We start from the raw sequence: 57671 nt of genomic DNA on the forward strand, positions 1-57671 counted from the left end.
CTCTATTATGATAAATGTGATTCCAATGCAGCTTTTAGCTCGTTCTGGTCAAGGATGTTTGTCAGGCCAATGATGGTTCTTGTTCCGTCATCCAAAGTGGAAATCAGGTCTTTAGATCCCAGGTAGATATCCGCTTTTTCGGATTTAGCCGTTGTTAAATCGGTATGTGAGACATCTGCTTCCACTCCCAGTTGGCTTAAAACTGTTTTCACATTCATTTCTACGATAAAGCTGCTTCCAAGTCCGTTTCCGCATACTACTAGAATTTTTTTCATTTTTATTTCCCCCTTAGTCTTGTGAATATTGATTTATAATTTCTAATACGACAGCTGCTTTATCAGCATTCTGCAGCTTTTCAAGGTTATCGCTGTCAGACAGCATTTTGGACAGCTGGGATAATGCTTTTAAATGGGTTTCATTATCGATGGCTGCCAGCACAAAGAATAATCTTACCTGATGCTCCGGCTTTTCCGAAAAAGCACAGCTTTCCTTTAATTGCAGAAAGCTCATTCCCAGCTTGTTCACGCCAGCTTCAGGGCGGGCATGAGGAAGGGCAATTCCAGGCGCGATGACGATATATGGCCCCATTTCATTCACGTTTTCAATCATGGCATCAATGTAATTCTGGCTGATGGATTGATCAGCCAATAGCGGCTGTGACGCCATTTGCAGTGCTTCCTGCCAGCTTGGGACCGATTCCGCAAACTGAATTTTATCGGCGGTTAGAACTTCATTTAACATTGGCTTTTGATCCACCTCACTTTTTGCTTCTTTATTTGATTGATAGTAGACTTTCAATTCCTGGATCAGCATGCTTTCGTCTTTTATATCTGCATGCTTCCGGATAATGTCCATCAATGCCTCTATGTTTTCTGATTTCGGCCTATTTTCTGATGCCTGAACCTGCTTAAGCAGTGATTCCTTCTCTGACGGGTTAAGAATCGGATTTACTATAAACACCGGTACCTTTTTCCGGGATACTGGCGTGGTCGAAATGACAAAATCCAAATCAGCCAGGGACGCTTTCTCATATTCACGGACGGTGTATACATGCGCCACATCTACAAACGGCATGAGATCTTCAATTTGTTTCTGAAGGATTCGGGACGTGCCGATTCCGCTGGCACACACCACAGCTGCTTTTTTGCGGGCTTCCACCCTGACGCCTTCTTTGTCAATCCAGCCGCCAAAGTGCATCGCAATATAGGCCGCTTCATCATCCGATACTTTTTTGCCAAGTACGTACTCAAAATGATGAACCACTTTCTTGGTTAGAATAAATAGATCCTGATAAGACTCCTGTACAGATTTGGATAATGGATTCTCCAGCTCAATCCCATATTTGATGCGGAAATAAGCCGGTTTTAAATGAATCAATAAATTCCGTTCAAGTTCCTTCCGATTTTGAAAAAATACGCAGGCATACTTTTGAAAATCATCGACCATTCTTACTGCCATTGATTTGAGGATATCAAGGTCCTGGTTTTCCAGCTCATGTGTATCATAGTCGCTTATTTTCGCACCTAACAGGTAAGTTGCAAGATAGCAGGCTTCATCGTCAGGAACCTCAAGCTGGAAACCGCTTTCAATTTTCCGGCAAATAAATCGAGCAGCGCTGTACTCTTTTGTTTCTTTAATGACCTGTTTTTCAACAGGATCCATCTTGATGTATTTTCCCTGGTTAAATCTTTTGATGAGCATAAATAAATGGGCGCTTAACGTCTCCATCACTTCATCTGTGTAGTGAACGCCGGAAAATGATTCACTTTCATTCAGAATCTCATAGATCGTTTCTAAATCCGTACGCTGAAACATTTCAGGTGACAGGCCCGGCGTGTCCTGGATGGTTAACTGAACTTCGGATAATAGATCGTTCCACCCTCGATTGGTTAAAACCTGTGTTAAGCAGTAAATCAGCATTTTCCGCTTATCCTGCTCCTCACCGGCAATATAGTAGCCCGAAGGTTTATGGAAATTTAATTGAACCTGAAACTGGCTTAGCTGCTTTTTTAATTCCCTGATATCTGCCAGAAGCGTACTCCTGCTGACACCCAACTTATCCATCAGATCCTGCAGATAAATGGTTTTCTCGCGGGTCAGGATGAGGATAGCAGTCCAGGCCATTCTTTCTTTTCGTGAAAACTCATAACTGGCAGCTTTATCAAACGAATGCAACCGCTGTTTAATCTGCTTCTTTTCTTCTTCATCGAGAAAAAATCCAGCAGCACGGACATACTTCAGCTCATCTAAACCCTGGCCTTTCAGCCAGCTATTAATTTTTTCAACATCATAATAAACGGTCCGCTTGGAAATCTGTAATTCTTCCATAAGCTCCTGCGGAGAAACATGTGTAGGCGCATGGACCATTTTCGTCAAAATCGTCATGCAGCGCTGGTCAAGAATCATCGGGAGCGCTCCCTCCTTTAACTGATTCTAAATAGTAAGTTTGCAAAAAGTCAGACTCTAAATTCATCGAATTGTCTGCTTACTACGTATTATACTCCTGTATTACACAAATTGAAGTCCGAATTCTGTAAGGGGGTTTTTGCAAGAGTCGGACTCATATTAGCATGGAAATAAAAAAAGCGAACTCGCAATTGGCGAATTTCGCTTTTTAAAAACAACACTAGTCTAATCTAAAGTTAATCAAATTCTCCCGCTTCTCCTTAAGCCCTCTCACAGTCCCCTCATAGCTGAGCAGACCCCCTGTGAGGATTTCATTCCGATCCTTGATCATTCTCGAGACCTCATCCGGATTCGGTCCTCCCTGAAGGCTGCGGATCTGCACAAAGTATTCTGGGGAGATGATTTTCTTCCACTCTTCCTCGGTCAGGGAAACGGGAACATATCCCCGAATGACTTCATTCACGTCCTCCACTTTCCAGTCGCATAGCTCTTTCTGCTCTTTCACGGTTTGTTTTGAAATATAGCTGGCAATAGAGTGGGCTTTCCGGAATGGGATGCTGTAGTCTCTTGCCAGGGTGTCCGCCAGTTCTGTGATCGTGATGCACGACTTTTTGGCCATTTCTTTTGCATGGTCTTTATTGACCTTTAATGTAGCAATCACGGCGTACATCAGCTTTAATACCCGATTCGCATTCGTAAAAGCGCGGTACAAATGGGGCTGCAGATCATCTTCTGTATCAACGATATCGCCAAATGGCGTATTATGAACCATGTTCATGGCTGCATACGCTTCACCGTAGGCGCTGCTGGCAATGGACCTGGAATGCTCAATGGAAACCGGATTCCGTTTTTGCGGCATAATGCTGCTCACCTGTACATAGGGATCTGCCACCTGGAAGGTGCCAAACTCCCTTGTTACATGCTGAAGGAAATCCTGTATCCACCTGCCTGTATTCACCATACAGGTCATAAGGGCTGATGAGGTCTCCAAAAGATAATCTGCCCCTGCAATGGAGTCGTACGAGTTTTCAATAATTCCTTCAAACCCCAATAAGTCACGTGTGCGGTCCCTGCAAATCGGAAAGCCGGTTGTCGTAAGGGCGGCTGCACCGAGCGAGGATTTGTTAACGGTTCTATAGGCAGCCCACAGACGCTTAATGTCTCTCTGGAGGACATCATAGACAGCCAGCAGATAATGCCCCAACGTGGTCGGCTGTGCCGGCTGTGTATGGGTATAGCCGGTCATATAGGTCTCTTTATGCTCTTCAGCCTGCTCCAGCAATGCCTCACTAAGCTGATAAGCACTTCCCTGAAGCTGCAGGAGATGTTCTCTTAGAACCAGCCTGTACATCGCGATCCCCATATCATTCCGGCTCCGGGCAATATGGATTTTCCCGGCCAGTTCATCGCCGATCTCTTCTCCTATTTTCGCTTCCATCATAAAGAAGAGATCTTCAAATTGAGGCTGATAGGATAATGAACTGGTGTCTGACATGGCCACTTTATTAATGCCTTCCAGCATGATCCTTCCTTCTTCTTCAGGGATGATCCCCTTTTCTGCCAGCATGATCACATGCGCCCGATGAATATCGAACATGACATGGAACAGATAGTCCCGCTGGTCATTAAAAACGGGCATCAGCAGTTCTTCTGCATATGTTTTGCCGGGAAAGACATGGCCTTCAGTTTTAATAAACTCCTCTAATTTGCTCATTTTTTCAACTCCATTTTAAGACAATGATTTTTCAGCCTTAACTCCAAAAAACTTGTTTGATATGAACAGAACCAGTGCGATTAAAGTTATCTGGATCATTCCGTAAGCTGCCGCCTGACCCATATTGAACATTCTCAGCTGATTCATAATCTCGATGGAAATAGGGCGGTTTGAAAGGGTATACAGCAATACAGAAGTAGGAAATTCACCGACCGACTCCACAAAAGCCAGTAATGTTCCTGATAAAACCCCTGGCATAATAATCGGAAGGATTACTTTTCTGAACGTATAGAACCACTTTGCTCCAAGGCTTCTTGAAGCTTCTTCTATGGAATCATCCAATTGCTCCAATACAGCATTGGTGGATCTGACGACTAATGGAATATGGCGGATAAAATAGGCCAGAGGCAAAATCCAGAATGTACCGACGAGAATGTTGCCAAACGAGAAGATGGTTGGCTCATTAAAAGCAAAGATTAAATTCATCCCGATAACGGTAGCCGGCAATGCCCATGGAATCATAACCAAAATATCCACAAAGCTTTTTCCGACAAATTTCCGTTTAACGAGCACATAGGATGCCAATACGCCAAAGACCAGATTCCCTGCTGTAGCGATAACCGACAGGATCAAGCTATTTTTCAATGGCTTGAATATGTTCGGATCCTGGAACAATAAACGATAGTTTTCAAAATTAAATACCGATGGATAGGTCTGCCACGTCCATGTTCCGTCCGGTACGAGCGATAGAAGGAGAATCGTGAAATGCGGAAGCAGCAGAATGATGACTCCCACAATTCCTGTAAAGACCAGTATCCACTTCAAAACAGGATTATTCACTTCACTCCGATGGGCGCCAATCCCTTTAGATGCCATCCGGTAATCCTTGCGGTTTTGGTACCAGCGCATAAACAGCAGGAAGCTGATCGATACAACCGATAAAATAACCGATTGCGTGGCGGCCACTTCCATATCGCCGTTGATTTTTGAAAAATAAATCTGCAGACTCAGCACCCTGAATCCGCCTGCCAGCAGAAACGGCGCACTGAAGGATGCCATCGAGATCATAAACACCAATAAGGATGCGGCGACAATAGCCGGTGTCAATAATGGAAAGGTTACTTTCCAGAACACTTTAAACCGGTTGGCCCCCAGGTTGTATGCAGCTTCTTCAAGGGATGGATCAATTTTATTAATGGCTGATGAAACAGTCATATAGAAATACACATACATAGTATATGCATGGACAATCAAAATGCCTGAGATGCCGCCTATTTTGAACGGGACTTCATCCAGCCCGAACAGGTCTTTAATGGCATTGGGAATCAATCCGGTTTCCCCATACAGGAACATGAACGCCATTACTCCTACCAGTGACGGCAGGACGATCGGCATGATGGCAGCCGATGCAAAGAAGCCTCTGCCCGGAAAATCATACCGGTTAAAAATGAATGCCAGCGGGATGCCGATCAGCGCACTGACCAGGACACTTAATACCGAAATATATACAGAATTCCACAGGGCTTCCAGATTGGTTTTGGATTCCTGAGTAAAGAAGTCACTGTAATTCCCAAAGGTCATACTGCCGTCTTTTTGAAGACTCTCCAATATAGTCCGTAAAGAGGGATAAAGAACATAAGCTATGAGAACCAGCAGGACCGGAATAAGGAGGAGCAGGGTCAGCCTTGTATCCCGATTTTTAATCATGATGCATCACCAGTCACCACAGGAATGATCCGCATCTGCTCTTCAGGGAGTTCCACCCAAATCTCTGCACCCGCCTGCAGGTTCCTGGATAATCCGCTATTCAGGGCATTCACCTGAAGCTTAAGGCCTGCAGCCCTGACCACAACATTTATGAGGGAGCCGAAGAAATGTACCTCCTCCACCATTCCTTTGAAGATATTTTTCCCTACCGTCTCTTTTTCCAGTATTTTAATAGATTCAGGACGAATGGATAATGCCAGGTTCCCTTTGTTTTCCTGATTATAATTGAACGGGGCATTTCGGACGGAAAGCTCACTGGCACTTTCACCGTTCTGCACTTGTACAAAAATGTTTTCATCTTCTATCCTGCTGATCTTCACAGGCAGCAGATTGATTTCTCCGATAAACCCCGCTACGAAATCATTGGCTGGTTCATTATAGATTTCTGAGGGTGTTCCCACCTGGTGGCAGACCCCAAAGTTAAATACCGCAATCCGATCGCTCATGGATAGAGCTTCTGCCTGGTCATGGGTAACATAGATGGTCGTGATATTATAATCTTTTTGCAATCTCAGTATTTCGCTTCTCATTTCATCGCGCAGCTTGGCATCCAGGTTGCTGAGTGGCTCATCCAGGAGCAAAATCTCCGGTTCAATCACCAATGCCCTTGCCAGCGCGACACGCTGCTGCTGACCTCCGCTTAACTGGCTCACCTGACGATCGGCGTATTGCTCAAGCCTCACCTTTTGCAATACATCCTTGACTTTTATTTTGAGCTCCTTGGAGCCAAGTTTTCTAACCCTTAATCCAAAAGCGACATTCTCAAACACCGTCATGTGAGGAAAAAGGGCATAGTTTTGGAAAACCATGCCCGTATTTCTCTTTTCAGGAGGTACACGCGTCATATCCTTATCGCCAAAACGGACAACGCCTTTAGTAGGATAATAGAATCCAGCAATCATCCGCAGTGTGGTCGTCTTGCCGCATCCACTTGGTCCAAGGAAGGTAAAGAATTCCCCATCCTTTATATCCAGATTTAAATGATCGACTGCAATAACCTTTCCAAAGGCTTTTTGGACATTATCTATGTTTATGGACGCCATACCTATTACACTTCCTATTCTTTAATTTCTTTTTCTCCGCTCTTAATGTTTTCATCCCAATACTTCATCCAGCTGTCGCTGTTTTCCTGGAATACTTTCCAGTCGATCTCCATGCTCTTAATCTCTGTATTTGTGATCCATTCAGGGAGCCCTTCCACATCATCCCTTGTTGGAATGCGGTAAAATTCATCAGCAAGGATTTTGGCTGCTTCAGGTGTGTTGACAAACTCATAGAATGCTTCAGCCGCCTTCGGATGCGGAGCATCATTCACAACGGCAATCCCTTCTGTCAGGACTGGTGTTCCGCTTTCCGGAATGATGAATTCAAATGGATAATTTTTATTTTCTTTTAACATGACAACGTCAGGCATTGCCCAGACAGATAGCTTTCCTTCCCCTTTGGCCACCTTGTTGTACATCATTTCAGGATTTGCTGCGTATTCTTTCGTGTTGGCATCCAATTTTTCAAGCCATTCGTAACCGGCCGCTGTATCCTTGGAATCCTTAAAGTCGCGGTAAATCATGGCTGAAAAAATGGTTCTCATCGTTCCGGATGCCAGCGGGTAGCGGATGATGATTTCATCCTTCCACTTCGGATCCAGAAGCTCATCCCAGTCTTTAGGCGCTTCATCTTCTGATAATTCTTTGCTGTTATACATAATGACTTCCGGTGTTTGGCTTGTTCCGGACCAGTGCCACTCAGGATCATGGAAGCCTTCTGCCAGACTTCCTGCATATGAAGGCTCATATGGCTTTAACAGTCCTTCATCCTTTGCCTGATCGAAGTTTACAGATGGCGCTCCCCACCAGACATCAGCCTGTGGATTGTTTTTCTCGGATCGGATCCGGTCCAGGATTTCCTGTGATCCCATATCAAGCCATTCCACATCAATCTGATATTTTTCCTCGAATTGCTGTTCAAACTTTGATAGAATATCCTTTCCATGCGGTGAATAGATAACTACCTTTTCTTCCAGCTTATTCTCTTTCTCTCCCGGCTCCTTCTCAGAGCTTGAGCTGGATCCCTGTTCTGAACTGCAGGCTGAAAGCATTAATGCAGCCGAAATAGATAAAGTGGTTAATATCGATGCCCTTTTCTTATTTTTCATTGAAAAAATCCCCCTCATAAAGAAAATTTGATAATACTTTCATGCTCCCGCAAAAAGAGTGAAACAGCACCCAGGACTCCCGCATTATCACCTAATCGTGAAGTCTTCAATTCTACTGAACTTGGAAGATAGTGATTCACGATTCTGTCCAATTTGGGCAAAATGTAATCAGATGATTTTAGAACACCACCTCCTAAAATAATGACTTCCGGATTCAATAAGCTCGCGGAATTAATGATTCCATAAGCCAGATGTTCAATGGCTTCTTCAATGACCGTAATGGCTAATGTGTCGCCTTTTTTCGCAAGCGCAAAGGCCATTTCCCCCGGCAGCTCTCCCTTCATTGCCTGAGAAAAGGCAGGATGATCCGGATCCTGCTGAATGACTTCCGTCAGTTTTTTTCCGATTGATTTTCCGCCGGCGACGCTTTCCAAATAACCGTAGCGGTGAAAGATTGGCTTAAAGTCTTTTTTCATATCTGTTTTATCCGTTACCATATAGCCCATCTCGCCAGCAGCATTTGAATACCCGCGGTACAGCTGATTATTGATAATAATTCCGCTTCCAATGCCAGTTCCAACCGCCATAAACAGAACATTCTGTTTATTTTTTGCGTTTCCCAGCCATTGCTCCCCAAGTGCTGCAACATTCACATCATTGTCCACATGAATCGGGAAAGGGAAGTATTTATTTGCTTCCGCTATGAACGGGTACCGAATCCAATTTAAACTTGGTGCTTCTAAGACGACCCCATTGGATGTCTGCGTAACTCCAGGAACCCCCGCTCCCATTCCAAGCACCTGATCCAAGGGAATATGGCAATCATCAAGCATGGAATGAACTTCTTTGGCGATTTGTTTTAAAAGTCCTGATTCTAAAAATTGACAAGTTGAAAAACTGCTGGAATGAACGATATTGCCACCTAGATCACTAATAACTGTCTTTACTTTCGTGCCGCCGATATCTGTTCCGATTACATAAGCCGCTTTTTCGTTGAAATAAAGATGTATCGGCCTCCTCCCGCCTTGTGAAGACGATTCGCCTATCCCCTTTTCATACACCCACTTTTCCCCTATCAATTCATCTACCAGCAAAGAAACAGTCGGCTTGCTTATGGAAATCTTCGCAGCAATCTCGGCCCTTGAAGTCGGTGAATTTTCCTGAATCCATTGAAGTACTCTCTTTTTATTGATTGATTTCATTTGCATAGGTGTCCCATTAAAATTCATCACATCACGGCCTTAATTGATTTGGTTAGTAAATATTACTAATTAACTTCAATATAACTTACATGGTAACCGTTTACAACCCATTATTTTTAATTTTATGATAATTGTGATCATTTCTATGACTAAAGAAGGATTTTAATATAATTAATTTTTCGAATATTGAAATATTAGCATTTTTCCCCTATTATGAAATTTATTAGGCGGGTAGTTGCCTGAAGTTAGTTAGGATATTTAACTAACCTGCTTTAGACCTATGACGAAAGGAGTGTAAGAGGAGCGCTGTTAAACCATTTTGAAAGGGGTTACACAAATTGAAAAAAATCTTTGTTTATTTTTTGTCCTTAGCGGTAATTCTCTCCCTGCTGCCTCTCAGCGGAAGTGCCCAGTCAGAAGAGCATGACCCCGACCTGTGGAGTGCAGTGAAGCCGCTGGACACAACGGTCAGCTTTTTGAATACAGGAGCACATCCTGACGATGAGCGCAGTGACTTTCTTGCTTACTTATCAAGAGGACTCGGTGTTAAAACCTCAAGCCTGATCGCCAACCGCGGCGAGGGCGGCCAGAATGAAATCGGGCAGGAGCTTGGGAACGGCCTTGGAATTATCCGCTCCCGCGAAATGATTGAAGCAGCGAAAATCACCGGAGTTAAAGCCTACCATTTAAGTGAAACAACCTCTGATACCATCTATGATTTCGGCTTTTCCAAGACTAAGGATGAAACCCTGAGCCACTGGGGCAAGGACCTTACTTATGAAAGATTAATCCGTTTTATTCGTACTTACCAGCCAGATATTGTCATGCCATCCTTCAGAGATTCGGATACCCAGCACGGGCACCACCGCACAATGACCATTCTCAGCCAGGAAGCCTTCAAAGATGCCGCAGATCCTAACGTTTTTCCTGAACAATTAAAAGAGGGATTATCCGTCTGGCAGACAAAAAAGTTCTATTTGCCGGCAGAAAATAAAGATACAGCAGATACATCGATTGAAATAGGCATGTTTGACCCTATCTACGGCATGTCCTATCCGCAAATCGGCGAGGAATCACGCTATATGCACAAAAGCCAGGGAATGGGCAATGACATCCCTGTCGCCCCAAGACAAACGCATTTGGAGTTAGTAGATAGTGCGGTTGAAACAAATGGCAGCAAGGATCTTTTTGCCGGTATCCCATATGATTTTAACGAATGGGCAAAAACTCTCCCTAAGAAAGAAAAAGCATTGCAGGTGCACTTTACAAAATTCCAAAAAAGCCTGGATGGAATTATATCCAGCTATCCTAGTCATAGCCAGGTATTCAGCAAGACGCAGCAAGCATTAAAAGAAGCAGACCGTTTAGTAAAGAAAACAGAGAAATCCAAGCTTGATTCCCAGCTGAAGTCAGATCTGCTTCATAAGCTTGAAGTGAAAAAAGAACAGCTGCTGAATGTGAGCCTGGTATCCTCCGACCTTGAGATCAAAGCACAGGCGGAGTCCAACATCCTGACAAAAGGGCAGGAAACGGCTGTTACTGTCACGTTAACGAATAATGGCAGCCAGAAGCTGAAGAATGCAGATGTTGAACTGATTACTCCAGAGGGCTGGAAGGTTTCTGATAAATCTAAAGCCGCTGACCTTGCACCTGGTAAAACCGCCGAAGTTTCCTTTGACGTTCATGTTCCAGCTGATGCAGAGTATTACCATGCATACGAAACCCCTGCCATTCAGGCAAAGGTCAGCTATGAATCTGCTGGTGCAAAGACAGTGACTGTCTCCGAACTGGATGGCACCATTGCCGTTCTGCCAGACGTTGGCCTTACCCTTTCTCCTGAAGATCTGGTTATAAATACCGCTGACGTTCAGGAAGAAGTGCCTGTCAATGTAAAAGTGAAAAATTACCGTGAAGGAGCAGCCCAAGCTTCCGTATCCTTAAATGTTCCCGAAGGATGGTCAGTCAGCCCGGAAAATGCTGCAGTTAACTTCGAATCTTCATTGGAGGAAAAAGAGGTTACCTTTACACTTAACCCGCCTGCAGATATTCAGGAAGGTGACTTCAAACTATCCGCCGAGGCAGTCGTAAATGGAAAGACCTTTGATTCAACAGTTCAAGAAATTCAATATGACCATATCGGAACATTTTATTACCTGTATCCAGCCCAGGTAAATGGGGTCGCCTTTGAATTGCTGGCACCAGAAGGATTAAAGGTCGGCTACATTGAAAGCGGCTTTGACAAAGTGGCAGATTACTTGTCCAATGCAGGACTCGATGTGACGAAGCTTACTGAGACCGATCTTGCTTCAGGGGACTTAAGCCAATACGATACAATCGTTGTTGGTATCCGTGCCTACCTGTCACGTGAAGACTTAACAGCAAATAATGAACGTTTAAAAGAATACGTCGCAAATGGCGGGCATATGGTGGTCCAATACCATAAGCCGAACGATGGCTGGGTGACAGAAGACACTGCACCATACCCTCTGACTATTGGAAACCCATCCATCAGGTGGAGGGTAACCGATGAAAATGCACCTGTTACCGTTCTGCAGTCTGAATCGCCGCTATTCAACTATCCAAATAACATTACTGAAGACGACTGGGCCAACTGGATTCAGGAAAGAGGATTATACTATCCAATGCAATGGGATGACCGCTTTGAAACCTTCGTGCGCATGGGTGATCCAAACGAGGAGCCATTTGATGGCGGCATTCTCATGGCCGATTACGGAGAAGGTACCTACCTTTATACTAACCTGGTATTCTATCGCCAGATTCAAGGCCAGGTTCCGGGAGGCTACCGCATTTTCACGAACTTGATCAGCTACGGTCAAAATGAATAACTTATTAGGGGCAGCCGCGTATGCGGCTGTTCTTTTTGATCGGGACATGGGTGGGACATGGGGACAGGTTAACTGTCCCCAAAGTACATTTGGGATATGGAACACGTCCCCTCGTCCCTTCCATGAATGTGGACTTTGCAAATTGAGTGGGGAGGCTGCAACTAGCAAGGGTGGTTTTGCAAATAGCAGCCTACTTTCTGCTAATAGAAATGGGAATTTGCATATAGCAGCCTACTTTCTGCTAATAAAATATTCGGGAAACAGCCATTGTCTAACACTCGCATATAGAGTTAGAGAATCTGCAAATAGTCTCCCATGTAAAAAAGGTATATAGACATTTATATCGAAAATAACTAAGTAAACATAGAAAGGAGAGCTATACTTGATTAGTAAAAGTCTGAAAGTCCCAGAATTGAATCTCCAGCTTGAAGCTTTGTTAAGAAGAATCCCCGAACATCATCCCGCACGTGAGAAAGTAATCTCAGAATATAAAAAGAGAAGCGCGGGATTTAAAGGAGAAGAAAGATTATTTTATTACTTAAGCTTTCTTGAACCTAAAAAGTATTGGATTTTTCATGATTTGAGGTTATCAAACGGATCGCATTTTTTTCAAATCGATGCATTGCTGCTCACTGTAAATTTTGCACTCATATTGGAAGTTAAAAATTGGACAGGAACCTTGATTTTCAGCCCTCATTTCCAGCAGGTCATCCGCATCCAAAATGATAAAGAGGAAGGATTTCCGGACCCCCTTTCACAAGCGCGGCATCAGACGAATCAGTTTAGAAACTGGCTTGGTCTTAATGGATTTCCTGATATTCCACTGGAATTTTTAGTTGTAATCAGCCATCCTTCTACCATTATTAAGGCAGAGACCGACCCGCTGCAAATATCTAAGAGAGTCTTACACTCTCATCACCTTTTATCCAAAATGAATGGCATTGAAAATAAGTTCCCTCAAGAAAAAACTGACTCTAAGGAGATACGGAAGCTATGCCGGACTTTGTTAAAAAAACATAACCCTGCACAATCCGAGATTCTCGAGCACTTCAATGTTTCAGCTGAAGAAATTCTCACTGGTGTTAGCTGTCCTAAATGCACTTCCCTTCCGATGATTTTCCATTGGGGGAAATGGCACTGCCCAATGTGTTTGTTTTCCTCTTCGTTAGCACATGAAGCTGCAGTCCAAGACTACTTCCGGCTTATTAAGCCGTCAATTACCAACTCGCAATTCCGCTCATTCACCCATATACCATCCCCCTATGCGGCTTCAAGATTGCTCTCCAGGATGAACCTTTCATTTAAAAGAAATAAAAGACACCGAATTTACGAAAAATCCCCTGAACAGTGATTAATCTCACAAATTTTTCCAATAATTTAATTTATAATCAGGTTAAATTGAGGTGCTAATATGGAAAAGAACTGGTCTATTTCACTTGAGCATGGTAATTACGCTAGTGATTTGGAGCTTCTGATCAACGATGCGATTGCGGCAGTAAGCCAGACAGCTAAAGGATATTATGTCAATATAGTCACACCAGCTGAGTTAGGTAATCCCGATAACTATCTAACTGAAGCACTGCTCATATACTTCGGAAATAAAGTGGACCCTCAATTTATCGATCAATGCGGATGCGGGGGGTATGTTTTGAGGGTATGGAAAATCAAGTGAGGGACCTGACGATTTTGTGTGATTATAAGAACAGGCATGTCATTTTGAATTATTATTATGAAGAGGAGCTTATTGATCGGGATGGAATCAGCTTTAATATTTACGTTCACCAGGGGACAATTTACTTTATCAAAAACAGAAAACGGATCGTAACTATCAATTCGAAGAAATATCGTAATATATTGATAGGCGAGGATTTTCAAAATTACTATATTATGCGGAGAGATAAGAATCGTCTTGATATCTATTTTCCTTAAACGGAGCTGCGAAAGCGCTGGATACGCTTTTGCAGCTTTTTTTATTTGGGAGGAATATATCTATTTGCAGGAAGCCTGAATCTATTTGCGAGTTCACAGTTCTTTTTGCAAAATCTAAGATTGTATTTGCAATTTGATAATCCTAGACTGATCCCCGATCTATTGCTGCTCGCCTATTTGCAGGTAGCAGCTTGGTATTTGCACTTTTCCAGTTCTATTTGCAGAATTCATCCTGCTATTTGCAGCATACTCCGTTTTATTTGCAGAATCCCCGGTTCTATTTGCAAATCAATTAAGCGAGCCGTTTCCCGTTCTTATGCAGTTCATCTATTTACAGAATCCAGCTAACTATTTGTAAATTACCTATTCTATTTGCAGAATTTCCAGCCCTATTTGCAGGGTTAAGCATCTATTTGTATGTTTCCGTGCTCTTTTTGCAGGGTTCACATTCTGAACCCGCGGCCACATAAAAACAGACCCGCCAAACCGGCGGGTCCTTCTATTTAACTCACTTTAAACTTCTTAATAGAATCCAGCAGCTCCTCCGCCATCCCTGAAAGCGAAGCAGCAGATGCCGCAATTTCTTCCATGGACGCCAGCTGCTCTTCAGTAGCAGCGGATACGTCCTGGCTTTCGGCTGTGGTAACAGCGGCTATTTCTTCGATTGCGCTTACGAGTTCTACCACCTGGTCGGCACCTTCGGCCATGTCCTTGATGGATGAGGAAACTTCAGCGATCTGGCCTGAGACAGTGTCGGCAAATTGCTGGATGTGGCTGAAGGCATCTCCTGCATTGTTAACCAGGTCAATTCCTTTTTCCACTTCAGCTGTTCCTTTTTCCATGGAAGTAATGGCTTTGCTAGTATCCATTTGGATGGTTGAGATCAGTTCGCGGATGCTTTCCGTCGATTTGGATGATTGTTCTGCCAGCTTGCGGACTTCATCGGCTACAACGGCGAAGCCCCTTCCGTGCTCGCCTGCCCTCGCTGCTTCAATGGCTGCGTTTAGTGCGAGCAAATTCGTCTGAGCGGCAATTTCGGAAATAACATTGACAATCTGGCCAATTTCCTCCGAGCGCTTCCCTAATGTATGAACAATGGAACCTAATTCTGAAACTGTTAAATTAATGTTTTTCATCTGGTTCGTGGAAAGGTCGATTGCTTCATTTCCTTTTATAACCACTTCATTTGTCTCATTGGCGGTTTGGGCCACAACGTTTGTATTCAGCATGATCTGCTGAATGCGTCCGGACATCTCTTTTACAACAGAAGTGCTTTCTTTCACTTTTTCCGTCTGCTGCTCAGTAGCTGATGCTACTTCCTGGATGGAGTTGGCCACCTGCTCTGTTGCCATGTTATTCTGCTCGGAGCTTGCCGTCAGCTGCTCGGATGATGAAGCAAGATGAACCGCTTTTTCACTTACCTGGTTGATTAATTGCTGAAGCGAGGCGACCATCTTATTGAAGCTGATACCCAGTTTGCTGATTTCATCGTTATTTTTAACCTCAAACTTCTGGGTCAGATCTCCCTCGCTGACTTTATCTGTTGCTGCAATCAGCTGATTGAGCGGGCGTGTAATCGAACGGACAATAAAATATGAAATAAGTGCACCTATAAGTACAAAAATGGCTATGAATATAATCGTCGACATTAAGATAGGCTGTACGGCTGATGTTACTTCTTCCAGATTCATTGTGCCAAGCACCTTCATGCCTGTCAGTCCATTGGTGGTAAAGTGCATTTCTTTCTTTTCGCCATCAAGTGTATATTGGACTTGTCCTTTTTCCTTTTCCAGGACTTCCGGCAGCCAGCTTCCCTCTGCCTGTGTGCCCGGCTTCTCCTGCGGGTGCACTAAAAAGCTGCCCTCTGCACTTAAAATAGCAGGATATCCTTCTTTCCCAATCTTAATGTTATTGGATAGCTCACTTAGAGCAGAGAGACTTAAGTCAATCCCGATAACACCAGAGCTGTCGCCAAGCTTTTGGGCTACAGTGATGAGGATATTTCCGCTTACAGCATCAACATAAGGCTCTGTGATGAAGGCTTTCCCCTTTGCCTCCATAGCACCCTGATACCAGGGGCGTGTGGTGGCATCAAAGTCAGCTGGCAAATCTGCACGAGGATAGATGACTAAATCGCCATTTTCAGAGCCTGCATAAATTGCGACTGCCTCCGGATTCAGCTCTTTATATTGGCTAAAGGCTTTATTCGTCTCCTCTAATTCTTCTGCAGTATAAAAATCCTTTTTTATCCGCTTTGAAAAATGATTCGCATCTTCCATTTTTGTTTTTATAAAGTCCATGATAAATTGGTCAAGGATCTTAACATTGTCATCCGCACTCATTTCAATTTGGCTTGTTATTTCATCTTGCGCTTTTTGATAGGAAATGTATCCAATAGAAATGGAAGGAATTAATAGAATAATAATAAATGAGAGCAATAATTTCTTTCTAATCGTAAATGAAAACAGCGACCCTTTTTCTTTCTGTTTTTTCTTTTTCATAATTGACCCCTTTTGAAAACTTAGTAATTTACCGCCTTAACCTGCGAGATGGCACCTTCGAGCTTCTCGTCAACAACCCTTGCATCGTCAATATGCCTCTGGATAAGTTCTTTTACTTGATCAAAAACATACTTCGTTTCTGAAATCTCATCCGCCACCTCCTGGGAATACCCCTTCTGAATATTTATCATTTCAATCACTTCACTGACTTCTGATTCCACCGTATGGATGATGTTTGTGATTGAGTCAATTTTGCTGGTAGTTTGCCCGCTGAGGGACATGCCATCTTTAATTAATTCGGTGCTTGCGACTGTTGAGTTCAGTGTTGCTTCAATATCGTCCTGAATATTTTTCGTCAGGGAACTGATATTAGCCGTGCTCGTCGCTGTACTTTCGGCCAGCTTCCGGACCTCATCCGCTACCACTGCAAATCCTTTTCCCTGCTCGCCTGCGCGCGCCGCTTCGATGGATGCATTTAGTGCCAGGAGATTTGTTTGATCCGCGATATCTTTAATGACCTGAACAATCATCTCGATTTCTTTTGACCTTTTGCTCAGCGCCTCCATCTTTTGTGAATTCACTTCTAATTGCTCTCCCAGCTGCTTAATCAGCTGTTCAGACTTGCTGACGGATCCGCGGCCTTCCTCCGAGATTTTTACCATCTCTTTTGCAGACTGGATCAGATTTCCCCCTTTATCCGATAAAGTGAGGCTGTTTGTAAAAGTAGCTTCACTATGTCTTTTTACGTTTTCAAAACCGTCTTTAATTTTCAGAACCAGGTCTCCCAGCATGTAATGCTGTCCATTGACCATTTCATGCTGGCTCACCGTATTCGTCAAATCTTCATTAAAAGAATGGATCAGTGTCTGATAATATTTTTCCCTGCGCTGAAATTCTTCTTCAGCAGCCTGAATTTTTGATTCCAGTTCCCGCTTTTCTTCCTCCAGCTGCTTCAACTTTCCTTTTCCAAACATCATTGATCTCCCCATCTCCTATATACTCCTTTATTATATCGACAGAAAACGTGAAATTTTGTGACCTTTTGCACTCTTTTTTTAAAATATATAGGACTATGTAATTAACAAAAAAGAGGCACCCTGCATTTCATTGCAGGTGCCTCTTTTCTCTTTTTTTACCAGCGGGCCGTCAGCATCTTCCTTCTTGTATAGAATTCCACTCCATCTGTTCCGTTTGCGTGAAGGTCTCCGTAGAACGAATTTTTCCAGCCGGAGAATGGGAAGAAGGCCATTGGCGCCGGTACGCCGATGTTAACGCCGAGCATGCCGACCTCGATGTTTTCTCTGAAGTAGCGGACGCTGCTTCCGCTGTCAGTGAATAGGCATGCGCCATTTCCGAAGTCTGATTTGTTCGTAAGCTCGATCGCTTCTTCAAGGCTCTTTACACGCACAATTGATAGGACTGGAGCAAAGATTTCTTCTTTCCAGATCTTCATTGATGGATCCACATGATCAAAGATCGTCGGTCCGATGAAGTAGCCGTTTTCGTGGTATGCTTCATCTTTGCGGCCATCACGGACAAGGGTTGCTCCTTCTTTTTCGCCAATTTCAATATAGCCGCTTGTACGCTCCTTGTTTTCCTGGCGGATGACTGGCCCTAAGAAAACTTCTTCATCCAGGCCATTTCCGATTGTCAGCTGGCCCGCCTGCTCATTCAATTTCGCTACCAGCTCGTCGGCAATGGAATCCACGGCTACTACCACAGAGCAGGCCATGCACCTTTCACCTGCTGAACCGTAAGCAGCAGCAATAATTTCCTTAACCGCGCCATCAAGGTCTGCATCAGGCAACACGATGGAGTGGTTCTTAGCACCAGCAAGCGCCTGAACACGTTTGCCGTTTGCGGTTGCAGATTTATAGATATACTCGGCAACAGGCTGGGAGCCAACGAATGAAATCGCCGGTACATCCTTATGGTCGATTAAGCTGTTTACCACGTCATGCGCACCATGAACGATATTGAATACACCAGCCGGAAGGCCGGCTTCAGTGAACAGCTCTGCCAGGCGGTTAGCAAGGATTGGCGTTCTCTCAGATGGCTTTAACACAAATGTATTACCGCACGCAATCGCAAGCGGGAACATCCAGCACGGAACCATCATCGGGAAGTTGAAAGGCGTGATGCCGCCGATGACGCCAACCGGGTAGCGGTACATGCCCGATTCGATATTCGTCGCAATGTCCGGAAGCTGCTTGCCCATCATAAGAGATGGCGCGCCTGCAGCAAATTCCACACATTCAATTCCGCGCTGAACCTCACCGTATGCTTCTTTATAGTTTTTGCCGTTTTCCTGTGTAATCAATTTCGCAAGCTCATCCCAGTTATCTACTAATAATTGCTGATATTTAAATAGAATTCTCGCTCTCTTTGGCACCGGAGTTTTGCTCCAGGTTTTAAACGCTTCTTTCGCAGCCTGAACAGCTTTATCGACATCTTCACGTGTGGAAATCGGTGTGCGCGCAAGCTCCTCGCCCGTTGCAGGGTTTGGCACCACTTCGAATTTATCCGTGTTTGCATCTACCCATTCGCCGTTGATAAAGTTCTTTAATACCTTTGTTGTTGTCGCTGTCATAAGTAAAAACTCCTTTCAAAATTAGAAATCTATCAGTCACCCAGACTTTTAAAAAATCGAATATAAGATCACTGCCAGGAATAATACAGCCGTTGGCATCGCAACACTCAAGATGAAAATTGGCCAGTAGGCGCGTTTATGGGTTTCCCCGCATATCGCCCGGATCGTCGTTACGACATAGCCATTATGCGGAAGTGAATCCAGGCCGCCCGAAGCCAGTGCTGAAATCCTGTGCATCGCGCCAGGATCCAGGCCTTGGGCCATATACATAGGCGCCAGAATCGGAAGGGCAATCCCCAAACCGCCTGAAGCCGAACCTGTAATCCCGCAAATCAGCGTAACGGCTATCGCCAGTCCCATTAAGGGAGGTCCCGGAATATTGACCAGAGCATCAACGAATGTATCAAAGGCAGCAACCTGGGCGGCAACACTTCCAAAGCCCACAACCGCACACGTATTAGCCGCGGCGACTAAAGCATCTTGGGCACCCTTTGCCAAAGCCTCCCAAAATCCAACCAGGTATTTAATCATCAATACACATGCCAAAATGATTCCGCTCGTCAGGGAAATTAAAGCGGCAGCCGTTGACGAAGTAAAGTTGGCGGCTGTGTTCAAAATCGCAATAACAGAAGCCAGCGGCAATATCGCCATCAATACATGCGGGAAGTCCTTCCCTGAAGGAGCAGCATCAGGCCTTTGCATGGACAGCTCCGCTTCCAGAGCAGCCGCCGACTCATTTGCAGCACCGGCCGGCTGATTCGGCAAAGAAAATACCTCTCCATTTTGAACCGCTTTTTTCACCATTCGGCTTAGTAAAATACCGCCTGTTATCATTATGATTAATGCCATTAACACTCCAATGATTCCGCCCGCAGTCGGCTTCGTTCCGAAAAACTCAGTTGGAATCAGGTTTTGGATTTCCGGCGAGCCCGGTGCTGTCATCGTAAACGAAATCGAACCGAACACCAATGCGGCCGGGATAAAACGATGCGGCAGATTGGCCACTTTAAATAAGGAAACAGCAATTGGGTACACCGCGAAGCCTACGACAAACAAGCTGACGCCGCCATATGTCATAATTGCTGCTGCGGCCACGACAGCAAATACAGCTCTGGATGGGCCCAGTGTATCCTTAACCCAATTCGCAATACTGTCAGCCGCCTTGGTTACCTGCATAATTTTCCCGAAAACTGCCCCAAGCAGGAAGATTAGGAACCAGGAGTAAAAATAATTTGTAAAGCCTGTCATATAATGCTCTGTCAGGGCAGCCTCAAGATTAAGTCCTCCTGTAAGAGCAACCACAACTGCGCTGATGATGGCGGCAATAATTATATTTACGCCTTTCATTGTTAAATACATTAATAGAATCAGTGAAGCGATTAACCCCAGCATTCCAATCATCTGAATGTCCCCCTGTTACACTTTCTCTGTTTCAGAGGAAAACTGATATTCATAGCAAACATGGTATAACTCTTCCAGCTCGCTCTGAGTCGGCACTCTTGGATTGTTGCCAGGGCTGCCGCTGTCTATCGCATCTGTTGCCATTTTTTCTACAGCTGCCTTAAAAGCTTCTTCATCAATTCCCCATCCTCTTAAGTTAGGAATATTTAATTTCAAGCACAAATTCTTAACGGATTGAACAGCGATTTCAGCTGCTTCTTCTTTGGTAAGGCTTTCATTATCAGGCTGAAAAATTCGCCCGATATCTGCTAAGCGATCCACACATGCTTCCTGGCTGAATTCCAATACGGCCGGCAAAAGCATGGCATTCGAGATTCCATGCGGCACATGGAATAAAGCTCCAATGGGACGGCTCATTCCATGTACAAGGCATACGGATGCGTTTGAGAACGCCATTCCAGCTTGGAGAGAACCAAGGCTCATCGCCTCACGGGCATCGATATTTTGCCCCTCATTGTAAGCGGTTAAAATGTTTCCCACAATCAATTTCATTGCCGATATGGCCATCGTATCGGTCATCGGATGTGCTTTTTTGGACAGATACGCTTCAATGGCGTGGCTTAGTGCATCCACCCCTGTTGCGGATGTAACATTCTTCGGTGAAGATATCGTGAGTAAAGGATCCACAATCGCTGCACTTGGCATGAAGGCAGGCTGCTTGATCATCATTTTTACATCATTGGATGAGTTCGTGATGACTGTTACATCTGTTGCCTCAGAGCCTGTCCCAGCTGTCGTCGGAATGGCAATGTGAGGTACTGGTGCATTCTGGGCCAGTTTCTTTCCCCCCATATAATCGCCGATATAGCCGCCATTCGTAGCCAGAACGGCGATTGCTTTCGCCGTATCAATACAGCTGCCGCCCCCTACTGAGATGACGAGGTCACATTGTTCTTCTTGAAAAAGCGCCAATGCTTCTGCCACATACTCATCAGTTGGTTCAGATGCTACCCCAAGGTATACCTCGCTTTTTACTCCGGCTTCCTGAAGAAAGGTTCTGCATTCGCTTACATAACCAAGCTGATCCATTATTTTGTCACTGATTATTAATGCTTTTTTCCCTCTAAGCGCCGCTTCAGCCCCAACTTTTTCGGAAGATCCCCTTCCATAAAAGATTGCTTCCGGCACCCGGAAAACTGCTGGTTTCTCCATTGAACATTCCACCCCTTTTGTTCTATTACTTCTAAACTTGCAAGGAGCGTGCCAACTATGAAACACAGTAAAATCAGTGTTTTACTTCTGCAAAAGTGTAGTCACTACACTACAGATGTAGATTTTTTGTAGCGAAATCACTACACTTCATTCATGTTATTCCATGTTTTTTCAGCTTTTGGTAGAGGGTTGTCCGATGAATCCCAAGTAAATCAGCTGCCTTCGATTTATTCCCGCCCGCCTTTCTTAAGGCATCAAGAATCAATTCCGATTCTTTTTGGTTTCCCAGAAACTTGGCTTCTTCTATGGATCCGGCAGCTAATGAGGGTTCTTTCCCTTCCTTAGCAGAAGGTTCAGGCCTTTTCAGCACCTCCGGCAAATGATGATAGTCAATGACCTTCCCATCCGCCAGCGTTACCAGCTGCTCTACCGTATTGACCATCTCGCGAATATTCCCCCTCCATGGATGCTGTACAAATGCATTCACCGCTTCAGAGGTGAAGATTTTTCCTGGTACCTGATACCTCTCACAAATCTCTCTCAGATAATGGATCAGCAGGACGGGGATATCCTTTTTCCGTTCACGCAGCGGCGGGATGTGAAGCTGTATAATATTCAGCCGGTAGTATAGATCCTCCCGGAACTCCCCGGTTTCAATCATTTGCATAAGATCACGGTTTGTCGCTGCAATTACTCTGACATTGATCCGATACTTCTTCACACCGCCGACACGTTCGGCTTCTTTTTCCTGCAGAACCCGCAGCAGCTTGGTCTGCATGACAAGCGGCATCTCCCCGATTTCATCAAGAAAAATAGTACCGTTGTCTGCCAGTTCGAATTTTCCGGGCTTGCCGCCCTTTTTCGCGCCAGTGAATGCACCTTCTTCATAGCCAAACAATTCGGATTCGAATAAAGGCTCGGGAATCGCCCCGCAGTTCACACTGATGAACGGTCCGGTCGAAAAGGGGCTGAGGTGGTGGATGCTTTTCGCGAACATCTCTTTTCCCGTCCCGCTTTCACCCGTGATCAGAACAGTAGCCGCTGTCCTTGCCGCCTTCCGTGCCAGCCGCTTTACATTCGTAATCCCCTCACTTGTCCCTATGATCTGATCAATTGTAATCCGGCTATCACTTTCCTTTTTCTTTGTGAAAAGATCCGGCTTAGCATTTTGATTTTCCTGCAGCTTTTCATAGATTTTATATACTTCGGTTACTCCCTCAAAAATCAGCATTCCAATGGCCCCGGCAATCCTGCCTTCCTTCCAGAGCGGAATCCGGTGCACTACCATGTCATGCCCCTGGATGTTCTGAAGAACCCCGCGTTCGGCATTTCCGGTCTTTACCGTCTCATGAAGATGGGTGTTATCAATTACCTCTGTCACATGCCTGCCAATCGCATCCTCCCGTTTAATTCCGGTAAAACGGCTGTACGCTTCATTGAATTCCTGCAGGATGCCGTTTTCATCAACAACCGCTATCCCCTCATATGCACTTTCCAAAATTGCGCCCAGGGCACCATCTGCATTATGCTTCTGCCTCAGGTTATGCAGGTATTTGGAGAGCCCGTCAAGGATATCCCTGGCTGTCAGAATGCCTAGCAGTTTGCCATCTTTACCTATGACAGGAAGCTGATTATATGGCAGGGACAAAATATCAAGAATTGAATCATCTGGCCGGACAGCAGCCAAGTTCGATTTAGGAATACTGCCAATTAAGGCGTCCCCTGAATTGCCCTTGGCAAAGTAGTTAAGCAGCTTTCTTGATGTAATCATACCGATTAACCTATTCTTCTCATCCAGTACTGGCAGGCTTTCCAGATGAAGATCCACCATCATTTTTGCCGCTTCTGCCAGTGTTTGCCCCGGCTGAATACAAAAAGGGCTGGGTGTCATCCAGTTTTTCACTTGAAATAGTTCATCGTTATGTAAAGACATAGATTTAGGCATTTTGCCGCCTCCTCCAGTCGTAATTTTCTAAATTATAACACTATTTTATTGCAGTAAGTTGGATTGCCACTGTGAGAATGTAAAATGTGGGATTTATCAGTCATTCGGATATTTAGATAGGGATAAAATTTTGATTCTATCAGCCAAAATGAATATTTAACGTCATTCAGATACTTATCTCTCAACTAGAATCATAGGCGATCATACAATGGGGCAGAACTTAAGCAGAGTGAAAACGAAACAAAAAGTTGTCCAAGATGGCCTCCTTATTCTAATTATGAGGTACAGACAGATCCTACTACCTATGACTTCTATATCATTTTGAATATTTTAAATATTTTATATTTTTATACCCGAAATTTAATTGTATAATTTACCAGAATACTAGATTTAGGGAGGCGAAAGAGTTGAGGCAGTTAAAGAAATCTTTTGTTTTGCTAGCAACTTTATTTATGTTAACCGTTTCTTCTGCTGCATACGCAGAAAAACCAGGTCTTGAAGACTTCCCAGAACCTGAAGATAGGGAATCATGGGTTCTGCCCGAGGAGATGACTTGGGAAGATTACCGTCCCATTCCCGGAATCAATTGGAACAGCACCGATATTGAGCCGGAAAGGGTGCTGAGGGGAGCACTTGTCATTGTCGACTTTCCAGATCGGGAATTTATTTTAAGCCAGCCAGAGGGATCTGAAATAGCAGGGAACCCAATTGGTACAGGCAGCATTCCCCGTGATGAAATCGGCCAATTTTGGGTGGACTTTCTTAATAAGCCGCAGCCTCTGAATAACTATCGGACGATAAATGAATATTGGAGAGAAAATTCATATGGAAAATGGGCAGTGGAGCTGGATTCCTTTGGCACCTACCGTATGGATTTCAATGAATTTCAATATGGTTTAAATGAATTCGGACAGCAGGGAAATATGCCTGGTGAATACGCCGGAAAAAACTTAAGAGCAGAAGCCACTGCTAAAGCACAAGCTGACATCGAGGCTTCCGGCAAAGAGTACGACTTTACCTTTATCCTCCATGCCGGCTATGACGAATCAGGTGTCTGGCAGGAATTTGGAGAAATGATGTTCCAGACGGCAGAGGATGTATCAAAGGAATTCGGCCCTCCATTCGAAGGATTCCCTAATTCTGCTAATACACGCTATGTACCATGGACTTCCTGGCTTGCAGCAAAAAGCATCTGGTCCAGCGCAAGCCGCGGTGTCTCAATCCAAGGTGAAAATGATGGAATGGGCACGTTCGCTCATGAGTTTGGACATATTATGAATCTCGGAGATAATTACAATAACCCTTACGGAAAGCCTGTTTCCCGCTCCTACTCCGGACCATGGGAATTAATGAGCCGCGGGAGCTTCAATGGGCCTGCGGGGCCGCATACAAGATGGATGGTACTTCCTACCCTGGGTGGATCTGCACCATCACATCATATGCTCCGCAACAAAATCAAACAAGGGTTTTTATCTGAAGACCAGTACCTGAACATCAACCGCGAAGACTTGGCTGAATCTGGACCTGTGTTTGCTGATATCCTGGCACGGGCCGTTCCGGCAGGAGAAGAATTTGGCCGCAGCGGGCTTCACGGCATAAACATCAGCATGGAGGACTTAACGCCAAAAAACTCTCTGGAAGATGATTGGCGTGCAGATATGCAGCGCGGGGAAAAGTGGTACAACAACTATACGGTAGAAGTTGTGGATCGCGTAGGGTTCGACTCCTTTACTCCTGATTCCGGTGTCCTTCTTGCCAAAACAAAAAATACAGAAGCAGCGCCAAACATTTGGGTCATCGATTCTCATTCAGAAGATATTAACCAGGTCGATTTTAAGCGTCCAGATGGGACAGAAGCCATGTACTCAAAAGGGGATTACCGGCAGCTTTCCGATTCCCTTTTCAAAGCAGGTACAGCAGAGGGCGTTGTGAGCGAATATAAGGACGAGCACAACCGACTTCATTTCTATATTTTAAAAAAGAAACTGGATGACGAAGGTGCACTCTCTTACCGGGTCGCTGTCAGAAATATGGATGGTTCCGGTTCCTTCACTCGAGGCGTTACAGCCCAGAAAGGCAAGACCGAGTTTGCCGCTCCCGGCAAGGTCGCAGCCTATTACTTCAAGGTAACCAATACGGGTGAATCTGCGGATCTCTTCCGCCTTAATGCTAAAACAGAGGCTGGATGGGAGCTAATGCTTGAGAATAACGTGATTGAGGTACAAGCTGGGGAAACGGTGGAAGTTCCGGTCTACGTAAAAATTCCAAATACCAAGCCGGTACCGACAAACCTTACATTTACCACTGCATCTGAAACAGATTCGACCAAATCAGCAACTGCCATTCGAAGAATTGGGCCTGGTGCTGGAAAATAAAGATGAAGGGAGACCCAAATATTCTGGTGTCTCCCTTTTATTACGCGCTTACTGAACCCCTATCAGCACAGCCGCAACTAATGCTAGTGCACCAATCATCAGCCACCCTATGATAAGCTTCCAAATAAATTTTACCCATCGCTCATATGGGATACCCGCAACAGCTAAGTAACCCATCAGTGCTGCAGATGTTGGAATGATGGAATTTGTGATGCCGTCCCCATATTGAAAGGCAAGTACCGCTACTTGGCGCTCGATTCCCAGCAAGTCAGCAAGCGGAGCCATGATTGGCATGGTTGTAGCTGCCTGCCCGCTTCCCGAAGGAATAAAGAAGTTGATCACTACTTGAACAAAGAACATGCCAACAGCGTTTAATGTATTTGGGAGCGTGCTAATCACCGAAGCAAGCCCATTAATCATCGTATCAATGATCAGTCCGTTTTCCATCACAACCAGAATAGCCCTGGCAAATCCAACAATCAGTGCCCCAAATGCCACAAGCTTCATACCGTCAACAAAGGCGTCAAACATACGATTGATTCCAATGCCCCCAACGATGCCCGATGCAAAACCGATAATAATAAAGGATGCCGTCAGCTCCGTTAAATACCAGCTCCATTCAAAAACACCATACATATTGAAGGCGAGGCCGCCTGCAATAATCAGGAGTACGAGAGCATGACGAAGGTTGAATTCCTCAAATTGTCCAGCTGGCCGGTCCCTTTGCTTTTCTTTTTCCTTCATTTCAATATCATACATCACGCTTTTTTCAGGGTTATTTTTTACCTTTGCTGCATACCTCATGACATAAAAAATTGCCATTGAAAGAACGAAAATATAAACAGCAAATCGGAAGCCGATTCCGCTGAAAAGGGGAACTTCTGCAATGGACTGGGCGACCCCCACCGTAAATGGATTCATCATCCCTCCGATGAAACCGCTGGCTGCCCCGATGCTGATCATGGCTGTCCCGGTGATGGCATCATACCCCATCGCCCTTGCAATTGCGATTCCAATTGGCACAAAGATAATGCTTTCTTCCGCCATTCCCGTGGTAGCTCCTGCGATTGAAAAAATAATCATGGTAATAGGTATGAGCAGCTTTTCTCTCGTCTCCAGCTTCCTTACTGCCTTATGAATTCCGGCTTCAATCGTTCCGGTTTCACGGATAATCCCAAAAGCGCCCCCAACCAGGAAAATATAAAAGATGATGGTAGAGCCTTTAGACATGCCCTCCGGAATGGCTTTAAATAACTCAAAAAAACTAATGGGGTTTGATTCAACGACCTGATAGCTATCCTGAACCACTATTGTTCTTCCATCCTGTTCCACTCTTTCAAACTGTCCTGCTGGCAAAAGATAGGTGGCGATGGCTGCCAGAATAATGATGGCAAAGATGATGGCATACGTATGAGGAATTTTCCTTTTCTTTTCAGCCACAACCTCCTGATGGGGTGATTCTATTTTCATCCCGGTTCCTCCTTATCCTTTTTCAATAGAATCGTATTGAATGGTTAACTCTTTTAAAATTTCTTCATTAACCGTAATACCAAGTCCAGGCTTGCCACTCAAATGAACAAACGGAATCTCATACTTCAAATCACCAATGTCTTTACTGAATAATAATGGTCCTGTCAGTTCGGTACTGATAATATTCCTTCTCGAAATAGCTGCATGATAGCCTGCTGCTGAACCGATTGAGGACTCTACCATCGAACCAATCTGGCATTCGATTCCCGCATATTCAGCTGCTTTCGCCATATGGATAGCTGGATAAATACCGCCGCACTTCATGAGCTTTATATTAATTTTATCTGCGGCCTGATTTCGAATGATTTCAACAAGATCTTCACCGGAATGGATACTCTCATCCGCCATCAAAGGTGTGCTTGTTTTTTGTCTGATTTCTCCGAGACCATGAATATCGCCCATCTTAATCGGCTGTTCAATCCAGGAGACATTGAGGTGCTCAAGCAGTTTAATCGCCTGAAGTGATATAGAAACATTTCTCCAGCCCTGGTTGACATCCACTCTGATCGGAACTTCCATCCCAACCTGTTCCCGTACATAGGCGATTCGCTTGCAGTCTTCTAAATAATTTTTGCCTACTTTCAGTTTCAAAGACTGATAACCTTGTGCTATTGCCTCTTTAGCTTTATTTGCCATCACTGAAGGTTCTTCAATGCTGAGCACCTTGGGGTATGTAAGAGTTTCGTGATGCTTGCCTCCAAGCAAGTTATAAACGGGCTCCTGTTTGTATTTTCCCAGAAGGTCATAGCATGCGATATCAATGGCAGCTTTGGCAGAAGGATTAAAGCTTATAAGCTCATTCATCATTTGATGCAGACTCTCCATGTTAAGAGGAGAAAATCCGATGATAGCAGGCAAAAGCGTATGCTTCAGCAAAGAAGATGTGCTGTGAAAAGATTCTCCTGTTACATGTTCATCCGGAACCGCTTCCCCATAACCCAATAATCCATTATCCGTTTCAAGCCGAACAATAATGGATGGCATATAATCGTATGTTGCATATGAGATAATAAACGGTTCTTTTAAAGGTAAGTGGATCCCGAAGATTTCAGCTTTTACTATTTTCATAAAACCAGCCCTCACATTAAATTTTAGTTGTCGTTAAGGTGTCGCTAATTGGATATGCTTTATAATATACTGAAAATTCAGTAACAGTCAAGAAATACCTGGCTTTACCTTAGCCCTTTTAGCTTGCTGCCAGCTTGATATAATGAACGCGGCCGGCCCTGCTCATAGGGCTGTTCCTCCCCTGCCACCTGCAGTAATTGCTGATCCAAAAGCTTTTTTATCATTCTTTCAGCCGATCTTCTGCTGATGCTGAAATAATCGGCTAGCTGATGTGATGAAAATGGCCTAAATTCAATCACCTGCAGAAAATAAAGAAATCTTGAGAGGTTTTTGCTGCTCATTTTTAACTCGCTGCTTAATTTCTTCACCAAGGGATCTTCATTTTTCAAAGAATATCGCTCTTCGTTTTGAAATAGAGGACCAGTCAGCTTTTTTTCCTCATCCAATAAATAGACTGCTCCTTCACCAGGTTTCTTATCTGCAAAGTCCAATGCAGTGAGAGAGTGGGATTCTGCCTCTTTCACAGTGTATCCATACCCAATCCCAATTGAGGATTTCCTATTAATCGTTATCATTTCATAAAAAAAACCTGCAAGCTTTTGATTCAGTATCAGTGTTTGCAGTACTCCCCGATTGGAAAGAACGAGCTGAAGTCCTGAATCACTTGAGATGACCTTTGCTTGTATGGATTTTGCAAATTGTTTAATATTTTCATTTTCAGTGTTTTTAAAACAAACTGCCGCAACCTGCGAGTTTTTTGATTGGTTCAGCTCTGCAAGTGTAGTGGCCTTTTCAAGCCCCTCCTTTAATGTTGGAATCGATTGGACCATAAACATGGAGGGAATTCCTTTTTCCTGAAGCTGATCATAAACCGCATGAATGCTCGTTAAGGAAAATGCAGTTTTCTTCTGCTCATATAAATTAGCGTGAAATGTGACGAATTCTTCTATCGATAACTCTTTTTCTTCCAGAAAATCATATATCCAAGGATACTCTTTTACATAGATTACACTCTCTGCAATTCCGGCCTCACTTAAAACTCCTTCCAAGAATTCTCCTCTCGGCAAATCGATGGATACCTCGCTCAGCTTAAGAGAATGATGGTAATGGATAGACAACAATGATAACGCTACCATATTTTCATTAAAAGAAAGATAGCTGGACCCTATAGGGTACCGATTTAAAATTTTCTTGGCATAGCGATAAGGAATGATGCCTGAAAACATCAAAAAATTACACTCCTTAACCGCACACTCTATCAGAGCATCTAACTCCCTGGGAGAAGTGTATGTATAAGAAACTATTTTAAAAGTTGAGTAAAGCCTATAGTATTTGCTGATTTCATCAATAAATTGCTGGGAACCCACAATACCGATTGATAACAAATAAATCACCTGCTTTGCCTATATCGATATTTTGATATTATCACATATTTCAATTACCTTATAATCCTACTCAATCAAGTATTTCCTTTAAATGTTGGTATAAATTTTTCCCAATGCTGATTTTCATCAAAGAAAACACGTCTTAAAATATTCGAAAAATACCACTGCAGCAATGTCTATGGCAGTCCAAAATACTTTCTTTTAAAGAAAGACAGAGGGCATAAACCTTTCTCTCATCCGAAAATGTAGTGTTTGCAGGGGTTTCCTGGGTTCAATCAAACGTTTGATTGATTTTACTTTGCCAAAGCAAAAAGGCCCGGCAGTAAAATTCACTGCCAGGCCGCTAATGCAGGTTTTTTCTTTCTGAAAGAACCAACCTTAAACAATTAAGTATCTAAAAACGTCTTTCCCTTCAGCTGATTCAATGTCACAACAAAGTCGTGCAGCAGTTTGTAGGAATTCTCCATATCATCCAAGTCGACCACTTCAATTGGTGTATGGGTATAGCGGGACGGGATCGAGATCACACCCGTTGTGACGCCTTTATTTGTCATATGTATGGCTCCAGCATCAGTTCCGATTCCCATGAAGACTTCATGCTGATATGGAATATTCCCTTCTGCCGCCACTTTTTCGAGGTGCTGAGTGACAAGCGGGTGGGCAATCAGTGATTTATCAGCGATTTTGATGCAAGGGCCATTGCCAAGGATTCTCGTGCCTGTCATCAGGACATCAAATGTGTCGCTGGTTGGCGTTGTATCAAGTGCCAGCGCAAAGTCAGGATCTACGGCAGCAGATACAACGGAAGCCCCTCTCAATCCAACTTCCTCCTGAACAGTAAAAGCCCCGTAGATGTCGCCATGCTGTGCCCCATTTCCTCCGATATTTTGAAGTAAGCGGATCAATAAGGCACAGCCTGCCCGGTCGTCCAAAGCTTTGCCAATAACGCGGTTATTTCCTATTTTTTTGAACTCTGTGCCATAGCTGATGGGCTGTCCAACCTTTATTCCCATTTCCACGGCTTCTTCTGCTGTACTGGCTCCGATATCAATATAAAGATCACGGTGGCTGGATATGCGCTTTGGATCATCCCATTTCACATAGTGGGCTGAAATGGTTCCAATCACTCCATCCACAATGCCTTTTTCAGAACGGACCTTAACTGGCAATGATAAAAGAATACGGTCATCGAATCCGCCTAATTTCTCAAATCGAATTAACCCATTGTCTTCAATCTTTTTGACAATAAACCCAATTTCATCGGTGTGAGCTGCAATGACTAAAGAAGGAAAATCCGGGTTATTCCCTTTCTTTTTCACAATCAGGTTCCCTACTGAATCAACGTGATATTCATCCACATAATCCTTCACTTCATTTAAGATAAATCTTTGAACATCCTGTTCAAAACCGCTGGGACCAACAATATCACACAAGCCTTTCAATAATTCATACACAGTGAAACCCTCCCTTAAATATGAAAAGAGTCCCCCACAAACGCAGGGGCTCTGGCTGTTAATTCGTCAAGTAAACCTTCGTAAAATCATCATCTTCCATTGGGTGTGCAGTGAATCCCTGGACATAGGCTGCCATTGCGATTGGCGGTGTTGTATGTGCAAGCGTCACCCACGGGGCATCTTCATGAAAAATTTCCTGAGCCTGCTGGTAAAGCTTTGCCCGTTCGTCCTGGTCAAATGTTACACGGGCATCCTGCAGAAGCTTTGTAAATTCCTCATTTTCATAGAAAGCACGGTTGCTGGCAGGTTTCTCCGTATTTGTTGCACTCAGGTTCGGGAACAGGAAGTTATCCGGATCTGCCATAACGCCTGTCCAGCCATATAAGCCCATTGGATGTTCCCCGTTTCCAGACTTTTGAAGGTACGTTGCCCACTCATAAGTAACGATTTCGGCTTCGATGCCAACTTTCTTCAGATCTGACTGGATGGCTTCTGCCACCTTCATTGGCTGCGGCATATACGGCCTTGGGTTGCTCATTGCCCAAAGCTGGGTTTTGAATCCATCTGGATATCCTGCTTCTGCCAATAGTTTTTTCGCTTCTTCCACATTGAATTTGTAGTCTTCAATGCTGTCATTGTAGCCCCAAAGCACAGATGGGAATGGATTTTTCGCTACCTCTGCATAGCCATTATAGAAAGCATCCACAATGGCTTGTTTATCGATTGCCATATTTACTGCCTGACGTACTTTTACATCATCGAAAGGTGCCATTTGTGTATTCAGAACCATATAGCCGATGTTAAAGCTAGGGCGCTTGACAAGACTTAAGTTTGAATCAGCTTCAATAGTCGTGGCATCATCCGGATTTAATCCATCGATGATATCGACTTCACCAGCTTGAAGAGCAGTCAGGCGTGAAGAATTCTCCGGAATTACACGGAAAATCAGCTCATCCAGATAAGGACCTTCACCTGCATAATTTTCATTTTTCTTAAGGACGATTTTGTCATTGGTTTTCCAGCTATCAAATACGAACGGGCCTGTTCCCACTGGATTTTGATAGAACTTGTCACCATACTTTTCAATCGCCGCCGGACTTGCAATTCCAAACATAGGAATAGCCAAATAGCTGATAAATGGAGCTGTCTTTTCAGTTAATTTAAACTCTACTGTTGATTCATCAACTGCTTTTACATACTCGATCTTATGGTTCGGGTCTCCTTTAAAGCCCCCGTACAAGAAAGGGTAGTATGGAAAATCCCCTTTGTGGTAGGGGTTTTCAGGATCCATCCACCGATCGAAGTTGAACACGACAGCTTCCGCATTAAAATCGGTTCCATCCTGGAACTTGATGCCCTTTTTCAGTGTAATGGTCCATGTCAGTCCATCGTCAGAGACTTTGTGAGACTCCGCTAATCCCGGCTGGACTTCAAGATTTTCATCATATACAAACAGTGTTTCAAAAATATTGCTTGTTACACGGATGGATTCACCATCTGTTACATTGATGGGATCCAGCCCAATCGCATCAGCACCGCGGGCATAAATTAAGGAACCGCCCTCTTTTGGTTCACTGTTGCCTGATGCTTTTTCACTGCCTCCAGAACATGCTGAAAGCAGTAATGAAAGAATCAGTAAAATGCTTAAAACTAATGAAGACTTGCCTTTCATCGGTATTTTCCCCCTTGTGTTTTTTATGTAAGCGGAGCTGAAAGAGTACAGTCCGCTATTTCCCTTAGTAAATAGAAAAATTACTGATTAGATTTTATTTTTAGATTTTTCATATTTTTTAATAAAAATTAGTATATCTTAGATTAGCGAAATATTCTACTATATTTTTAGAGTCGAAATTTTTATTATTGGTATTTATCCTATTCAGCTTCTTCAACATATATATTGTAAACGTTTACATAACTTTTCGGTTTTTTATAATAATTTTATTTATCGTTTATTAGTTAAATAAAACTATCATTTGGAAACTAATAAATATATGGTTAGTGTCCTTGCAGCATAAGAAAAGACTGCCCCAGTCAGCCTGAGCCAGTCTTTTATCTATCATTTATGAAAGTTCACATTCTCTTTTGCCTCACCAAACATCACAGATGTCTGGCTGGGTTTCGTTTCAGCAATTACTTTTCCATTTCTTATGGAATACTTGATAGCCGCCTGACGCCTGATCGCTTCATACTCATTTTCCGCATCAAGAATGATCAGGTTGGCCGGTTTCCCCTCTTCAATTCCATATTTCTCTTCAATATTTAATGTTTTGGCACTGTTATTTGTAATCAAGTCAAATGAGTTAACAATTTGTTCGTAGCCCATCAGCTGTGACACATGAATGCCCATGTGGAGCACCTGCAGCATATTGCCGGTGCCAAGCGGATACCATGGATCGAAGATATCGTCATGGCCGAAGCTTACGTTAAGCCCTGCTTCGAGCAGTTCTTTTACTCTTGTAATCCCCCTGCGCTTCGGATACGTATCAAAGCGTCCCTGCAGATGGATGTTTACGAGCGGGTTGGCTACAAAGTTAATGTTTGATAGCTTTAACAATCTGAATAGCTTGTAAGTATAGGCATCATTATACGAGCCCATTGCCGTTGTATGGCTGGCTGTTACCCGGCTGCCCAATCCACGTTCATAGGCTTCCGCAGCCACAACTTCCACAAAGCGCGACTGTTCATCATCGATTTCATCGCAATGGATATCGACAAGGCGGTCATATTTTTCTGCAAGATCAAAGGCCGTTTTCATTGAAGCAACGCCGTACTCCCTTGTGAACTCGAAATGAGGAATGCCTCCTACCACATCAGCCCCCATTTTCAGCGCTTCCTCCATGAGCTCTGCGCCGCTTGGATAAGAATTGATTCCCTCCTGCGGGAAGGCTACAAGCTGCAGGTCCACATAGTCAGCCATTTCTTCTTTTACTTCCAAAAGTGCTTTTAATGCAGTCAGACTGGGATCTGTTACATCTACATGGGTGCGGACATGCTGGATTCCCTGTGCAATCTGCCATTTCAGTGCCGTTTTGGCCCTTGTTTTTACATCTTCATGTGTCAGGGTTTCTTTTCTTTGTGCCCATCTTTGAATGCCTTCAAATAATGTTCCGCTCTGGTTCCATTCTGGCTCTCCGGCTGTCAGGGTAGTATCCAGGTGAATATGGGGCTCGATGAAGGGTGCCGAAACCAGGGATCCTGCAGCATCAAGGATTTCCTGGCCTGATTCCGCTTCCCCTTGTGATAAGCTATGAATCTTTCCGTCTTGTATCGCTATATTCCATAAGCCTTCCCGGCCTCTTAGTTTTGCATTTTTAATAATCACTTCTTAATTCCCCTTCCCTGACTGAATTTTTGCCTTGCAAAGAAGCAGCCAATTTTGATACCAGGACAAATGTTACGGCTGATCCTAACAGCGAGTTGATTGGCGGGATTCCCGGCACAAAATTTGCCGCAGCCACGCCGGCTGCCCAGGCTAGGATGGCGATCCAGTTTACAGCCTTAAACTTCATATCTGCAAACTTCTTATACTCTCCACGATTCACGATAAAGTAATCTGCTAAGATGATAGCCCCGATGGATGGCAGCGTTGATCCCAGAATCGTCAGGAACCCGACAAAGTTGTTGTACAGCCACATGGCCGCAATTGTTCCAACAATCCCGTTGAAGATGACGACCTTTCCTTTTCGGATCTTTAAAATGCTGGCAAACCCTAAGCCTGATGCATATAAAGCGTTATCGTTCGTTGTCCAGATATTTAAGCCAAGAACCAGAATCGCCGGGAAAATCAGCTTTTGGATGAACATGACTTCTGAAATATCAGATTGCCCTGTTGCGATTGCACCAATTGCACCGAAGAGGAACATGATAGAGTTTCCGATGAAGAAGGCGATGACTGTCGATACTACTGCTGAACGTTTTGTATTTGAGAATCGCGCGAAGTCAGGAGTGAGCGTGCCCGCACTGATAAACGAGCCGACGCAAATCGTTAAAGCCGCTGCCAGACTAATGGCCTCTGTTGGCTGATATTGCATAAGTCCTTCCAGGCCGCCTGCTGTTTCTGTCGCTTTAAAAACGGAGAAGCTTCCTAGAATAGTGATTAAAGGGACTGCTACGAAGCTCAGAATTGCCAGTGCCTTCATGCCGAAGAAGGCTGTGCCTGTCATTAGCAGACCTGCTACTGCAATCAGGAGATACGCATCAATTCCTGTTACTTTTTGAACCGGCAGCGCAAACATCGCAACACCAACTCCAAACCAGCCAACCTGAGTTGCAGCCAGTAAAAAGGATGATAGGTAAGATCCTTTTTCACCGAAGGCATAGCGGGTGAGCAGGTGTGTTGATAAGCCAGTTTTTGCGGCGATATAAGCAAGGGCTCCTGTATAAGCACCTAAAATCAAGTTGCCTGCCAGAACGATTCCTATAAATTGAATGAAGGTTAATCCTGTTCCAAGTGTTCCGCCAGACCACATGCTGGCTGAGAAGAAGGTCAGACCGAGCATCACCACAAGCATTTTCCAAAAACCATTGCGATGCCCTTGAGGTACCGCTTCTAACGAAAAATCCAAATCTACTTTTTTCATACCAATTCCTCCAATCGAGTTTTGAAACTGGTACCGAAGGATCTTCACTAGAAAAGCGCAGAGCGCCTGCTCATCGGCCTCAAGCTTAAGACAAGCGCTGGCAGAAGGCGTTTTTTGCCTTCAGAAGCGATTGACTTAAGACCTCGAGCCGATGGCGCTCGGAGCTAGACAGTTATCGAAGTTAGAAGCAATACCTTCTTAATCATTCGGGAAAAGAAAAAGGCTTCTCGCCGTTTTCCGACAAGAAGCCTTTTTCCTGCATGAAGAACCCATGGGCAGGCTGCACCTCACCCATTGGTATCATACTTCCGCTGTCCTTGTCAGCCTCACGGGACTGATTTAAAGGTACCAGTATTTAATTGTCTATTATTATTTCAAAAATATAGGAACCTGTCAACTCTGTGTTTCAGGATTTATGCTCCAATCTGAAAAAGAGGGTTTTTTTATACACAATTTTTAATCTGCGCCTGCCATATCGGTCACTCCGCAAGAAATCAACTTCATACTATCAGCATAGTAAAAACCAATGGATCTTTCACGAAGAAAATGTGGAAGCATATTCGAGATCAAGTCTCCAAATGCCAGCGCTAATATTCTAGCTGCCAAGCCATTAACCCGTGCGTTTAAGGCTTTGTTCAAGAAGTACCAACTGACTTTTTGAATTTGTTACCATCATCTAGTTTCGACAATATTATCCCCTCTTTCCCAGGAAATGATTTATTTCTACACAATAAAAAACAGGATTTGACTGCTTGATAAAAGAGCTGCCATCCATGAGGAAGCAGCTCCGATTATTTATATCGTTTGTTCAATAGCAATTGACGGACGTCTTTTCCCATAACCAGTAACCTGTTCAAAGGCCCGCCCAATTCTTAACACTTCAAAATCAGCTCTGTGCCGCCCCACGATTTGCAGACCGATTGGAAGTCCATCTGCTGTAAATCCGCTCGGGATTGAGACAGCTGGGTTTCCCGCAGCAGAAATATAATAGCAGGATCGCATCCAATCAATGTAGTTTTCCATTCTGACTCCGTTGATTTCTTTTGGGTATTCAATATTTACATCAAATGCCGTCACCTGGCTGACTGGCAGGATAAGTGCATCATACTGATTAAAGAATTCAGCCATACGGTTATATAGAAGCGCACGGAGCCTCTCTGCTTTCCCTACATCCGGGCCGCTTAGGCTTCTGCCCTTTTCAATGTTCCAGATGACACTCGGTTTAATCATTTCACGGAATCGCTCAAAGATTTCAGAATAAGATAGCTCGAACTCCCATGCTCGAAGCACTTGGAAAACTTCGTCTGCTTCCGTTAAATCCGGGCATGCTTCTTCCACTATGCACCCAAGATCCTCAAAGACTTTTACCTGTTCTTCAAGGTTGCTTCTCACCTCCGGCTCGACTGGAAGAAGACCTCCAAAGTCAGCAGAATACGCTATGCGCAAACCCTTAATATCAAGCTGAACCGGCTCCAGGAACTTGGATCCTGGCTCTTCAATGGAAAGCGGGGACTGTCCATCAGGTCCGGCAATCACGGACAGCATAAAAAAGGCGTCATCTACATTCCGTGTTATTGGCCCCTGCACAGCCAGAGGCGAATAGAGCGCGGTTCTTGAAAGTGGGATGCGCCCAGGGGAAGTTCTCAGCCCAACCACATTGTTAAAGCTGGCAGGGTTCCGCAGCGATCCGCCCATATCGCTTCCATCTGCAAAAGGGATCATTCCGCTTGCCACTGCAGCAGCTGCTCCCCCGCTGCTTCCGCCCGCTGATTTGCTTAGATCATATGGGTTTTTGGTAGCGCCAAACAGCTTATTGAAGGTATGAGACCCTGCAGCAAATTCAGGAACGTTTGTTTTTCCAATCACTATCGCTCCTGCCTTCCGCAATCTTTCAACAATCAGATCATCCACACTTGGATAATTGTCCCGGTAGATTAGGGATCCGCTTGTTGCCGGAAAGCCAACAGCATTGTGAGTATCCTTAATCGCGATGGGCAGTCCGTGGAAAGGGCCGGCCGGCTTTCCTGCATCCAGCATTTCATCCGCCTTGACTGCTTCCTTTAACGACAGTTCCTCATTAAGAGATACGATCGCATTCACCTTTGGATTTACACGCTGAATTTGTGCCAGGTGAGCTTCCATTACCTCCCGTACAGATAATTCCCGATTCTGTATAGCCTTGGCAAGATTGCGTGCAGAATCAAAACAAATATCTTTTCCCATTTCATACAGCTCCCCACTTTTATATTTTGACTCAAAAAAATCCCCTTCCATTTTTTATCTAAGCTGAAGGGGAAAAAAGTCTGCTAAAGATGTTATGAAGACTTAATCGGATGCGCCGCCTTTTGATTTTTCAATAAATAGAACGACCGCAATGGTAATGGCTACACAAAGAACGATTTTGATCAAACTAAAAATCGGCGCAAACAGCACAGCCATGCCGATCACAAAAGCAACCAATCCATACAAAGGCTTTTTAAGGGCAAACTGTCCCAAAACTCCTCCGTAAATGGCAGGAAGAATAAACTGAAGGGCATTTTGCACGGACTGCGGGATAATAGTCAGGATATATGAACCACTTAACACGACCGCGATGATAATGACAATGTTTGTTAAGGAAGCGACAGCAATGCCCAGAGTGCCTGCAACCTCTGCTTTTTTTGTACCGGGCTCAGCTCCAATCGACTCTTGGGCTGCAGCTGAACATGGAAGGCACATATTGGCAATATTCCCGGTCAAAAACGCAATATAGGTTCCGGATTTTCCCAGGACCGGATAATACGTAATAGGCTCAAGAAACCACATGATCCCTATAAAGGCTGCATATCCGATCAATCCTCCTGCAATGGCTCCCCAGCCTGGATGGTAGCCCAGTATGAATGAAAAATAGATTGGTGGCACAAACGACATCACAATCAGCATCCAAAGAGTGGTTTGCCCCCAAAAATCGGACTTCGCATGGAATCCCTGCATGCTCATGGTTGTTTGTTTTATCTCAATATTTGCTTCCGTCACTCCAGCTTTCGTCGGTACAGTCATGGTACATCCCCTTTCTTAAATAAGTGTTGTCAGATAGCTGATAGTCAAAGCGATGACAAGCGAAATCCCAAGTGCCCATTCCTGGAGCCACCGGATTTCCCGCTTTTTTGCAAATGTAAGAATAAGCATCATTGATACGCCGGCAGCAATGGCAGCAACCGTCTCACTATATCCCTTCACCATTTGCTGGCTGGCAAGATAAGCAAATGCCCCGAGCATCGCCGCTGTCGACACGATTGTCATCATTTTGGCATTCTTGCTGACAATTTTCTTTTCCACTTTCCCCAGTGATTTTGTAGCAAGAGCCGTAAAAATCAGCCAGCCTGTTCCGCCAAGGCACATGGTCCAAACAACCGTTGTAAATGCCGCCAAACCAAAATCAGGTGAATTCAATTCTACTCCATATGCATTTGCCCCAATTCCTGCTGCGGTCAATTCAGTTGCAGCGGAGCCTATGATTCCTATCCTCATCAATGTGAACGGACCGCCCAGGACGGCAATAAGAGATATAATGACCACTGCAATCCCGAATGAAGGTCCTAAACTGCTGATAAAACCGGTTCTCAATGCCCTTTTTGTCTCTTCCTTCGTCATTCCTATATTAGGAGCTGTCCGGGAAGCAATCCGGATGAAAATCAGAGCCTGAAAAATGACAATGGCGACTACGATGCTGGCAAAAATCCATACAGGGGCACTATTGGCAAACCTTAAAACCTCTTCCATACAAATGACCTCCCATTTTTTTAATTGGACTGAACTTCAGCAGTCTTTTTTTCAACAGCAGATTTATCAGAAAGATAATCAAACACAGCGGATATAAACACCTTGCCAATATCAAGCATAGAACGCTCATCCACATCAAAACGCGGATGATGGTGCGGGAATTCCTCTATCTTTTCCGAATTCCCTCCAACAAAGAAGAAGGTGCCGGGAACCTTTTGCAGATAATAAGCAAAATCCTCCATCCCCATTTGGGCAGGCATGTGAATGACATTTTCTTCACCTACAAGCTTTCCTGCCAGCCTTTCAATCCTTTTTGTTTCACCTGGATGATTTTTTACAGCCGGATAGCCTCTGACATATTCATACTTGGCGGTTGCCCCTATAGCCTTACAGGTCGAATGGGCAATTTCCCCTATCAAACTTTCAATCATGCTGCGGACATCTTCATCAAACGTCCGGACTGTTCCGGTAATCCTGGCTTTGTCTGGAATAACATTAAATCCGGTACCGCTATTAAAAGCGGCTACAGACACGACTGCCGTTTTCACAGGATCCACTTTCCTTGCCACAACCTGCTGCAGATTTGAAATTAGCTGGCTACCTGCTGCAATTGGATCAACAGTCAAATGAGGCGTTGCAGCATGTCCGCCTTTCCCAAATATATTAATCTCAAAGGTATCTCCCGCTGCCATGGCATCGCCTTCCCTCACGCCGACTGTGCCTGTCGGATTTGTAGACCAGACATGAGCCCCATAGATTACATCTGCCCCATCAAGACAACCGTCTTCAATCATCGACTTGGCCCCGCCGGGAATCACTTCTTCAGCAAATTGGTGAATAAACAGGACATTTCCTTCCAGCTGATCTTTCACTTCGGATAATATTTTGGCGACACCCAGGAGAGCGGCGGTATGGATATCATGTCCGCAAGCATGCATAACCCCTGGAATACGGGATTTATACTCCACTTCATTTTCTTCCTGAATCGGGAGGGCATCAAAATCAGCACGCAATGCAACCGTCTTGCCAGGCTTTTCGCCTTTCAATAATCCAGTTACCCCTCTGCCGCCAACATTTCTTCTTACTTCCAATCCCAGATTCTCAAGGAAGCTCGCTACTTTCTCAGGAGTATTTACTTCCTGATGGGAAAGCTCCGGATACATATGAAGATCTCTTCTAAAACTCACCATCTCCGGATAAATTTCCTGCAATCTTTCAAAAAGCTTTTCTGACATTTTCTTCATCTCCTTTAAAAATATTTAAATATTATAAATAATCTGCAAAAACATAAATTTAAAAAAGAGAAAAGCAGTTATTCTAGTTCTTCTGCTTTTCCGTTTTTTTGCATGCCAGCTTTCTAACGACATTCAGCAATAAATCACAGCCTGCCTTAATATCTTTTTCACTTGTATACTCCTCAGGACAATGGCTTTTTCCTCCCTTGCTTGGGATAAAAATCATACCTATATCCGTCAGTCCGCTTAACATCGCTGTATCATGTACAGCACCGCTATTTAACTTAAGATAATCAAATCCTTGCTCTATTGCGGTTTCTTCAATCTGGCCAATAATGCGGGATGAAAGCTTCACAGTATCGGATTTGCCAACCAGCTCGATTGTGCTCTTTAACGAGTGCTCTTCCGACACCTCTTTTACCTTCTGAGCAAGCTTGCTGGAAACAATCTCAACGCCCTTAGCTTCAACATCTCTGATGTCTACATAGAATTCGGCTTTATGAGGAATGACGTTTGGTATATTCGGGATGCACTCTATCTTCCCGACTGTAGCCACTGTTGTTGGCAATGCATCGTATTTGGCTGTTTTTCGAATATGGGAGATGATTTCAGCTGCACCCGCCATTGGATCTGATCTTAAATCCATCGGGGTGGTTCCTGCATGATTCGAATCTCCTTCAATTGTCACTTTGTACGTCCTCATACCGGCAATGGCCTGGACAATTCCAATTGGCTTCTGATGAATTTCGAGTATCTGCCCCTGTTCGATATGCAGTTCAATCATGGCATCGACTTCCCCTTTTTGGAGAATATCTTTTTCCATTTGATCAATTTCCAGCCCAAAATCTTTTACTGCTTCGCAGACAGATTTTCCCTCCGGATTTTGAATCTTCTTTAATTCTTCCAGCCCATATTTCCCTGCACATACTTTGCTGCCAAGCATGGTTATGCCAAAATTGGAGCCTTCTTCTTCCGCGAAGCTCACCAATTCTATTGGCTGCTGCAATTCTGCTTTCTCTTCTTTTAATACTCTTATAATTTCCAGTGCAGCCAAAACACCGGTTAGCCCGTCATATTTCCCCCCATTTTTCACAGTATCATGATGCGAACCAATCATAATGGACGGTTTATTCAGTTCTTTTCCGTATGTAGCCCGAATATTGCCAATGGCATCAACCTTAACATCGAGCCCAAGCTCCTCCATGCGGGCAAAAAGATATTCTCTGGCTTTTTGATCCTCCTCGCTGTAGGAGAATCTCGTACATCCATTGCCTGGCGTACTGGTAAAGCCTATTATGTTATCAAAGTCTTTCATTAATCTGCCAAGATTAATCTCCAACGCTTTATCCCCTTTCTATTAAAATGACTTTTCTCCCTAGCATGATCATGATGTCGATGATATAATTTTTAGAAAATTAAAAATGGTTATTTGAATTTATACTGCAAGAAGCGTGCCAACTTTATTCCATTGATTTTCACTGATTTTCACTGTATTTATAGGTTTGTCCTTTTATTCATGATGAAGAATGTCATCAAAATCTGATGAATTTCGTCATCAACCGAAAATAAGCGGGGGTTTTTATGGAGAACAAGCAGCTGGAAACATATAAACAAGCCTTTGAAGATTTAAATTTTATTCTGGACATTACCCATAGCGCTATCACTATCACAAACGGCGAAGGGATATTTACTAGACTCAGCAAATCCTGCGAGAGAATTTTTGGCGTGCCGGAATCTGAACTCATTGGAAAAAATGCCTTTTTACTTGAAGAGCAAGGTTTTTTCAGCACATCGGTTACCTGTGAAGTGATCCGCAAGCAAAGAAGGGTCACCATCATACAGAAAACAGCTGCCAATAAAACGGTGCTGGTTACCGGCACCCCCTTCTTTAATAAGGACAAAATAATCGAAAAGATTATCAATATTTCAAAGGACATCACAGAAACCAATAAGCTGGCATCGGACCTAAAAAGACTCCAGGCAGAACATGAATGGCTAAAACAGGAATTAATGAAGCGTACCAGGATGGAGCACGGCAAGGTTGCCTCTGAAAGCCCGCTTATGAAAGATATCATTGAGCTGGTTCATCATATAACCAATATGGACGCAACAGTTTTGTTATTGGGAGAAACCGGTGTCGGAAAAGGATATATGGCTGATATGATACATTCCGCCAGCAATCGCAAGGACAGGCCTTTTATCTCCATCAATTGCGGAGCCATACCTGAAAACCTGCTGGAGTCGGAGCTATTCGGCTATGAAAAAGGGGCATTCACAGGTGCATTAAAGGAAGGAAAAAAAGGGCTGTTTGAAACAGCCGGCAGCGGCACTATTTTTCTGGATGAAATTGGTGACATGCCAGTAAATTTGCAAGTGAAGCTTCTGCACGTTCTCGATGACCGTACCGTAAGAAGAATCGGCGGATCAGCACCATTTAAAGTAGACTGCAGAATCATCGCAGCCACCAATAAGGATATTAAAGAGCTTGTGAGGGCCGGCCAATTCCGCGAGGACCTCTTTTACAGGCTGAACGTTGTGCCTATTACAATCCCCGCGCTAAGGGAACGTAAGGAGGACCTGCTTTTCCTTGCCAACATGTTCCTTGAAAACATGAATGATAAATATAAAATGAAAAAGACATTTTCCGAAGAAGCCATCAGGGCTCTATATGATTACAACTACCCGGGGAATATAAGAGAACTGCAAAATATGATTGAAAGACTAGTCATCAACACACTCGGGGATATGATTGAAGCCGAAAAAATCCGCGAAATGACCGGATCCTCACACCAAAACATCCAGAGCGAAAAAATCATTCCACTGAAAGAAGCCGTGGAGCAATTAGAAAGAAACATGCTATTATCCGCTTTCCAAAAATACAAAACCACCAGAAGAGTGGCCAACGCCTTGAAAATTGACCAATCGACAGTTGTAAAAAAGGCTAAGAAGCTGGGGGTGCATGTATGATTGAGTCCCGAGCACCCTTTGTCTTTGAATGCACATAAAAGGGCCGATTCAATAGGAACCGGCCCTTTGTGACATATCCTCATTTCTGGGCTGCAAATCAAATGTTTTATGGAAAACTGCTCACTCTTTAATCCAAGTCCAAGCTTCCTCAAGCTGATGGCCTTCAAAGTATTCGACCTTAATCCCAGGCAGGTAGTCAGTGAGCTTTGATACAGTGCCAATCCAGCCTTTGTCACTGACAACAGCGAATTTATTAAATTGTTTCCATCTTTTTATATCAAATTCCATTCCTTCTGTTGCACCTTGGAAAGTTGTTCCGTCCACATCGGTCATGATGGCTAGAATATTAAATTTCTGGTCGTCTTTAAAGTTTTCTTTCACGTACTGATCCAGTTTTTCAGCATCTTCCTTGGTTGCATTGCCATTGAAAGCAAGGGCGATGGTAGAAGGAGAGCGGGATTCTATGAATTGAAGCATTCAACATACCTCCAGTCAGTCATTTTCTTACTATTTTCCCTTGAATTGTTTCTGTGAAACAATAAAAAAAGAACCAGCAAGGTTTTTTCCCTTGCTGATTCTATTTATTTCTTGCTATAAAACCGATCCCGAACCCTTTTCAGGCGAGCATGATAGTTTAGGATATCAAGTCTCGCTTTCTCTGCTTCAGGTGCAATCGGCCTCAGCTTTTCTATTTCCCAATACTCTATAATGACATCCAGGACCTGATCAAAATATTCAAGCGGACCATAATTGGCCTCTTTTGCGATGATAGCCATCCGATCTTCAAAGTCCGGCATAACAGCACCCGGCATTTTAAAGTTCATGATGACGTTCCCGAGGTAATAGCAATAATTAGGTTCTAATTGCAGGTGATATTTAATAACGTCCCTGTAAAAAGCATAGTGCAGGGTCTCATCTTTAGCCAATCGCCTCAGCAAGCTGGACAAATCTTTATCATGAGGCCCCGCTACTTTCGCTACATTATAGTAAAACACCATGGTGGCCAGCTCTTGCATAGAAGTATAAACCATCGTTTCAAAAGGCGTATGGAAATCAGGATTCCAGCCATTTTCCACTGTTTGCTTATGGAGCTGGTGAAGCCTTCCCGGATGGACATTACGCGTGATTAATAGATAGGTTTCAAGCAGATTGGAGTGCTGGTCCTCTTCCGCTGTCCAGGTATGCACAAATTCCTTAATGACACTCAATGAACCTTTAAATGTCTGGTCCAAATAAGAGGTGAACCATGGGAGATTCACTTCTGTTAATAGCGCTGTCTCCACAGCCGTAATGACGGGCTCCGGAAGAGTCACCTGACTTTCATCCCAGGGAACACGGCGGAAATCCTGCGCTTTATCCCATGGGAGAAATTCGTGATAACCCCAGTCTATTTTTTCAGCACGTTTTTTGTGCTCTTCATACAATTCCCTTACCTTAGGCTCCAGTCGAAAATCGAGATGATTTGTTAACAAGTTTAGACCTCCATTACAAATGTTTTACCATCCTAGTATTTATAACTAACTATTATGACCTAGTAATAAGTTAACTATATCACATAAGCCCTTTAACTAACTAATTAAAAGTCGAATTTTCAGGATAATTAGGACTTTTAACATTACTCCCACCCGGGCAATCGACTGCTGAGTTCGACGCAGACTATGGCTCACGGTATTTACAGTTTCCCAAAACATAAAAAAAGATCGCCATGCATTCAGCAAAACAGCTTAGTGCATGGTGATCTTATATGTTTTCTAGAAGAAGTATGCAGATTGATAAAATATACCTTTCCTTATAAGGAAGCTCTTCACACTATTAACCAATATATGTATATTGATAAAGTCGTCTTATTCACCAAGCCTTAAAAAGTTTAAGGATAGAAAAAATAAAGAAAAGCAGAAATTCAGCTTTCCTTCACTTTTATCTAATCTATACGATTCACCTATATTTCCCAAACCCAAGTGTGGATTGTCTTGTTACAAGACGTATATCCAGCGAGGTTTCATCAAGGAGCGATTTATCGTTCTCTAATCCCTCAATTTTACGAATAAGTTTGTTAGTGGATACGACCCCGATGTCATAAATTGGCTGTTCAACTGTACTAATTTCCGGTTCTACCATTTCGGTTAGCTTGATTCCGTCAAAGCCGATTATAGCGACTTCCTTTGGAACCTGGTAGCCCATCAGCTTAAGAGCTTTGAGACAGCCGATCGCCATTAAATCATTGCCCAAGAATATCCCATCGACATCCTTATGCTGGTTCATAAGGATTTGAGTTAGCATCTTGCCGCTTTCTAATGTAAAGTCTCCCTCGTAAACGATAACCGCATCCTCTGGAGATGCTATTCCATCCCTCACGGCCCTATCAGTGACAGTCTCCACATATCCTCGTTTCCGTTCAGACGATGGAGGGAACGACTTTGGCCCGCTGATATGGGCAATCTTCTTGCAGCCTACCTCAATCAAGTGATCAACAGCCAGCTTGGCACCTTTATAGTTATCTAATCCTATCGAGTCAAAGGTGTTATTTTCAGCTGCCCGGTCAATTCTTACAAACGGTATTTTTGATTTTTCAATAACCTTTACGACTCTTTCGCTCATTTCAAACGATGCCAGGATAAAACCATCGACATATCGGTTTTGAAGCTGCGTCCAAAAATGATCATCTTCCATATCCCCGGCTTGGGTATTTACTAAGATGATGCTATACCCTTTTGATTTCGCCACTTCTTCAATTGCCACGACAAGCTCCGGAAAAAACGGGTTTGTAATATCAGGGATAATCAGGGCAATCGTACGAGTTTTCTTTTTCGCTAATCCTCTCGCGATTTCATTTGGATGATAATTTAGGCGCTCCATCACTTCACGAATCTTTAGCTCCGATTTTTGACTGATATATCCATTATTGTTTAAATACCTGGACACTGTCGCTACGGATACGCCTGCCTCCTTTGCAACATCTCGAATGGTTATTTGTTTCTCTCTCACGAAAATTCTCCTTTGAAAGGATTTTTCTGTTTTTAAACTATTTGTTCGTTTCTTTTACATGGAAACGCTGGACTTTTGTTTCCCCTTTTTCAAGCAGGCCTAAGCCAATCATTCCATATTCATATTCCAAACCATCGAAATCCAGGACTGGCTCGCCATTGATTTCTACTTGAACAGCAGTTCCCTTGCTGACAGCTTTAAAATTATATATAGCTTCATGATTCCATCCATATGAAACTGTCTTTAAACGCTTAAAACCAAAGTTATTCTCTATTAATGAAACCTGATTGTTACCATCAAATCCTGCCCAATAATAACGTTCTGTTCCAATTGCTCTAAAAATTACCCCATGGCTTTTACCGGAAACAGGCTGAAAGCTTATTTCCAGTTCAAGGTCACGGCCGTAATAGTTCCCTGTAAAGGAAGAAGCATCTTCCTCACCTGCAGCAGCCTTCATAAAACCATTTTCCAGTGTCCATTCACCACGGTGGTGAGCAAAAGGTGTTACACATTTAAATTCCACGGCTTGTTTGGCAAAATCGATGGAGTAATCCGCATTCCCAAAGATTCGAAACTCGCCGATGTAAAACTTTCCAAATGAACGGTTATCTGCAGGGGAAGGACTCTCGACAATAAAGCCAACCTCGTCAATCAATGCACCATCAGTTTCTGGTATCACAAATTCAATATCAAGCCATTCCTGATGGCTTAATGTGATACGGTTCAGCTTCAAGTCTTCCTTTGTCAAACTATTGCGGACATAAGGAGTCAAATAAACATCTGCCCCTCCTTGCCATTTATCCATAAACACCTTTGCAGAAACCTTTTGTCCGCTGTATGCAGTAGGTGCAAAAGTCGGCTTATATTTTTCATCGTTGAACTCTTTACGGCGATAAAATGGCTTGTAAAATACTTTACTTGAATCACCTTCTATAAATCTGTCAAAAAGAACGGACAATGAACCTCGGGCTACCTCAATCCCCACATCACTACATGGACGCAATAGCGTCTTAAAGCCATTATTAGTCTTAAAACCGTGAGTTGATCCCGGCAAAGTAAAATCCAAGTAAACTTCACCGTTTCGGACGCTTTCCACTAATCTCTGTGGAGCTTCCTGCCCATTTACTTGATAGCCAAGAACGGCAAGCTCCTTGCAGAAGGTTGGGATATCCAGCACATTCAAGTAGCCAGACACGCTCGATGTTGCGATCATATCGTTGATCGGCTTCCTATAATGTCCTGGAATTCCATCAAGCCCGGCGAAAACTCCTGCAATGGTTCCGACATTTCCTGCATTACAATCCGTATCCCAGCTGCACATGGTAGCAATTTCAACTGTTCGAGCCAAATCTCCCTTTCCATACATGAGGGCCAGGGCACATACCCCGGCATTCGGGATGATATGGCATACTCCAGTGTACTTATCATAACCCCACTCTTTTTCTAAATACTGACGGCACTTTCGGAAATCCTCTTCCTCAGGGTGCTTCTGATAAAAATCAATCACAGCTTTCACGACAGCATAATACGTAGAATCTTTTGGAATTACGGACAATCCTGCTTCGATAATATCATCAATACTTTTAGCTGAAAAGGCTTTCGAAATACACGCTGCCATAAAACGCGCCCCATATAGCCCATTTTTATCATGAGACACACTGGCCGCTATCTCTGCATAATCTGCTGCCTTTTGAATATTATTTGGGAACAGCAATCCCCATGTATCGATAAAAATCTGCCCGCCAATCTGCTCAGCCATAATGACGCCATTGACTTCAGCCGAACCAGACTGTGGTGCAGGGATGCCTTTTTTCAAATTCAAATACGCCGTATGTTCTGTGCTGATCTGATCTCCACCCCACCAAAACATGCCGATTCCTTCACGCGAATAGTTTAACCACGCTCTCGCAACATCCTGGGGTGTCAGTTCCCGCCCGCGTGCGTCATCAATTAATGCCCGGATAAAATAAACCGGACCATTTGCATCATCATCTGCAGAAAAGGTTTTATAATCCTTCACATACCCCCTGATATCACCATGAATTTCTAGGATTTTTTCATATGACCATTCATTTGGCTCCAGTGGTGCACCGAGCCGGATTCCAACATTCATTCCTAAGAAACCGGCATACACCCTTTCTAAATAGTTTTCAGGCAACAATTTACTCAACTCCTGGTCCCCAAAGTTCTTTTAAAGAATGTTTTTTCTTTTTTCATTAAGCTGCAGATCTTGTTCAATAATCAGCCTGGCAGTCGATGAAAATTGGTCAGCTGTCTGGATTAAATTCATTTTGTTCGTTTCCTGTAAAAGCTCAACGTCCTCAGAACGAATAACACTGTCACCGTACATTGCACCTAAAATGACACCGGCCATTACCCCGATGGAATCTGTATCACGGCCAGAGTTAATGCCATCTATAATGGAGCCGTAATAATCACCATCGTTTAACACCATAAACGCCAGCGCCATTGGCAGCTCTTCAATGGAGAAAAGCCTGCTTGGTGTATAGTGATTTGAAGGAACACCAACCTTCTCAATTTTACGGTGAACATCGTCTTTCATTGGCGAATATTTTTCAATCACATTTTGGAATGTGGCAATAACTGTATCCATATCTGCCTTTTCAGAACGTAATTTCGTAGCAGCTTCTGTTAAATCACGAATCGCATTCTTTGTTCCATCCTTAGCAAAATAGAGGGCTGTCTCAACAATTTCATCAACTGTCACATTTTCTTCAAACGCCTTTGCCACACAAGCTGCCAGCACCCCGGCCGCTTCCAGGCCGTAGCTGCTTTGATGTCCCATTGCAAACAAAATCGCTTCATCATATGCAGCCTTCGGATTTCCGGCATTGACAATTCCAACAGGTGCAATATACATCGCAGCCCCACAGTTGATCATATTGCCAATTCCGCCTTCACGCGGCTCACAATTGGCTAATACATGGCGCATGAAAATATATTTTTCCGGGTAAAAAAGTCGGTCGATAATTTGTGCTTCTCTGCCAAACTCAGGGATATACGTTTTTCTGAAAGCCATTTCCTTCACAAATTCGTTCCCCATGTCATATGCATCTAAATGTCTTTTTTCTTTGTTATACACGTTGATGAGAGCAACAGTCATAAGAGTATCGTCAGTAACTGTACCGTTGCCCCTTTTCCTGCCTAAATTCATATCAGCAGGATAATCTTCCTTGTACCATTTGGTACGGAGTGTCTCAACCCTCTTATACATTTTTTTAATCTCTTCATAACTTAATTTTTCAACAGGTGCTCCCATTGCATCCCCTAGTGCCGTGGATATAACAACACCTCTAACTCGTTCTTTAAAAGTAACCATATGAAGAACTCCCTTTTTTCTACACAATTCGCTTTTGTGTATTTTTTAATCTATTCCACATAGAGCGTAAAAATCAGTCTTTGACTCCACCCTCAAAAGCACCCTTCGCATAGTACTTTAGAATCAACGGATAAATCAGCAGTAAAGGTACAACCGAGATGATTATCGTTCCTGCTTGCAGGGAGGCAAAATCAAGGGTTGCTATTTGATCATAGGATAGGAAGTTTTGCGCTCCTAGCAGAGATGTATTATCACGTTCTACTACAAATTGCCGAAGAACAAGCTGCAGCGGCCATTTGCCAGTGTCCGTTAAGTAGATTGTCGCTCGGAAGTATTCGTTCCAGTGATAAACTCCATAAAACAGACCCATTGTTGCCAAAGCTGGCTTGGATAAAGGCAGCATGATTTTTGTGAAGATACGGAAGTGCCCAGCCCCATCCATACGGGCTGCTTCCAAAATACTTTCAGGAACATCTTCAAAAAATCTCATCATGATAAACAAGTAAAAAATATTTATGGTCTTATAAAGGATGAGGGACGCATACGTATCCAGCAATCCCAGGTTTTTCACCAGTAAGTATTCAGGAATTAATCCTGGTTCGAATACCATGATGACAATTAAGAAAATCATGACAAAATTCCGGCCGGGAAATTTCGTTCTTGCCAGCACATAGGCTGTCATTGCAGTAAGCAATAGATTCACGGCTGTACCCACAATGGTTATTAATAAGGTATTAAAAATACTTTTTATAATTAGCGGGTTTGATAATAGAATTTTATAGTTGATGAGTGAAAATCCTTCAGGTATTATTCCCAGGCCGCTTAGCTTATGGACCTTGAGAGGATCTGATAACGACATTGCTAGTAAGTGAAGAAGCGGAACTAGCACTGTTAATGAAATTAAAAACAAAATGCTGTAAATAATAATGGTTGAAACACTCAATTTTTTTAATTTATTCATCATCGTCCCACCTCCTACCAAACACCTTTACCTGTAAATCGTTTTGAGATAAAGTGTGTACTCAAAATTAAGATAACCCCAATTACACCTTTGAAAAGGCTCGCTGCCGTTGCATAAGCATATTGGCCGTTTAAGAGACCGATTCGATATACATAAGTGTCTAAAATGTCGATTACGCTGATGACAGAAGTGTTCATCATATTAAAGACCTGGTCAAAACCGGCATTCATGAAGAATCCCAGATTTAGAATAAAGACTGTCATGATTGTTGAAGTTAAAGACGGCAGCGTGATGTATCTCATTTGCTGTATTTTAGATGCCCCGTCAATTTTGGCTGCTTCATAGAGAGAAGGACTTATTTTTAGAATGGCTGCCAAGTAAATAATGGAATCCCATCCCGCACTGCGCCATATTTCCTGGAACACCAATACCCAGCGGATATGGTCCTTACTTGTCATGAAATCAAGTGAAGGCATATTGAAAAAGCTGCGAATCACGTTGACTCCGCCATCTTCCGGATTCAGCAATGCGATCCAGATTCCCGCAATAACGACCCATGATAAAAAGTGAGGAAGGTAAACAATTGACTGTACATATTTTCTAAACTTCCCGACTCTTACTTCATTGATCAATAATGATAAAATAATCGGAATTGGAAAGAAGAATACAATCTTCATCACACTAATAATTATGGTATTTTTTAAAACATCCAGAAAGGCTGGGGAGCTAAATAGAACCTTAAAATGCTTCCATCCGACCCAAACATTATCACCGATAATCCGGTAATCCTGAAATGCCAGCTTCATTCCGATTAATGGAACGACGTGGAAGATCGAAAAATAAAGGAGGGCTGGAAAAAGCATAAGATAGAGGACCCAGCTTGATTTAATTTGCTTCAGTATGCCCTTTTTCATCTTTATACTCCTTTTCCTTTACAAATTGAGTCACATCATTTCGCTTGGGCATTCCCGTTTGAGCACCCTTTTTAGTGACCGATAAACCAGCAGCTATGTTGCCAAAACGTATGCTGTCTTCAAGGCAGTTCCCTTCTGCAATGGCAACTGCGAAAGCTCCTGAAAAGGTATCTCCAGCTCCAGTTGTATCAACCGGAATCACCTTAATGGAAGGAACTAATTTGATCTCTGTTCCATCAAAGAAACGAACCCCCTCTGAACCGCACGTAATGATTAATTTATTTGGATGCTTTTCAAGCAGCTCTTCCATTGAATCATTCGTGTTAAACACTAATTTGTACTCGTGTTCATTCGGTGTGACATAGGTCACCTTGTTAATCAGCTCTTGACTGAGTGTTTGTGCCGGCGCCGGGTTGATAATAATCGTTTTTCCTTGTTCATAAAGGAGCGGAACCAGATACTCAATCATGTCTAACGGTGTCTCGAGCTGAAATACAATCACATCGTAGTTCAGAAGCTCTGATGCAGCGTTTTTTACATAGTCAACGTTGGTATGTGTATTTGCACCAGGTACCACAATGATGCGATTTTCACTTTGACAAAGCTCAATAAACGCTGCTCCTGTAGGCAATCCTTTTACAGATTGAAGATTTACAAGATTGATATTCTCCTTTTCCAGCTTTTTGATAATCATATCACTATTCTCATCATCACCAACCGATCCGAATAAGGATACATCACCGCCAAGACGGGCAGCTGCCACAGCTTGATTGGCCCCCTTGCCGCCAATGGATAAAAAGAAATTCTCACCCAGGACGGTTTCTCCTAATTTAGGCAGTACCTCGCTTTCAATAAAATAATCCATATTGATACTTCCAACAACGGCTATTCTCTGCATGTTCATCATCCTAATCAATCAGTATATTCATTAACGGTGCATGCTGCTGTGCCCCATATACATCCCGGTCTCCAACTGTTCCAGAGGAGATATCTCTTAAAATCGTAATTTTAATTCCAAGTGCCTGATCATAGAAAACGAGATGATCAATCTGGCCCTCAGTGAGGTTATACAACTCACAAATAGTTTGTTTATTGATTTTTCCTGAATTCTTGACTCGCTCATAAACTTCCTTGGAATCAAATAAAATATCGAATGTCAGCTCAAATGGTCCTGCGTTTTTACTTCGTAATACTTTAGCTAGTTCAAATAAAGCGGCCATGTTTTCATCCCCTTACAAATACTCAATAACAAATGGGCTTTCAGTGATTTCCATTAGGTGATAGAGAGAAAACTCGTACACAGGCCCAAACTCTACATCACTTGGTGCAAATGGAAAGGCTAAATTTCCAGCTGTTGATTTCCGATTCTCATATCCGTAATGAAGAAATGTCGATCTTACACTCGAGCAAATACTGTTTGCAAGTTCCTGTGTCTTGGCAACCACTTCAAACATGACACCAATCTCATGTCCATGGAATGGTGTGCATTCTTTTGAACCAAGCACCCCATTTTTTCCATAATTATAGAAGTGGATAGAATAATCTTCTTCCGGGATGTCCTCGTAATAATCCCTTACCTGCTCCATCACAAGCTCCTCTATCTCTTCGATCTTTCCTACTAAAATCGGGTCACGGACACCTGCGATGACAAAGGTTCTATAGGCAACCTTTCGTGCACCTTCCAGCTTGATGAAATATTGATTATTTTTTAGCAGTTTACTATTCTTAACCTCGACAACCCCGTCACTTACTTGTGTAAACTCACATTGACTAAGATCAAGGATGATGCCTGGTCCATGTAAAATATATGGATGTTCTTTTTCGTAAAAAGTATGAGCACTCACACTAATCGGCGAACATTTGCGTATTGGATTCAAGGATTGAACAGTGAAGGAATCCTCCTTTAATGTTCCAACGATGCAATCCTTCGTTGTACCTGGTTCAGCACATAGCGCCCCGCATTCTAAAATTTTCCCAAGATGATAAGCCAGCCCAGGATCTTTGCCGTGGTAAATTCCAACTGCCGCAAATGGCGATGGATCATATGCTCTTCCACAGACAACAATGTCTGCTCCGTTTTCAAGAGCCTCCAAAATGGGCTCGTGTCCCATCTGAGCAACAATGTTGTTTGTTTCTTGGATGACTTCATCTGTAAGAGCTGGAATGTTTGGCGTTAGAGGGTTAATTCGGCCCTCATGGTTTGCTTTTATGATTTCCTCCTGTGTAAAGTCGGACCAAATCACGGCAATTCTAGCTGTTAAGCTGCGTTCTGCCAGGATTTCTTTAATAATATCCAGCGTCCACTCCATATGCGGCTTGGCGCCGGCTCCGCCAGCAGATCCTATAACAATGGGAATGTCACGGGGAACACCATTTTTAATAATGATATCCAAATCCTTTTTGGTTGCCCGGCGGCTCACAATCGCGACACCCGCACCAAGTTTATGCGGACCTGCATCAGTCGATCCTGCATCCACAACAATTCCATGAACCTTTTGATTGTACTCAAAGGCCCTGTTAAAAGACTCTTCCGGAAACCCATATCCTAATATTCCGCACGGAGAAACAATTCGTACATCACTGCTAGTCATATTATTAACCTCTTTTTATTTGTCTGTTTTCTTATTGATAAAACGCTCAACATGTAACCGGTTACACACTTTCTCAAAAAAATATGGTTATAAAAACCAAAGGACATGTAACCGGTTACACATTTATATTCTTATGGTACCGTTTAACGCCAGTCCCTGTCAACCAATTATTATCTCAATGTGCACAGTTTTATATTGCAATGATTTCAATAGAGTTAAAGATAAGAAGGCACGATCACATATTCCTCTTTTCTTAGGGTGAATCGTGCATCCTTTAATAACATTATTAGACTTTAAGCATTTTCATAGCTGGCCAATTTGGCAGCAACATCTTTTAGTGATGTCCCCTGTAAACTGGGAATACAAATTCCTTTAATTTTATCTAATGCTTCTTTCCACGTTTCCGGGACCGCACTTGCACCCTGCGAGGCTCCAGATAGAGCACCTACCATTGCAGGCATACTATCGGACTGTTTCGGCAGTAATGATGCCAGCTGAATTCCTTTTTGCAGGTCTCCTTCTGTACTTAGGAAAATAGCATAGGCTACTGCGAGTGTTTCAGGAGCAATATTGGCATAGTTATAGACCGCATTGACTACTCGCTTTTGCCATAGCGGTATGGCTGCAAATCCGTCCCCATTGGTTTCTTCCAGTACATTTAGGGCAATCTCCATTTTTCTGCGAATCCAGGTATTTTCCGGTACGTATTTTAATCCTTCTTCCACTATTTCCTGCGGGGAAGCACCTGATAGGGCTGCAGCTATACTGGCAGCCATTGCCTGGGCTGCATATACACCATCTTCAGCATTTGTGATAGAAGCCATTTTTTGTGCTGTACTTGCAGCTTTTTCAGGCTGGTTTTTATAAATAAGACCGATTGGAACCGCACGTGAAACAGAGCCATCATCATAGTGATGCGGATTGTCATTGCCAGATGCCGGTGGAAGGATTCCTTTTTTGATGTTTTCAATAGAAGCTCTTTCACTTACTCCGCTCCAAATTTCCTGCTCAGCTTCTACTATGTATTGCATCCAGCCATGAAGTAATTTTTCTTCCGTAATTTCATTTCCGCAATCCAAAATCATTTGTGCCGCGATGATTGCAAATTCTGTATCATCCGTTCCGCAGAAATCTAAAATTTCCTCGCTCAAGGCATGTGTGAAGGGTAATGAAATTTTATTAATCCGATGCCGGTCCGTAATTTGGCTAAAGCTCCATAAACGATTTCTCCGCTTAGGAGGAAGTACGAGCGATCTATGATACATCGCAGCAAAGCCTGCCGAATCACCCATTGCCATCCCGAGAAGAGAACCGTAAATTTTATCATAAGACATTACTCTTTTCCTCCTATTACTACGTTTGTTAAATCTCTGGCAATATCCCGGACATCTATCCCTTTCATGGCCAAAACACAACGGCCGCGAATAATATTTATCCGGTCCTGCCAATCCTTTGGTACAATATCGGCACCATGTAATGCTCCTGCCATTGCACCATTCATAGCCGCAATCGTATCAGAGTCTCTTCCAATATTGACTCCGCCAAGTACAGCAGGAATATACTCACCCTTCGCTGCCGCAAACACACCATAGGCGAGCGGAATAGCTTCCGGCCCCATATCGGCCCAAGGATAGTAGAAAATGGAGATTTTATTGTAGAGTTCTTCAATAGCCTCCTGAACATCTGTATACTTTGTACCGATTTCTACAGCCTCGCTGATTTTCCGGTATGCCCAGGAATCCTTAGGAATACAGTTCATCCCTGTTTCTATTACCTCTTGCCAATCATTTCCCGTCATGGCATAAGCAACACTTGCGGCTACAGCTTGACCGCAGTATACTCCATCCCGGTCGTGACTGACTCTTGCTTCAATCTCAGCTAATCTGGCCGCTTCTTCCGGATCGCCTGCACAATAAATACCAATCGGAGATATTCTCATGGCAACTCCGTCACTCCACATTTGGTGGTTATCGACTCCTGTTGCAGGGGCAGCCAGCCCTTTTCGAAGATTAAAGATAGCCTCTACTTCACTAAAGCCTCCGCCTTTAAAGCCGCCTTCCTGAGAAACAAGATAGTTAGTCCATTCTCTTGTCATATCCTCATAGTTTAATTTATTTCCATATTTTAAGATAATTTTTGCTGTCAGCATTGTGTATTCGGTATCATCTGTTCCAACTGGATCATCATTGACAAAGTCATTGATCCAGCCATATTTTTCCCGTATCTCTTCCAATGCCAAGCCTTCGGTTGGAGCTCCTAATGCGTCACCCACTGATAATCCTATTAAACAGCCATATACTCGCTTATACCATTGTTCGAAATCCAAATGAGATCCCCCTATACTAAAGTTTCCTAAAAAAATAGTGGAGAACAGAGTCTCCACTATTTTTTTAGTATTATCTTAAATTTTTATTTGCAAGTTCTGTAACCTGTTCTCCGCCTGCCTCATTCCACTCTTTAACGAATTTATCGAAATCAGAGATTGGACGCTTACCAGTAATGATGTCCGTTGTAAATTCCATATACAGGTTTTGCATAGCATCCCAGTTAGCAACATATTCTTCTGGTATTATGAAGCTATTGTCTTCTGCATAAAATTCTTCTGCTGAATTAAGTGACTTTTCTGCAGATTCACTTAATAATGGTGTCGTTTCATCTACTGGAGTAGCTGGTGTATAATCAGCCGGCTCCCAGAATCTAGCAAACCATTCACTGTAATATTTATCAGTAAGCTGCAGCTTTCCATCCGCTACGTTATAATGCTCGCCTTCGAACCCGAATCGGTCGATCATTTGTCCTTCAGGGCTCGCCATATAATCTAGAATCTTAAACACAAGATCCTTATTCTCAGAATTAGCA

At 43.5% G+C, this 57671-nt stretch carries 44 protein-coding genes (1 of these 44 running past the window's edge); 6 read left to right on the forward strand and 38 right to left on the reverse strand.

Going from position 1 to position 57671, the window contains the following annotated elements; genetic code table 11:
- Positions 1 to 5 precede the first annotated feature (5 nt).
- From IRB79_RS26260 to IRB79_RS26290, 7 genes are all read right to left on the reverse strand, one after another.
- Entirely contained in the window at positions 6 to 275 is a 270-nt protein-coding gene (locus tag IRB79_RS26260) for a PTS sugar transporter subunit IIB (RefSeq protein ID WP_009332100.1), read from the reverse strand.
- Positions 276 to 288: 13 nt separating this feature from the next.
- Positions 289 to 2406 (reverse strand): BglG family transcription antiterminator, encoded by a 2118-nt coding sequence (locus tag IRB79_RS26265; protein WP_243506064.1) that lies wholly within the window; start codon positions 2404 to 2406, stop codon positions 289 to 291.
- Positions 2407 to 2626: 220 nt separating this feature from the next.
- Positions 2627 to 4120 (reverse strand): argininosuccinate lyase, encoded by a 1494-nt coding sequence (gene argH / locus IRB79_RS26270; protein ID WP_243506065.1) that lies wholly within the window; start codon positions 4118 to 4120, stop codon positions 2627 to 2629.
- A gap of 15 nt (positions 4121 to 4135) precedes the next feature.
- The gene (locus tag IRB79_RS26275) at positions 4136 to 5827 is read right to left on the reverse strand and encodes an ABC transporter permease (RefSeq protein WP_243506066.1); all 1692 of its coding nucleotides are present in this window, start codon (positions 5825 to 5827) and stop codon (positions 4136 to 4138) included.
- Positions 5824 to 6930 carry an ABC transporter ATP-binding protein gene (locus IRB79_RS26280; protein WP_243506067.1) on the reverse strand — a complete coding sequence of 369 codons (1107 nt, stop codon included), beginning with the start codon at positions 6928 to 6930 and terminating at the stop codon, positions 5824 to 5826. Before IRB79_RS26280 ends, IRB79_RS26275 begins: the two co-directional genes overlap by 4 nt.
- Before the next feature lie 14 nt (positions 6931 to 6944).
- Positions 6945 to 8039 (reverse strand): extracellular solute-binding protein, encoded by a 1095-nt coding sequence (locus IRB79_RS26285; protein WP_243506068.1) that lies wholly within the window; start codon positions 8037 to 8039, stop codon positions 6945 to 6947.
- Positions 8040 to 8053: 14 nt separating this feature from the next.
- Positions 8054 to 9241, reverse strand: coding sequence for an ROK family transcriptional regulator (locus IRB79_RS26290; RefSeq protein ID WP_243506069.1), 1188 nt, complete (start codon positions 9239 to 9241; stop codon positions 8054 to 8056).
- Between the two features lie 338 nt (positions 9242 to 9579).
- Here IRB79_RS26290 and IRB79_RS26295 point away from each other — a divergent pair, with 338 nt between their 5' ends.
- From IRB79_RS26295 to IRB79_RS26310, 4 genes are all read left to right on the forward strand, one after another.
- Positions 9580 to 12087 (forward strand): NEW3 domain-containing protein, encoded by a 2508-nt coding sequence (locus IRB79_RS26295; RefSeq protein ID WP_243506070.1) that lies wholly within the window; start codon positions 9580 to 9582, stop codon positions 12085 to 12087.
- A gap of 382 nt (positions 12088 to 12469) precedes the next feature.
- Positions 12470 to 13438: a nuclease-related domain-containing protein gene (locus tag IRB79_RS26300; protein ID WP_243506071.1), complete on the forward strand. Its 969-nt coding sequence runs from the start codon at positions 12470 to 12472 to the stop codon at positions 13436 to 13438.
- 60 nt (positions 13439 to 13498) lie between these two features.
- Positions 13499 to 13759, forward strand: coding sequence for a CGCGG family putative rSAM-modified RiPP protein (locus IRB79_RS26305; protein ID WP_243506072.1), 261 nt, complete (start codon positions 13499 to 13501; stop codon positions 13757 to 13759).
- Positions 13744 to 14016: a hypothetical protein gene (locus IRB79_RS26310; RefSeq protein WP_243506073.1), complete on the forward strand. Its 273-nt coding sequence runs from the start codon at positions 13744 to 13746 to the stop codon at positions 14014 to 14016. Before IRB79_RS26305 ends, IRB79_RS26310 begins: the two co-directional genes overlap by 16 nt.
- 503 nt (positions 14017 to 14519) lie before the next feature.
- Here IRB79_RS26310 and IRB79_RS26315 read toward each other — a convergent pair.
- From IRB79_RS26315 to IRB79_RS26340, 6 genes are all read right to left on the reverse strand, one after another.
- On the reverse strand, positions 14520 to 16517 hold the full coding sequence (locus IRB79_RS26315) for a HAMP domain-containing methyl-accepting chemotaxis protein (RefSeq protein ID WP_243506074.1): 1998 nt from the start codon (positions 16515 to 16517) through the stop codon (positions 14520 to 14522).
- A gap of 20 nt (positions 16518 to 16537) precedes the next feature.
- Positions 16538 to 17506 (reverse strand): methyl-accepting chemotaxis protein, encoded by a 969-nt coding sequence (locus IRB79_RS26320; RefSeq protein ID WP_243506075.1) that lies wholly within the window; start codon positions 17504 to 17506, stop codon positions 16538 to 16540.
- Positions 17507 to 17649: 143 nt separating this feature from the next.
- Positions 17650 to 19107, reverse strand: a complete 1458-nt coding sequence (locus tag IRB79_RS26325; protein WP_243506076.1) for a CoA-acylating methylmalonate-semialdehyde dehydrogenase — start codon at positions 19105 to 19107, stop codon at positions 17650 to 17652.
- Positions 19108 to 19155: 48 nt separating this feature from the next.
- On the reverse strand, positions 19156 to 20508 hold the full coding sequence (locus tag IRB79_RS26330; RefSeq protein ID WP_243506077.1) for a GntP family permease: 1353 nt from the start codon (positions 20506 to 20508) through the stop codon (positions 19156 to 19158).
- Positions 20509 to 20523: 15 nt separating this feature from the next.
- Positions 20524 to 21720, reverse strand: coding sequence for an iron-containing alcohol dehydrogenase (locus IRB79_RS26335; protein WP_243506078.1), 1197 nt, complete (start codon positions 21718 to 21720; stop codon positions 20524 to 20526).
- A gap of 151 nt (positions 21721 to 21871) precedes the next feature.
- Positions 21872 to 23665: a sigma 54-interacting transcriptional regulator gene (locus IRB79_RS26340; protein ID WP_243506079.1), complete on the reverse strand. Its 1794-nt coding sequence runs from the start codon at positions 23663 to 23665 to the stop codon at positions 21872 to 21874.
- A gap of 407 nt (positions 23666 to 24072) precedes the next feature.
- Between IRB79_RS26340 and IRB79_RS26345 the strand changes: the two genes are divergently transcribed.
- Positions 24073 to 26040 (forward strand): M6 family metalloprotease domain-containing protein, encoded by a 1968-nt coding sequence (locus IRB79_RS26345; protein WP_243506080.1) that lies wholly within the window; start codon positions 24073 to 24075, stop codon positions 26038 to 26040.
- Between the two features lie 48 nt (positions 26041 to 26088).
- Here IRB79_RS26345 and IRB79_RS26350 read toward each other — a convergent pair whose 3' ends face one another.
- From IRB79_RS26350 to IRB79_RS26405, 12 genes are all read right to left on the reverse strand, one after another.
- A complete protein-coding gene (locus IRB79_RS26350; RefSeq protein WP_243506081.1) occupies positions 26089 to 27510 on the reverse strand; it encodes a YfcC family protein in 1422 nt (473 codons plus the stop codon).
- Between the two features lie 12 nt (positions 27511 to 27522).
- Positions 27523 to 28638, reverse strand: coding sequence for a mandelate racemase/muconate lactonizing enzyme family protein (locus IRB79_RS26355; RefSeq protein ID WP_243506082.1), 1116 nt, complete (start codon positions 28636 to 28638; stop codon positions 27523 to 27525).
- A 104-nt stretch (positions 28639 to 28742) separates the two neighbouring features.
- Positions 28743 to 29867 carry a hypothetical protein gene (locus IRB79_RS26360; protein ID WP_243506083.1) on the reverse strand — a complete coding sequence of 375 codons (1125 nt, stop codon included), beginning with the start codon at positions 29865 to 29867 and terminating at the stop codon, positions 28743 to 28745.
- Positions 29868 to 30409: 542 nt separating this feature from the next.
- Complete coding sequence (locus IRB79_RS26365; protein ID WP_243506084.1) at positions 30410 to 31477, reverse strand: M42 family metallopeptidase; 1068 nt, start codon at positions 31475 to 31477, stop codon at positions 30410 to 30412.
- A gap of 58 nt (positions 31478 to 31535) precedes the next feature.
- Positions 31536 to 33149, reverse strand: a complete 1614-nt coding sequence (locus tag IRB79_RS26370) for an ABC transporter substrate-binding protein (protein ID WP_243506085.1) — start codon at positions 33147 to 33149, stop codon at positions 31536 to 31538.
- Between the two features lie 384 nt (positions 33150 to 33533).
- Positions 33534 to 34799, reverse strand: a complete 1266-nt coding sequence (locus IRB79_RS26375) for a cytosine deaminase (RefSeq protein ID WP_243506086.1) — start codon at positions 34797 to 34799, stop codon at positions 33534 to 33536.
- Positions 34789 to 36057, reverse strand: a complete 1269-nt coding sequence (codB, locus tag IRB79_RS26380) for a cytosine permease (RefSeq protein WP_243506087.1) — start codon at positions 36055 to 36057, stop codon at positions 34789 to 34791. The genes IRB79_RS26375 and codB overlap by 11 nt, the downstream gene beginning before the upstream one ends.
- Positions 36058 to 36852: 795 nt before the next feature.
- Positions 36853 to 38280, reverse strand: coding sequence for an amidase (locus IRB79_RS26385; protein ID WP_243506089.1), 1428 nt, complete (start codon positions 38278 to 38280; stop codon positions 36853 to 36855).
- Between the two features lie 102 nt (positions 38281 to 38382).
- Positions 38383 to 39096 (reverse strand): small-conductance mechanosensitive channel, encoded by a 714-nt coding sequence (locus tag IRB79_RS26390; protein ID WP_243506090.1) that lies wholly within the window; start codon positions 39094 to 39096, stop codon positions 38383 to 38385.
- 15 nt (positions 39097 to 39111) lie between these two features.
- On the reverse strand, positions 39112 to 39819 hold the full coding sequence (locus tag IRB79_RS26395; protein ID WP_243506091.1) for a DUF5058 family protein: 708 nt from the start codon (positions 39817 to 39819) through the stop codon (positions 39112 to 39114).
- A 20-nt stretch (positions 39820 to 39839) separates the two neighbouring features.
- Complete coding sequence (locus tag IRB79_RS26400; RefSeq protein ID WP_243506092.1) at positions 39840 to 41054, reverse strand: M20 family metallopeptidase; 1215 nt, start codon at positions 41052 to 41054, stop codon at positions 39840 to 39842.
- Between the two features lie 82 nt (positions 41055 to 41136).
- Positions 41137 to 42393 carry a Zn-dependent hydrolase gene (locus IRB79_RS26405; protein WP_243506093.1) on the reverse strand — a complete coding sequence of 419 codons (1257 nt, stop codon included), beginning with the start codon at positions 42391 to 42393 and terminating at the stop codon, positions 41137 to 41139.
- Positions 42394 to 42635: 242 nt separating this feature from the next.
- Between IRB79_RS26405 and IRB79_RS26410 the strand changes: the two genes are divergently transcribed.
- A complete protein-coding gene (locus tag IRB79_RS26410; protein WP_243506094.1) occupies positions 42636 to 44021 on the forward strand; it encodes a sigma-54 interaction domain-containing protein in 1386 nt (461 codons plus the stop codon).
- Positions 44022 to 44141: 120 nt separating this feature from the next.
- Here the strand turns inward: IRB79_RS26410 and IRB79_RS26415 are convergent, their stop codons facing one another.
- The 13 genes from IRB79_RS26415 to IRB79_RS26475 form a co-directional block, all read right to left on the reverse strand.
- Positions 44142 to 44498 (reverse strand): SpoIIAA family protein, encoded by a 357-nt coding sequence (locus IRB79_RS26415; RefSeq protein WP_243506095.1) that lies wholly within the window; start codon positions 44496 to 44498, stop codon positions 44142 to 44144.
- A 104-nt stretch (positions 44499 to 44602) separates the two neighbouring features.
- Positions 44603 to 45493, reverse strand: a complete 891-nt coding sequence (locus IRB79_RS26420) for an acyl-ACP desaturase (RefSeq protein WP_243506096.1) — start codon at positions 45491 to 45493, stop codon at positions 44603 to 44605.
- Positions 45494 to 45956: 463 nt separating this feature from the next.
- Complete coding sequence (locus IRB79_RS26425) at positions 45957 to 47006, reverse strand: LacI family DNA-binding transcriptional regulator (protein WP_243506097.1); 1050 nt, start codon at positions 47004 to 47006, stop codon at positions 45957 to 45959.
- A gap of 37 nt (positions 47007 to 47043) precedes the next feature.
- A complete protein-coding gene (locus IRB79_RS26430; protein WP_243509675.1) occupies positions 47044 to 49167 on the reverse strand; it encodes an ADP-ribosylglycohydrolase family protein in 2124 nt (707 codons plus the stop codon).
- 30 nt (positions 49168 to 49197) lie between these two features.
- Positions 49198 to 50346 (reverse strand): ADP-ribosylglycohydrolase family protein, encoded by a 1149-nt coding sequence (locus IRB79_RS26435; RefSeq protein WP_243506098.1) that lies wholly within the window; start codon positions 50344 to 50346, stop codon positions 49198 to 49200.
- A 73-nt stretch (positions 50347 to 50419) separates the two neighbouring features.
- The gene (locus tag IRB79_RS26440; RefSeq protein WP_113882258.1) at positions 50420 to 51310 is read right to left on the reverse strand and encodes a carbohydrate ABC transporter permease; all 891 of its coding nucleotides are present in this window, start codon (positions 51308 to 51310) and stop codon (positions 50420 to 50422) included.
- Positions 51311 to 51321: 11 nt separating this feature from the next.
- Entirely contained in the window at positions 51322 to 52221 is a 900-nt protein-coding gene (locus tag IRB79_RS26445) for an ABC transporter permease (RefSeq protein WP_243506099.1), read from the reverse strand.
- A complete protein-coding gene (rbsK, locus tag IRB79_RS26450) occupies positions 52193 to 53119 on the reverse strand; it encodes a ribokinase (RefSeq protein WP_243506100.1) in 927 nt (308 codons plus the stop codon). The genes IRB79_RS26445 and rbsK overlap by 29 nt, the downstream gene beginning before the upstream one ends.
- Before the next feature lie 10 nt (positions 53120 to 53129).
- Entirely contained in the window at positions 53130 to 53441 is a 312-nt protein-coding gene (locus tag IRB79_RS26455) for a DUF4387 domain-containing protein (RefSeq protein WP_243506101.1), read from the reverse strand.
- A gap of 12 nt (positions 53442 to 53453) precedes the next feature.
- Positions 53454 to 54812, reverse strand: coding sequence for an acyclic terpene utilization AtuA family protein (locus tag IRB79_RS26460; protein ID WP_243506102.1), 1359 nt, complete (start codon positions 54810 to 54812; stop codon positions 53454 to 53456).
- Between the two features lie 293 nt (positions 54813 to 55105).
- On the reverse strand, positions 55106 to 56146 hold the full coding sequence (locus IRB79_RS26465) for an ADP-ribosylglycohydrolase family protein (RefSeq protein ID WP_243506103.1): 1041 nt from the start codon (positions 56144 to 56146) through the stop codon (positions 55106 to 55108).
- Positions 56146 to 57138: an ADP-ribosylglycohydrolase family protein gene (locus IRB79_RS26470; RefSeq protein WP_243506104.1), complete on the reverse strand. Its 993-nt coding sequence runs from the start codon at positions 57136 to 57138 to the stop codon at positions 56146 to 56148. Before IRB79_RS26470 ends, IRB79_RS26465 begins: the two co-directional genes overlap by 1 nt.
- Before the next feature lie 70 nt (positions 57139 to 57208).
- Positions 57209 to 57671 carry the end of an extracellular solute-binding protein gene (locus tag IRB79_RS26475; protein WP_243506105.1) on the reverse strand. It continues 1016 nt past the right edge of the window, so only the last 463 of its 1479 coding nucleotides appear in the window; the start codon falls outside the window, past its right edge; it ends in the stop codon at positions 57209 to 57211.

It is taken from the genome of Cytobacillus oceanisediminis (assembly GCF_022811925.1).
GTDB classification, from domain to species: domain Bacteria; phylum Bacillota; class Bacilli; order Bacillales; family Cytobacillaceae; genus Cytobacillus; species Cytobacillus oceanisediminis_D.

Excerpts from the sequence above, each read along its gene's own strand:
- IRB79_RS26350 (WP_243506081.1), bottom strand. The coding sequence starts at position 27,510 with ATGAAAATAGAATCACCCCATCAGGAGGTTGTGGCTGAAAAGAAAAGG.
- IRB79_RS26465 (WP_243506103.1), bottom strand. The coding sequence starts at position 56,146 with ATGTCTTATGATAAAATTTACGGTTCTCTTCTCGGGATGGCAATGGGT.
- IRB79_RS26370 (WP_243506085.1), bottom strand. The coding sequence starts at position 33,149 with ATGAAAGGCAAGTCTTCATTAGTTTTAAGCATTTTACTGATTCTTTCA.
- IRB79_RS26290 (WP_243506069.1), bottom strand. The coding sequence starts at position 9,241 with ATGAAATCAATCAATAAAAAGAGAGTACTTCAATGGATTCAGGAAAAT.
- IRB79_RS26385 (WP_243506089.1), bottom strand. The coding sequence starts at position 38,280 with ATGGGAAAAGATATTTGTTTTGATTCTGCACGCAATCTTGCCAAGGCT.
- IRB79_RS26445 (WP_243506099.1), bottom strand. The coding sequence starts at position 52,221 with ATGAAAAAGGGCATACTGAAGCAAATTAAATCAAGCTGGGTCCTCTAT.
- IRB79_RS26280 (WP_243506067.1), bottom strand. The coding sequence starts at position 6,930 with ATGGCGTCCATAAACATAGATAATGTCCAAAAAGCCTTTGGAAAGGTT.
- IRB79_RS26325 (WP_243506076.1), bottom strand. The coding sequence starts at position 19,107 with ATGACAGCGACAACAACAAAGGTATTAAAGAACTTTATCAACGGCGAA.
- codB (WP_243506087.1), bottom strand. The coding sequence starts at position 36,057 with ATGAAAAAAGTAGATTTGGATTTTTCGTTAGAAGCGGTACCTCAAGGG.
- IRB79_RS26400 (WP_243506092.1), bottom strand. The coding sequence starts at position 41,054 with ATGTCAGAAAAGCTTTTTGAAAGATTGCAGGAAATTTATCCGGAGATG.
- IRB79_RS26310 (WP_243506073.1), top strand. The coding sequence starts at position 13,744 with ATGGAAAATCAAGTGAGGGACCTGACGATTTTGTGTGATTATAAGAAC.
- rbsK (WP_243506100.1), bottom strand. The coding sequence starts at position 53,119 with ATGCAGAGAATAGCCGTTGTTGGAAGTATCAATATGGATTATTTTATT.
- IRB79_RS26390 (WP_243506090.1), bottom strand. The coding sequence starts at position 39,096 with ATGACTGTACCGACGAAAGCTGGAGTGACGGAAGCAAATATTGAGATA.
- IRB79_RS26460 (WP_243506102.1), bottom strand. The coding sequence starts at position 54,812 with ATGACTAGCAGTGATGTACGAATTGTTTCTCCGTGCGGAATATTAGGA.
- IRB79_RS26410 (WP_243506094.1), top strand. The coding sequence starts at position 42,636 with ATGGAGAACAAGCAGCTGGAAACATATAAACAAGCCTTTGAAGATTTA.
- IRB79_RS26265 (WP_243506064.1), bottom strand. The coding sequence starts at position 2,406 with ATGATTCTTGACCAGCGCTGCATGACGATTTTGACGAAAATGGTCCAT.
- IRB79_RS26435 (WP_243506098.1), bottom strand. The coding sequence starts at position 50,346 with ATGGTTACTTTTAAAGAACGAGTTAGAGGTGTTGTTATATCCACGGCA.
- IRB79_RS26340 (WP_243506079.1), bottom strand. The coding sequence starts at position 23,665 with ATGCCTAAATCTATGTCTTTACATAACGATGAACTATTTCAAGTGAAA.
- argH (WP_243506065.1), bottom strand. The coding sequence starts at position 4,120 with ATGAGCAAATTAGAGGAGTTTATTAAAACTGAAGGCCATGTCTTTCCC.
- IRB79_RS26395 (WP_243506091.1), bottom strand. The coding sequence starts at position 39,819 with ATGGAAGAGGTTTTAAGGTTTGCCAATAGTGCCCCTGTATGGATTTTT.
- IRB79_RS26285 (WP_243506068.1), bottom strand. The coding sequence starts at position 8,039 with ATGAAAAATAAGAAAAGGGCATCGATATTAACCACTTTATCTATTTCG.
- IRB79_RS26260 (WP_009332100.1), bottom strand. The coding sequence starts at position 275 with ATGAAAAAAATTCTAGTAGTATGCGGAAACGGACTTGGAAGCAGCTTT.
- IRB79_RS26355 (WP_243506082.1), bottom strand. The coding sequence starts at position 28,638 with ATGAAAATAGTAAAAGCTGAAATCTTCGGGATCCACTTACCTTTAAAA.
- IRB79_RS26330 (WP_243506077.1), bottom strand. The coding sequence starts at position 20,508 with ATGATTGGAATGCTGGGGTTAATCGCTTCACTGATTCTATTAATGTAT.
- IRB79_RS26415 (WP_243506095.1), bottom strand. The coding sequence starts at position 44,498 with ATGCTTCAATTCATAGAATCCCGCTCTCCTTCTACCATCGCCCTTGCT.
- IRB79_RS26455 (WP_243506101.1), bottom strand. The coding sequence starts at position 53,441 with ATGGCCGCTTTATTTGAACTAGCTAAAGTATTACGAAGTAAAAACGCA.
- IRB79_RS26335 (WP_243506078.1), bottom strand. The coding sequence starts at position 21,720 with ATGGAGAAACCAGCAGTTTTCCGGGTGCCGGAAGCAATCTTTTATGGA.
- IRB79_RS26275 (WP_243506066.1), bottom strand. The coding sequence starts at position 5,827 with ATGATTAAAAATCGGGATACAAGGCTGACCCTGCTCCTCCTTATTCCG.
- IRB79_RS26315 (WP_243506074.1), bottom strand. The coding sequence starts at position 16,517 with ATGAAAAAGAAAAAACAGAAAGAAAAAGGGTCGCTGTTTTCATTTACG.
- IRB79_RS26305 (WP_243506072.1), top strand. The coding sequence starts at position 13,499 with ATGGAAAAGAACTGGTCTATTTCACTTGAGCATGGTAATTACGCTAGT.
- IRB79_RS26440 (WP_113882258.1), bottom strand. The coding sequence starts at position 51,310 with ATGATGAATAAATTAAAAAAATTGAGTGTTTCAACCATTATTATTTAC.
- IRB79_RS26320 (WP_243506075.1), bottom strand. The coding sequence starts at position 17,506 with ATGGGGAGATCAATGATGTTTGGAAAAGGAAAGTTGAAGCAGCTGGAG.